The sequence below is a fragment of the Pseudomonas eutrophicaquae genome, assembly GCF_023544715.1.
Classification (GTDB): Bacteria; Pseudomonadota; Gammaproteobacteria; order Pseudomonadales; family Pseudomonadaceae; genus Geopseudomonas.
Map to the genome: position 1 here is coordinate 1 of NZ_JAMJEZ010000018.1, position 43,928 is coordinate 43,928.

The following is a 43,928-nucleotide window of genomic DNA, read 5'->3' on the forward strand; positions in this document are numbered from 1 at the left end:
GGCGCCGGCGTGTGGACCCGCGACATCAATCGCGCCTACCGCATGGGGCGCGGCATCAAGGCTGGCCGCGTGTGGACCAACTGCTACCACCTGTACCCGGCGCACGCGGCGTTCGGTGGCTACAAGAAGTCTGGCGTCGGCCGTGAGACCCACAAGATGATGCTCGACCACTACCAGCAGACCAAGAATCTCTTGATCAGCTACGACATCAATCCGCTGGGCTTCTTCTGAGCGGTATCTCTGGTGGGTGCACCCTCTGTGGTGCACCTCGCTCTGCAATGCCCTTTCCCCTCAGGGCGCTGTGTGTCGCGGACTCTCCACAGTTCACGGCAACCTTTAACGCGGCTTCGGCCGCGTTTTTTTCGTCCGCTGGCTGGCGATACCGCTGGGCGTGAACTGCATGGCTGGGCTTGGCCATGCTGGGCTTGTGTCTGGCAGGGCTACCAAGGACAGCCAAAACTCCTTCCAAAGTACCATTTGGCTGATCGGCGTTCGGGCGCATAACTGTCTTGCCGGAATTCACCGGTTTTAACAACAAGAGGACTGCGCCATGTGGACCAAGCCCGCCTTCACCGATCTGCGTATTGGCTTTGAAGTGACCATGTACTTCGCTAACCGTTGATCCACGCAGCCCCGGCCTAGCCGGGGCTTCCCGTTCGGGGACGCCCCCATGCATATCCGTATTCTTGGTTCCGCCGCTGGTGGCGGTTTCCCCCAGTGGAATTGCAACTGCCGCAACTGCCAAGGTCTGCGTGCCGGTACTTTGCGTGCCAGCGCGCGTACCCAGTCGTCCATCGCCTTGTCTGACGACGGGGTCAACTGGATCATTTGCAACGCATCGCCCGACATCCGCGCGCAGATCGAGTCCTTCCCGGCTCTGCAGCCGGCCCGTGCGGTACGCGACACCGCGATCCGCGCGCTGATCCTGCTGGACAGCCAGATCGACCACACCACCGGCCTGCTCACTCTGCGTGAGGGCTGCCCGCACGAGGTGTGGTGCAGCGAGATGGTCCACCAGGATCTGACCAGCGGCTTCCCGCTGTTCAATATGCTCAGCCACTGGCACGGCGGCCTGAACTGGCGGCGCATCGAGCTGGACCGTGGCTTCACTGTTGCCGCCTGCCCGGCGCTACGTTTTACGCCGATCCCGCTGCGCAGTGCAGCCCCGCCGTACTCGCCGCACCGCAACGATCCGCATCCGGGCGACAACCTCGGCCTGCTGATCGAGGACACCGTCACCGGTGGCACGCTGTTTTACGCTCCGGGCCTCGGCCAGGTGAGCGACGCGCTGCTGGAATGGATGGATCGTGCCGACTGCCTGCTGGTCGACGGCACCCTGTGGCGCGACGACGAGATGATCCACGCCGGCTGCGGCAGCAAGCTGGGCAGCGAGATGGGCCACCTGCCGCAGAGCGGCGCGGGCGGCATGCTCGAAGTGCTCGAACGCCTGCCCGAACCGCGCAAGGTACTCATCCACATCAACAACACCAACCCGATACTCGACGAGGACTCGCCCGAGCGTGCCGAGCTGGACGCCCGCGGCATCGAGGTCGCCTGGGATGGCATGAGCATCGTGCTGTAAGGCGGATCGTAGGGTGGGTTTCAACTTGCCAGCGCCAGCAGAACAACAACGAGCCGCGCTGTCGCGGCCACCCGAGGAGCCGTGATGACCCAGACTGCCATGAGCCCCGCCGAATTCGAGCAGGCGCTGCGCGCCAAGGGCGCCTACTACCATATCCACCACCCGTTCCACGTCGCCATGTACGAAGGCCGCGCCACGCGCGAGCAGATCCAGGGCTGGGTGGCCAACCGCTTCTACTACCAGGTGTGCATCCCGGTGAAGGACGCGGCGATCATGGCCAACTGCCCGGACCGCGACACCCGCCGGGAGTGGATCCAGCGCATCGTCGACCACGACGGCGCACCAGGGGATCCGGGCGGCATCGAAGCCTGGCTGCGTCTGGGCGAGGCGGTCGGTCTGGATCGCGCGCAGCTGCTGTCCCAGGAGCTGGTGCTGCCTGGCGTGCGCTTCGCGGTGGATGCCTACGTCAACTTCGCCCGCCGCGCGTCCTGGCAGGAAGCGGCGAGCAGCTCGCTGACCGAGCTGTTCGCCCCGCACATCCACCAGTCGCGCCTGGACGCCTGGCCGGCGCACTACCCGTGGATCGACCCGACCGGCTACGACTACTTCCGCAAGCGCCTCAAGGAGGCGCGCCGCGACGTCGAGCACGGCCTGCGCATCACCCTGGCGCACTACACCACCAGGCAGGCCCAGCAGCGCATGCTGGAGATCCTGCAGTTCAAGCTCGACGTGCTGTGGAGCATGCTCGACGCCATGAGCATGGCCTACGAGCTGGAGCGCCCGCCGTACCACACGGTCACCGCCGAGCGGGTCTGGCACCGGGGTATCGCCCTGTAAGTGCCGGTGGGCCGGCTTGCGTAGGGTGGAAAACGACCGCAGGTCTTTTCCACCGTGATGGACAGTGGTGGGCAAGCGCGGCGTGCGTTTCCCGCCCTACGGAGAATGATCAATGAGCGATGACATTCAGCTCAAGATTCCGGTGCTGCGCCGCGGCTTCCGCTTCCAGTGGGAGCCGGTGCAGGACTGCCATGTGCTGCTCTATCCCGAGGGCATGATCAAGCTCAACGGCAGCGCCGGGGCGATCCTCGTCGAGGTCGACGGGGTGCGCAGCGTCGCCGCCATCGCCGCCGACCTGCAGGCGCGCTTCCCTGATGCCGAGGGCATCGCCGAGGACATCCTGGCTTTCCTGGAGGTGGCGCGTGAGCGTTTCTGGATCGAGTTTCGCTAAGCCGGAGCACGTGCCCGGCCCGCCGCTGTGGCTGCTGGCCGAGCTGACCTACCGCTGCCCGCTGCAGTGCCCGTACTGCTCCAATCCGCTGGACTTCGCCCGGCACCAGGAGGAACTGACCACCGCACAGTGGATCGAGGTGTTCCGCCAGGCCCGCGAGCTGGGTGCCGCCCAGCTGGGCTTTTCCGGCGGCGAGCCGCTGGTGCGCCAGGATCTCGCCGAGCTGATTCGTGCGGCGCGCGAGCTGGGCTACTACACCAACCTGATCACCTCGGGCATCGGCCTGACCGAGGCGCGCATCGCCGAGTTCGCCGAGGCCGGCCTCGACCATATCCAGATCAGCTTCCAGGCTGCCGACGAGGAGGTGAACAACCTGCTGGCCGGATCAAAGAAGGCCTTCGCCCACAAGCTGGAGATGGCCCGTGCGGTGAAGCAGCACGGCTACCCGATGGTGCTCAACTTCGTCACCCACCGGCACAACATCGACAATATCGAGCAGATCATCCGCCTGTGCCTGGAGCTGGAGGCCGACTTCGTCGAATTGGCCACCTGCCAGTTCTACGGCTGGGCCGAGCTGAACCGCGCCGGGCTGTTGCCGACGAAAGCGCAGCTGGAGCGCGCCGAGCGCATTACCAACGAGTGGCGCGACCGGCTGGCCGCCGAAGGCCACCCGTGCAAGCTGATCTTCGTCACCCCCGACTACTACGAGGAGCGTCCCAAGGCGTGCATGAACGGTTGGGGCAGCCTGTTCCTCGACATCACCCCGGACGGCACCGCGCTGCCCTGCCACAGCGCCAGAAGCCTGCCGGTACAGTTCCCCAAGGTCACCGAGCACAGCCTGAAGCACATCTGGTACGACTCCTTCGGCTTCAACCGCTACCGCGGCGACGACTGGATGCCCGAGCCGTGCCGCTCCTGCGACGAGAAGGAGCGCGACTTCGGCGGCTGCCGCTGCCAGGCGTTTCTGCTCACCGGCGACGCCGACAACGCCGACCCGGTGTGCAGCAAATCGGCGCATCACGGCCTGATCCTCGACGCCCGTCGCGAGGCCGAGGAGGCGCCGTGGAGTCTGGAGCAACTGACCCAGCGCAACGTCCGCGCTTCGCAGATCATCTGCAAGGGCTGAGGGCGGGCAGATGAGTCGTGCCAAGGGGCTGATTGTTCCCATGCCCCCGCGAGGGAGCGCCGCCGTTCCGGCGTCCTGTGGGCATTCGAATCCCTCCGCTCCGGCTTGCGAACCTGGGCCCCGGCGACCGGCCGAGGCTGCCGAGCCGTTGCCCTGCGGCGACTGGCCGAGCGCCTGGACGGCAGCGCGGGCCGCCGCGGCCAGCCGCGACTTCGCCGAGCTGCGCGCCGGCCTCGGTGGCCTGCTGTGGCTGCAGTTCGACCCCAACGAAGCGGCCTGCAGCCTGTGGCGGTGGCGCGCCGGCCGGGCGCGGCGGCTGACCCCGGCGGGCTTCTCGGTGCGCAGTCGCGTCTACGAGTACGGCGGCGGCGCCTTCTGCGTGACCGACGTCGGCGTGGCGCTGGTCGGCGAGGCCGACCAGCAGCTCTACCACCTGCCGCTGACCGAGAGCGACGCGCCGGGCACCCTGCGCGCGCTGAGCGCCGATCCCGACGGCCGCTATGGCGGCTTGCATTTCGCCCCTGCCTGGCGGGCGGTGCTGGCGGTTGAGGAGCGCCGCGAGGGCGGGGCGGTGGTGCACCGGCTGGTGGCCCTGGCGCTGGAGGATGGGGCTCGGCGGGTGCTGGCCGAGGGCGCCGACTTCTACGCCGCGCCCAGGCTGTCCGCCGATGGGTGCAGTCTGGCGTGGATCGAGTGGGATCGCCCCGAACTGCCGTGGACCGCGACCCGGCTGTGCCGGGCGCAGGTGGCGGTCGATGGCTCGCTCGGCCTGTGCGAGGTGCTGGCCGGCGGCGCGGGCGAGGAGTCGCTGCAGCAACCGATCTTCACTGACGATGGCCGGCTGACCTGTCTGAGCGATCGCGACGGCTGGTGGCAACCGTGGGCGGAACAGGATGGGCAATGGCGCCCGGTTTCTTCGGGGGAAAACGATACAACCCTGTTCACCACAGGCATCGCTGCTTGGAGTGCCCCTCGTCCCATAGCATCGGCTGACCATGCCCCGGCCCCCTGGCAATTGGGCACCGTCAGCCACCTGCCGCTGCCTGGCGGCGGCTGGCTGCTGGCGCGCCTGGAGGAGGGCTGGTGCCTGCTGATCGAGCGCGACGCGGCCGGCCGCGAGCGGCGTCTGGCACCGGAGTTCTCGCGCTTCCGCCAGCTCGCCGCCGACGCGCGGTACTTCTACTGCATCGCCGCAGCGCCGGAGCGGCTGCCGGCGCTGCTGGCCATCGCCCGCGACTCGGGGGCGGTCGAGATCCTCGCCGGCGGCGAGCGGCCGCTGGCCGAGGCCGAACTGTCGCGTCCGCAGTCGATCCGCTTCGCCACGGGGGACGGCGAGAGCGCTCAGGCCTTCTTCTACCCGCCACGCAACGCCGCCTACGCCGTGCCGGCCGGCGAGCGGCCACCGCTGGTGCTATTCCTCCACGGCGGGCCGACCTCGGCCTGCTATTCGGTATTCGATCCGCGCATCCAGTTCTGGACCCAGCGCGGCTTTGCCGTCGCTGATCTCAACTACCGTGGCTCCAGCGGCTTTGGTCGCGCCTGCCGGCTGCGTCTGCAGGGGGCCTGGGGCGACATCGAGGTGGCGGACGCCGTGGCGCTGGTGCGACACCTCGGCGCGCAGGGGCTGATCGACCCGGCGCGCGTCTTCATCCGCGGCGCCAGCGCCGGCGGCTACACCGCGCTGTGTGCGCTGGCCTTCCACGACGTTTTTCGCGGCGGCGCCAGCCTGTACGGGGTCAGCGACCCGCTGAGCCTGCGCCGCGCCACCCATAAGTTCGAAGGTGACTACCTGGACTGGCTGATCGGCGACCCCGTGCGCGATGCCGAACGCTACCGGTCCCGCACGCCGCTCGCGCACGCCGGGCGCATCGGCGCGCCGCTGATCTTCTTCCAGGGCGGGCTGGACGCCGTGGTGATGCCGCAGCAGACCGAGGCGATGGTCGCCGCACTGCAGGACAACGGCGTTGCGGTCGAGTACCGCCTGTACCCGGAGGAGCGCCATGGTTTCCGGCAAGCGACCAATCTGACCGACGCCCTGCAGCGCGAATGGCGATTCTACTGTCGCCTGCTGGCGGGCTGGGGCGGTGCCTGAACGCCGACCGATTGCAATGGTCGAGCAATCCAGTAGGCTGTGGCCCCGTACACATTTCATAATAAAAACGACGTTCGCCAGGTTTCCCATGTCGCAGGCCATCACCCCGCTCCGCAAGTTCGTCAGTCCGGAAATCATCTTCGGTGCTGGTTCCCGCCATTCGGTCGGCAACTATGCCGCGACTTTCGGTGCGCGCCGGGTGCTGGTGGTGTCCGATCCGGGCGTGGTGGAGGCCGGCTGGACAGGTGACGTGCTGGCCAGCCTCGACCTGCAAGGCATCCCTCACGTGCTGTTCACCGCGGTGTCGCCCAACCCGCGAGTCGAGGAGGTGATGGCCGGCGCCGAGCTGTACCGTGCCAGCGCCTGCGATGTGATCGTTGCGGTGGGAGGCGGCAGTCCGATGGACTGCGCCAAGGCCATTGGCATCGTCGCCGTCCACGGGCGTAGCATCCTCGAATTTGAGGGCGTCGATACCATCCGCATGCCTAGCCCGCCGCTGATCCTGATTCCCACCACCGCCGGCACCTCGGCGGACGTCTCACAGTTCGTGATCATCTCCAACCAGACCGAGCGGATGAAGTTCTCCATAGTCAGCAAGGCGGTTGTGCCGGATGTGTCGCTGATCGACCCGGAAACTACGCTGAGCATGGATCCGTTCCTCTCCGCCTGTACCGGCATCGATGCACTGGTACATGCCATCGAGGCCTTCGTTTCCACCGGTAGCGGGCCGCTCACAGATCCTCACGCACTGGAGGCGATCCGGCTGATTGGCGGCAATCTGGTGGCGATGATCGCCAATCCGCAGGACATTACCCTGCGTGAGCAGATCATGCTCGGCAGCATGCAGGCCGGCTTGGCGTTCTCCAACGCGATTCTCGGCGCGGTGCACGCGATGAGCCACAGCCTCGGTGGTTTCCTCGACCTGCCTCACGGTCTGTGTAACGCGGTGCTGGTCGAGCATGTAGTGGCGTTTAACTTCGATGCTGCGCCCGAGCGCTTTCGTCGGGTCGCCGAGGCCTTGGGCATCGACTGCCGTGGTCTGACTCCGCCGCAGGTGCGCGCGCGGCTGGTCGAGCACTTGATCGCCTTCAAGCAAGCGGTCGGTTTCGAAGACAGCCTGCGCCGTCATGGCGTCGGCAGTGCTGACATCCCCTTCCTGTCCCGACATGCCATGCGCGATCCATGCATCCTGACCAACCCGCGGCAGTCAACTCAGCGCGATGTTGAGGTGGTGTATGGCGAAGCCCTCTGAAGACAAGATGCGGCCCAATGTGGCTGATCTGCTTGGGTTGGGGAGTCATTCGGCGCGCAAGAGCTATTACCCCGAACTGGCTGCGCGTCTCGATGAACTGGAGCGCGAGCGTAACCGCTACAAGTGGCTGTTCGAACATGCGGTACATGGCATTTTTCAGGCTGGCCTGCAGGACGGCATCCGCGCAGCCAATCCAGCGCTGGCGCACATGCTCGGCTACGACGATCCGCAGGAAGTGTTATGGCCGCAGCATGATCCTGCTGAGCACCTATTCGCCGGCGGCGCTGCTGAACTAGCACAGATTAGCGTGGTGCTGCGCGAGAGTAAGGGGCTGTTCGGCTATGAAACGAGGTTGCGCCGCCGGGATGGCAGCTACATCGACGTGGTGATGAACCTGCTGCTCAAGCCCGATGCTGAGGGGGTGGTCGAAGGCTTCGTCGCTGACATCACAGAGCGCAAGCAGGCTCAGCTGCGCCAGCAGCAGCTCAACATCGAGCTGGAGCAGCGCGTTGCTGCACGTACTGCTGACCTGCTCGAGGCCAATCGCCACCTACAGCATGAGATTCGTGAGCGCGAGCGCATTCAGTGCGAGCTACGTGAGGCACGCGATGCTGCCGAGGCGGCTAATCAGAGTAAGGACAAGTACCTGGCTGCTGCCAGCCACGACTTGCTGCAGCCACTCAACGCTGCGCGCCTGCTAATCGCAACTCTGCGCGAGCGCGCTCTGCCGGCCAGCGAGGCAAACTTGGTGGAGCGCACCCACCAAGCCTTGGAGGGCGCTGAAGACCTGCTCGCCGACCTGCTCGACATTGCACGTCTGGACAGTCAGGCGATCCGTCCGGACCTTGCGGTATATCGTCTCGATGAGCTGCTGGCACCGTTGGCCTCGGAGTTCCAGCCAGTGGCGGAAGCTGCGGGCCTCCAGCTGTGCGTGCGTATCCCGCGCCTCGCGGTGAACACCGACTTTCGCCTGCTCACCCGCATCCTGCGTAACTTCCTCAGTAATGCCTGCCGCTACACCGGCGAGGGCCGCGTGCTGCTCGGCTGCCGGCGCCGTGGCACGCGCCTACTGGTTGAGGTATGGGACACTGGGCGCGGTATTCCAGCTGACAAGCTGGAGGAGATTTTCCTTGAATTTAACCAGCTCGATGGCAGCCGCCGCGGCGAGCGCAAGGGTGTCGGCCTAGGGCTGGCCATTGTCGAGCGCATTGCGAGAATGCTCGACTATCCGATCCGCGTGCACTCACAGCCGGGGCGCGGATCGGTGTTCAGCATCGAAGTGCCGCTGGCGGAATATAGTGTGGCGCAACCTGCCGCTGCCCCCGTCGAGCGTCCCGGCGATCCGCTGCCAGGACGCCGCGTGCTGGTGGTTGATAACGAGCCGGACATCCAGGCGAGCATGCAGGCGTTGCTTGCCCAGTGGGGCTGCGAGGTGCGCGTGGCTGGCAGTTTGGATGAGGCGCGCGGGCGGTTGCAGGGGTGGCAAGCCGAGTTGTTACTGGTCGACTATCACCTCGATGCTGGAGCCAACGGTTGTGATCTAATCCATGCTTTGCGCGCGGAGCACGACAGCACGCTGCCCGCAGTGATCATCTCCGCTGAGCGCAGTGAGCAGTACCGTCGGCGCTTGCACGAGCGCGGTATTCCCCTGCTCAACAAGCCAGTTAAACCGGGCAAACTGCGAGCGGTGCTCAGCCAGTTCCTCGGCTAGAGCGGACGGCAGCAAAAGGTGCTCGATCTCTGGCGAGCGCATCTGAGTACGGACCATGTACGGGATTTGAACACAGCGATCCATACCACTAGAGCGCGGACGGTGGGTGGTTTTTCCCTGCCGCAGTCAGATGATCAGCTTCTTGCATATGTGGCGCGCTGCCGATTCCCCTCCATGGGGGGATTACCCGCACGCGGGATCGTGAGCGGCGCCCATCTGCACAGGCAGAGACGCTAGATCAGATCCCCACCGTGACCTCGCGAATCTGCTCCCCGTCGCGCAGCAGGAACACCGCGCCCAGGCCCTGCTCGCGGGCCAGGCGGGTACCTTGTTCGACACCCAGCACCATCAGCGCAGTGGCCCAGGCGTCGGCGTACAGGCAGCTTGCGGCGAGTACGGTGACCGAGGCGATGCCGTTGTGCAGCGGTGCGCCGCTGTGCGGGTCGAGGGTATGCGAGTAGCGCTGGCCATCGCGCTCGCGCCAGTGGCGGTAGTCACCGGAGGTGGCGATGGCAGTGTCGGCCAGCTCCAGCGCGGCAAACGGCTCGCGGCGGCCGTACTCGGGCCTCTCCATGGCGACCCGCCAGGCACCGTCGGGCTTCTCGCCGCGGGCGCGCAGCTCGCCGTCGATGCCTACCAGATAGCGCTGGATGCCGTGGCGTTCCAGGCAGCGGCCCAGTTCGTCGACGCCGAAGCCCTTGGCGATGGCGTTGAAGTCGAGGCTGACCGCGGCCTGCTTGCGCAGCGCGCGGCGCTCGGGGTCGAGGGTCAGCGCAGCAGCGGCCGTGCAGCGCGGCGCTTCGCAAGCCCCCACCGGCGCCGGGCCGAAGCCCCAAGCGCTGACCTGGGCGCCGAGGGCGATGTCGAAGGCGCCGTGCGACAGGCGGCCGACGTGCAGGGCGGCGAGCAGCACCTGGTACAGCGGGTCCGGCAGGGCGAACCATTCGCCGAGCGGCGCGCGGTTCAGGCGCATCAGGGTGGAATCCGGATTCCAGGTCGACATCTGTCCATCGACCCGGTCCACCGCCGCCTGCAGCTCGGCCTGGATCGGCCGGGTGTCGAGCCCGGCGGTGGCGTAGAACACCGCGCTGAAGCGGCTACCCATGGTCGGCCCGCTGAGGCTGTAGCGCTGCAGCGGTTCGCACTCAGTAAACGTCTTCACGGAAGCGCCCCTGTGCCTTGAGTTGATCGAGGTTGCTACCCATTTCCGCCAGCAGGCTTTCCAGCACGGCGCGCACGCCGGCGGCCATCTCCCGCGAGCCGCACACCAGCACCTGGGCGCCCTGTTGCAGCAGCGCGCGCACGCTGGCGCCATCCTCGCGCAGGCGGTCTTGCACGTAGGCCGGCGTCGGCCCCTGGGAGTAGGCCCGCTGCAGGTGCTGCAGGCGGCCGTCCGCCAGGCACTGCGCGAGCTCCTCGGCATACAGCGGATCGCTGGCGTGGCGACCGCCCCAGTACAGCTGGATGGGCCGGCGGGACTCATTCTTGCGCACGAAGCCGATCAGCGGTGCCACGCCCACACCGGCACCGATCAGCAGCACCGGCTGCGCGCCGGTTTGCGGGCGGAAGTCCGCATGCGCCTGGATGCTCGCCTCGAGCGTGGCACCCGGCTGCAGCGCATGCAGGTAGCTGGAGCAGAGCCCCTGTGGATGCAGGCGCACGCAGATCTCCACGAAGCCATCGTCGGTGGCGCTGGCGATGGAGTACAGGCGCGGCGCGCTGTCTTCCTGCGCGGTATCGACCGGCGGACGGATGGCCAGCAGGTCGCCGGGGGCGAAGTCGCTGCTGCCGGGCGCCACGGCGAAGCGCAGCACCGCCGCCGGCTGGCCACCGCGCTCGCTGTAGAGCTGGCGTTGTTGCAGGGTCAGGCGCACGGCGCTGCTCGGCAGCCGCGCCGACTGCAGGCGCAGCGGGACGCCGAAGCGTTCGCCGAGCTGGCCGGCCCAAGCGTTCAGCTCGCCGCTGGCCTGGCGGTCGATGCGCTGCAGCAGCAGTAGCAGCGGGCAGCCGCATTGCTGCAGAGCCTGCTCGAGCGCTTCGGCATAGGCGCAGAAGCGCGGGAACTGGCGATCGCCGAAGCCCAGCACGGCCACCGGCAGGCCGCGCCCGGCCCAGCGCACCGCGGCCAGACGCTCGAGGAACTGGCTGGCATTATCTGGCGCCTGGCCGTCGCCGTAGGTGGCGGCAAGCAGCAGCAGGCAGCGTGCCTGCGGGTAGTCGTCCTGCACGGCGTTCATCGCGGCCAGGTGCACCGGCCAGCCGGCGCCTTGCAGCTGTGTCTGCAGCTGGCGGGCGTAGGCCCAGGTCGAGCCGCCTTGGCTGCCGACCAAGATCACCGCCCGGGCTTGTTCAGCCGCCACGCCCTGATCCGGCGCTGCAGCGCGGCGGCGCCGCTGCCACCAGCCGAGCAGGCCGCTGCCGCCGAGGAACAGCGTGGACAGCACCAGGCCGACCAGCGCCATGGACCACAGCGGCATGCCCTCACCGGTGTGCAGGGCGTAGGCGGTCTCGTAGAGGTTCTGCGCCGCGCCGTTGCGCTGGAAGCTGATCCACTGGCCGCTGACGGCGTTGACGAAGCCGCTGCCGCTGTCGGTGCGCAGGCTGAAATAGTGGATGTCGTCGGCGGCGCTGGGGAATTTCAGCTCGCGCAGCTCGGCCAGATCGATCTGGCGCAGCGCGGCGAGGCTGCCGATCGGCAGGTGCGTGGCAGCCTGGACGTCTTCCGGCCAGGCCGGCTGGTCGTCGGAGCCATCGCCGAGCAGACCGAGGCTGGTGGCCGACAGGTACAGGCCACTGAGGGCCAGCACGGCCAGACCCGGCAGCGCCCAGCGGGCGACCACGCTGTGCCAGTGCAGGCTCCCCTGGCCGGCGCGGATCGGTGTCAGCAGGCGCCGCCAGCCACCCAGCCGGCGGGCCAGCAGGACGGCGCCGCTGAGCGACAGCAGCGCCAGGGCCAGTGCCGAAAGGCCACTCAGCCAGCGGCCGGTGGAGCCGAGCAGCAGTTCGCGGTGCAGGTCGCGCAGCCATTCGAGGCTGGCTGAGGGGGCGTAGGGGCCGAGGTCCGCGCCGGTCGCCGGGTCGACCACGTGGAGCGGCTCCTCGACATCGCCGCCGAGGGTGGCGAGCAGGGTGCCGTTGGCGCTGCGCTCCAGCCGCTCGACGTTCGGCAGGTGCTGGCTGATGCGCTCAGTGACTACCGCCACGCTGTCGCCGGGGGCGTGCAGCTGGCCGAACTGCTCGCTCAGGCTGGCGCCCGCAAGCAACAGGCCGGTGGCGGCGGAAACCAGCAGCAGGGCGCTCAGCGCCAGGCTGAGCAGCAGGTGCAGGCGACGGTTCATGGCGGGCCTCGCGGGGTCAGAAACGGTAGCTGGCGCGATCGACGTAGCCGCTGCCTGCGGCTGCGCCCGGCTCGCGGGTCAGCGGCAGGATCACCTCGGCGCGGTTGTCGCGCTTGTCTTCGACCGCGCTATCGATGCGGATCTGGTAGCCGGCATCGAGCAGGGCTGGCTCCAGTTCGACCTCTACGGTCAGGTTCTTACCGCTGCCGACGCTGGCGCCGGTGAGGCCGTCGTACTCGGCGCGCTGTGCACCGCCGCCACGGCTCCAGTCGCGCAGGTGGCGGTAGTACTTGGCCTTCTTGCCGGCGACCCACAGTGTCTTTTGGTACTGGCCGTCGGCATCGGTCAGGTAGATGGCCAGGTAGGCGCCCTCGCCGCGGTATTCCTTGAGGGTGACGTCGAGGGTCAGCGGTTGCGGCTGGGCCTGAGCCAGCAGCGGTGCGGCGCTGACGCCGGCCAGGGCCAGGGTGGCGAGTGTCTTGTGCATGGGGCGGGCTCCTGCGGATGCGATGGAGTCACGGTAGACGGGGCGGCTGAATTTAGCCTGAAGAACGACGCTGGCCGGCTTAAGGATGCCTTAAGCAGGATGAGCGCGGCGCCTGTGGGCAGGCGCGGGATGGTACGGCAAGGATGGCTGGCGGGGCGATGCAGGGAAGCGCGGGCAGGAACGGTGTTGGAAGAAGCACAGCGCTGGCCGCGGGTTGCCCGGCGGCCAGCGGATACTTTAGTTAACGTGGATGCACGATCGGCATGGGTGTTCCTTCCTGGAGTCAGTTCACGGCGTCCTTCAGGGCTTTGCCCGGCTTGAAACCCGGCACCTTGGCAGCGGCGATGTGCACCGGCGCACCAGCGCACCGGTCTGCGGGTTGCGGCCCTCACGGGCGGCACGCTGTTTCACCTCGAATCCGCCCGCTTCGTGGGCAACAAGGATCACTGGTAAACCGCCAGCCCAGCCTCTAGCTGTCGCATCAGCGCCTCCCGCAAGGCCAGCGGCTCACGCACTGCAATCGAGCCAGCCTGTGACAACATCCACCAACGCAGCTGCCAGGAGTCCTGAACGGTCGCGGTCAGCCGGTGACCGTCCATTAGTATCTATCGTCTGTCGACGGTGACGGCCCGTACCGGGTTTGGCCGTGCCTGGATCGCTGAGCGCCTGGATGCCGGGCGCTAGTGGCCTGACGGCTGCGGTAGGTCGTGTTCCAGCCCCGCCCTGTGCGGGGCTTTTTCTTGCCCGGCCAATCGGCGAGGGTGGCTGTGCCAAGGTATACACCCAGGTGTACCCTGGCTAACTCCAGAAACGCGAAAGCCCCGGAATCCGGGGCTTTCAGCTTACAATATGGCGGTGAGAGAGGGATTCGAACCCTCGATACGATTTCTCGTATACACACTTTCCAGGCGTGCTCCTTCAACCGCTCGGACACCTCACCATATTTTGACCGCTAGGTCAGTGCCTTGCGACGGCGCGTAATATAGGCGCCCTGCAGGGTGAATGCAAAGCCTTTTTTCAGTTTTTTCAGGTACCTGCAGTACACAGTGCCGCCTGAGCCGGGTGCTAGACTGCGCCTCCCTTGGGCGAGGAGTGCTGGCATGGCGCAGTGGGATATCTTTTGCTGTGTGGTCGATAACTACGGTGATATCGGCGTGACCTGGCGCCTGGCCCGGCAGCTGGCTGGCGAGCATGGTCAGCAGGTGCGTCTTTGGGTGGATGATCCTCAGGCCTTTGCCCGGCTGTGTCCGCACGCCGTGCCGGGGGCCGCTCGCCAGTGGCAGAGTGGGGTGGAGGTCTGCCACTGGGTGCTGCCTTGGGAGGCCGTCGAGCCCGCCGATGTGGTTATCGAGGCCTTTGCCTGTGAGTTGCCGCTGGCCTACCGTCAGGCCATGGCGCAGCGAGGGCGTCCACCTCTGTGGCTCAATCTTGAGTACCTCAGTGCCGAGTCCTGGGTCGAGGGCTGCCATGCCTTGCCCTCTTTACAGGCCGATGGGCTGCGCAAGTACTTCTGGTTCCCAGGCTTTACCCCGGCTACCGGGGGCCTGCTGCGCGAGGGTGAGCTGTTGGCGCAGCGTAGCGTCTGGCAGGGTGAAGACGCGCACCGGCAAGCATTTCTGGCGACGCTGGGGGTGGAGTGGCAGGGGGAGCGGCTGATCTCGCTGTTTGCCTATGAGCAGCCGCAGCTGGGTGTCTGGCTGGATCTGCTGGCCGCAGGCATGCCGACGCTATTGCTGGTACCCGAAGGGCGTGTGCTGGGCGATGTCGAGCGCTGGTGCCGGCAGACGCTGATCGGCGGGCAGTCTGTGCATCGTGGTGCGCTGCGTGTGCAGCGGCTGCCCTTTGTCAGTCAGGAGGATTACGACCGCCTGCTCTGGAGCTGCGATCTCAACGCGGTGCGTGGTGAGGACTCCTTTGTGCGTGCCCAGTGGGCTGGGCGGCCCTTTCTCTGGCACATCTATGCTCAGGACGAAGGCGCGCACCTGCTCAAGCTCGAGGCTTTCCTGGCGCATTATCTGGCCGGGGCAGCGGAGGCAATCGCGGCACCGCTGCGCACCCTGTGGCATGCCTGGAATGCGGCCGCCACTCCCGATGAGCTGGCGCAGGCCTGGCAGCAGCTTGAGCGGCATCTGCCATCGTGGCAGGCGCACGCCAGCACCTGGTGTACACAGCTGGCCGCTCAGACGGATCTGGCGACAGGTCTGGTGCAGTTTCATGCAGGTTGGCTAGAATAGCGCCCCTCTCTGTTTCCTCACTTTCAACGGAAGTACGCATGAAAACCGCTCAAGAGTTCCGCGCCGGTCAAGTTGCCATGATCAACGGCGAGCCGTGGGTCATCCAGAAGGCCGAGTTCAACAAGTCCGGCCGCAACGCTGCTGTGGTCAAGATGAAGCTGAAGAACCTGCTCAACGGCCAGGCGACCGAGACTGTCTACAAGGCCGACGACAAGTTCGAGCCGGTGATTCTCGAGCGCAAGGAAGTGACCTACTCCTACTTCGCCGACCCGCTGTATGTGTTCGTTGACAGCGACTACAACCAGTACGAAGTCGAGAAAGACGATCTGGGCGACACCCTGAACTTCATCGAAGACGGCATGCAGGACGTCTGCGAAGCGGTGTTCTACAACGAGCGCGTGATTTCCATCGAGCTGCCGACCACCATCGTCCGCCAGATCTCCTACACCGAGCCGGCTGTACGTGGCGACACCTCTGGCAAGGTCATGAAGACCGCCAAGCTGAACAACGGCTATGAACTGAAAGTGGCTGAGTTCTGCGATATCGGCGACCACATCGAGATCGATACCCGCACCGGCGAGTACAAGTCCCGCGCCAAGGTCTGATCCTGGCGTGTGTGCACGAGAGCCCGGCCTGCGCCGGGCTTTTGCATTTTTAGCGGCGCCCGGCGGGGCGGGGGGCGAAGGTGAGCGAATACCGACTACTGGCCGAAGAGCAGGATGCCTACGGGGTCATGCGCGTGGTCGAGGCAGGCGATTACCGGTTCCTCGAGTTTGGTGATGAGGTCGAGCAGAGCTGCTGCTTTGTGGCTGATCCGTGCTGGCTGGAGTACGACTACACGCGCGCCATGCTGCTGGGGGCGCTGCTGCCCGAGCGCTGCGAGCGGGCGCTGTTTCTGGGGCTGGGCGGCGGCAGTCTGACCAATGCCTGCCTGCAGTATCTGCCGCTGCGCGCCGCGCAGGCGGTCGAGCTGCGGGCCGGGGTGGTGGATCTCGCGCGCCGCTTTATGGGTTTGACCCAGGATCCGCGCCTGAGCGTCCACATCGGTGACGCCGCACAGCATCTTGAGCAGTGCGCACCGGCTGATGTGATCTTTCTGGATCTCTACACCGATCAGGGGCCGGCCGCCTTGCACCTGGCCTGTGATTTTTTGCGCCAGTGCCGCGCGAAGCTGCGTCCTGGCGGCTGGCTGGTGATCAACCAGTGGAGTACCGCCGCCGGTCAGCCTCTGGGCGCGCCCCTGTTGCGGGGGCTGTTCGGCCATGAATACCTGCAATGCCCGCTGGCCGAGGGGAACGTGGTGCTCTATGTGCCGGCTGCAGATGAGCCGGTGGCTTGCCGGTCGGCTGTGGAGCAGCGCGCCAAGGCGTTGCAAGCGCGTCTGGGCTACCCCCTGGAAGCGCTTCTGGCGCGCTGGCAGACCGCCCGCTAGACGCAGAACAGCGCTCTGTTTCGAGCCTGCTACGGAAAAACACGCGACTGGGCACGGTTTTTGCGGTAGAATGCGCGCCGGTCATCCAATGACCCCTTCCCGTCCCCGCCGCGTTGCTCACCCCGATCCGTGTGCTTGAGCGTCAGGCAGGCACGGACGAACCATCCCCTTTCACGCGATTTCGCAAATCCCCGACGACCAGGCTGCCAGGGTGATCCTCCCGGATCGTGCTTTTGGCTGGCGCAGCGCTGGCCATGGGTCTTTGCGGATGTACATGAGGCAAATACCCATGACCCAGACCCTCGCGGGCGGCTTCGCCGCGCTCGAACTGCACCCGGCTGTCCTGACCGCTATCGCGGCGGTGGGCTACGAAGAGCCGTCGCCCATTCAATCCCAGTCGATTCCGGTGATTCTGGCCGGTCACGACATGATCGGTCAGGCCCAGACCGGTACCGGCAAGACCGCCGCCTTCGCGTTGCCGCTGTTGTCGCGCCTGGATCCGGCGCGCCGTGAGCCGCAGATCCTGATCCTGACCCCGACCCGCGAACTGGCCCTGCAGGTGGCTGCGGCCTTCGAGCGCTACTCCTGCGAGATGGGCGGCGTAAAGGTGGTGGCGGTCTACGGCGGCGCGCCGATGGGGCCGCAGCTCAAGGCCCTGCGCCAGGGCGCGCAGATCATTGTCGCCACGCCAGGTCGCCTGTGCGATCACCTGCGCCGTGATGAAAAGCTGCTGGGCAGCGTGGCTCATCTGGTGCTGGACGAAGCGGACGAGATGCTCAAGCTCGGCTTCATGGAAGACATCGAGTTCATCTTCGAGGCGCTGCCCGAGTCCCGTCAGACCGTCCTGTTCTCGGCCACGCTGCCGGCCTCGATCCGCGCGATTGCCGAGCGCAACCTGAAGTCGCCCAAGCACGTCAAGATCGCTGCCAAGACCCAGACGGTCGAGCGTATCGAGCAGGCTCACCTGATGGTGCATGCGGACCAGAAGCCGGTCTCGGTATTGCGTCTGCTGGAGGTCGAGCAGTTCGACGCCCTGATCGCCTTCGTGCGCACCAAGCAGGCGACCCTTGACATGGCGGAACTGCTCGAGCGGCACGGCTACCGGGCCAGCGCCCTGAACGGCGATATGCCTCAGGCGCAGCGCGAGCGGGTCATCGAGGCGCTGAAAGACGGTTCGCTGGACATCGTGGTGGCCACCGATGTGGCGGCCCGTGGTCTGGACGTACCGCGCATCACTCATGTACTGAACATCGACATGCCCTACGATCCGGAGTCCTACGTACACCGTATCGGGCGTACCGGACGTGCCGGGCGTACCGGCCGCGCCCTGCTGCTGGTCACGCCGCGCGAGCGGCGCATGCTGCAGGTCATCGAGCGGGTGACCGGGCAGAAGGTCGGCGAGATCCGTCTGCCAGACGCCGAAACCGTGCTGGAGGCGCGTCTGCAGCGTCTGGCCAACAGCCTGCGTCCGCTGCTGGAAGGTGCCGATGAGGCCCGTGGCAGCGTCTGCCGCGAGCTGTGCCAGCGTCTGGACTGCACGCCTGAGCTGCTGGCCGCGGCCCTGCTGGCGCGTCAGACCCAGGGGCAGGCACTGGATCTGGAGGGCGTGCGCCGTGAGCAGCCGCTGACGCCGGCGGCAGCCCGTGAGCGCAGTGAGCGCCCGGAGCGTGGTGAACGTACCGAGCGCTCCGGCGAGCCGCGCACCCGTCGCCCGCTCGAGCCGCTGACCGAGGGTCGTGTACGCTGCCGTACCGCGCTGGGCAAGCGCGATGGCGTAGCGGCCAAGAACCTGCTGGGGGCGATCATCAATGAGGGCCAGCTGGCCCGTGAAGCGATCGGTCGCATCCAGGTGCGTGAGACCTTCAGCCTGATCGAGCTGCCCGAAGAGGGGCTCGAGCGTCTGCTAGGTCGTCTCAAGGAGACCCGTGTAGCCGGCAAGGCCTTGCGCCTGCGTCGCTATCACGAAGACTGATCGACTGCCCCAACGCTCAAAGCGCCCCGACTGGTTCGGGGCGTTTTACGTTGTGCGTTCTGCTGCCAAGATTGCATTTTTGTGCAGGAGGATGACGGAGGGATGGCGATGTATGCAGGGTGGCCTTCAGCTTGTCACCGGGCTGTCAAGCGCGCTGGATTCACGCCGGTCGGACTCTCTAAATTTCTGATTTGTAAAGAGTTTTTCAGTTGTTCAAAAAATGCCCGATCTGTCTGCAGGCCACGTGATCCGTGGCTTGGCGAGGGTCTTCCAGATATTGTCTACAGGTTTATCCACAGCTTTCGTGGATAACGCCCGCCAGCCCTTGTCGGCCGTGGTTTGCAGGTCGATGGGGCCGCAAATCGTCCCGCTCGGGGTGCCGGTGTGGTGGCGCAGGTGGGTGAAAAGCCTGGGTAGGCATCGGGTGGTGGGCGGATGAAAAAGAGGAGAAACAGTGCATGCAACGCCGCATGACACCCCCGCAATGGCAGGGGCTGCTGAAAGCACTGGATGCGCTGCGCGAGCAGCGCCAGGTGATCACCTATCGAGCGCTTATCGAGCACCTGCAGCTGCCTGCCCCTGCGATGGCGACCCTGACCGCGGCGCTTGAGCAGCTGGCGGCGCATGATGCTCGTTGTGGCCAGCCGCTGCGCAGTGCGCTGGTGGTCAGTCAGGCGAATCCTGCCTTGCCGCGTCCCGGGTTCTTTGCCTGTGCCGTGCAGCTCGGCTGCTATGCTGGCCCGCTGGAAGGGTGCGAGGCGGCCGACTGGCATGCCCGTGAGCGCCAGCGCGTCTATGATCATCGCTTTGAGGAGGCGCCATGAACCTGCTGCGTGTCTACGCCCGCTGCCGTACCGAATTGGGTTATCGGCTGGCCCAGCAGCTGTTTCGTGTGAGTTGGTGCTTGCGTCAGCCGCGCCTATGGCGCTGGATGGAGGGACGTTTTGCCCGTCAGGCGGCAGCCGGTGATGCCCAGGCCCAGGCGTTCTATGGGCATATCCTGCTGTTTCGTGGTCAGGGGCTGGCAGCGCGGGAGGAGGGTGTGCGTCTGCTGCGCCTGGCCGCTGATGCCGGGCAAGCCGGCGCGGCTTACCAGCTGGGCATGCAGGCGTTGCAGGGCAATCTTCAGCAGGCGCCGGATGGGCCAGAAGCCTGCCGGCGGCTGGAGCAGGCCCTGAAGGCCGGACATCCCTTGGCGGCCTATCAGTTGGCCAGGCTGTTTCGTGAGGGTGCGCCGGGGCTGGCGGCCGATACCGATCTGGCAGCGGAGTACGCGCGGCAGGCGGGGTAGGCGAGGCGGGTACTGCCGGGCATGAGCCTCGGTAAGGCTCATGCCCGGCATGTCGATTACTGGCGAGCCAGCGCAGCGCGCAGGTTCAGGTAGTCGAGCAGGATGCGCCCGCTTTCAGTCAGGAAGGTGTCCTTGTCGGCGCTGATCTCTTTCGGCTCCTCTGCCGTGTTGTCTTCTTCCTGCTTGAGGGCCGTGAGCAGCGGCTCGCCCTTGGCGGCGCGGCGGGCATTTTCCAGCGCCAGCTGACGGGCTTCGATGCGCTGCTGCTGCTGGCGACGCTGTTGCTCATTGAGGCTGACGCGGGTTTCCTGCTGCAGGCTTTGCGTCAGCTGCAGGCTGTCGCGGACGAAGACAAAGTCCGGATCGTTGGCAGTGCGGGCCTCATGGCGGGCCTTGAGTTCAGCCAGGAACGGCGTGAAGGGGTTGCCGCGGGTGCGAATGGCCGGACGGATGCTATCCCAGGGCATTGCCGCAGGCAGCGCGCTTTCACCGATCTGCTTGAGGTCAAAGCGGGTCGGATAGCTGATATCCGGCAGCACGCCCTGATGCTGGGTGCTCTGCCCGGACACCCGGTAGAACTTGGCCATGGTCAGCTTGAGTTCACCATGATTGAGCGGTTGCACGCTCTGCACTGTCCCCTTGCCGAAGGTCTGACCGCCGATGATCAGCGCACGATGATAGTCCTGCATGGCGCCGGCAAAAATCTCTGAGGCGGAGGCCGATAGGCGGTTGACCAACACCGCCATGGGGCCAGCATAGACGACACCCTGGGCATCATCGGCCAGCACATCGACACGACCATCGCTGTTGCGCACCAGCACCGTCGGGCCGCGATCAATGAAAAGGCCCGTCAGCTCATTGGCCTCCTGCAGCGATCCACCTCCGTTGTTGCGCAGGTCGATGATCACGCCATCGACCTTCTCCTGGCGCAGCTCACCGAGCAGGCGACGCACATCGCGGGTGGTGCTTTTGTAGTCCGGATCGCCCTTGCGATAGGCCTTGAAGTCCAGATAAAAGGCCGGAATCTCGATCACGCCCAGGCGATAGTTCGCCCCTTCATGGGTGATCTCGATGACCGACTTCTTGGCGGCCTGCTCCTCGAGCTTCACCGCCTCACGGGTGATATCGACCACCTTGCTGGTCAGGTCATTAGGCGCGTTGCTGGCGGGAATCACCTCAAGGCGTACCGTGGTGCCCTTGGGACCGCGGATCAGCTTGACCACCTCGTCAAGGCGCCAGCCGATCACATCCACCATCTCCTGCTCGCCTTGGGCCACCCCGACGATGCGATCAGCCGGCGCCAGCAGCTTGCTCTTCTCGGCGGGACCAGCCGGGATCAGGCGGACAATCTTCACGTACTCATTGTCGTTTTGCAGGATCGCGCCGATGCCTTCCAGCGACAGGCTCATGTTGATGTCGAAGTTTTCCGCATTATCCGGCGAGAGGTAGGTGGTATGCGGGTCGTAGGTCTGGGTGAAGGCATTCAGGTAGGCCTGGAAGATGTCTTCACTGCGGGTCTGGGCAAGACGCTTGAGCTGGTTGCGGTAGCGCTTGACCAGCAATTCACGGATCGCCTCAGGCTCCTTGCCAGCAATTTTCAGGCGCAGCACCTCATCCTTGACCCGCTGGCGCCACAGGGTATCGAGCGCGGCGCGATCGGCAGCCCAGGGCGCCTTTTCCCGGTCGGTCTCCAGGGTGTCTTCGCTATTGAAATTCAGCTCGGCAAAGCGCTGCTCCAGAAGCTCCAGCGCAAAGCTCAGGCGCTCCTGCTGGCGCTCGAGCTGGCGCTTGTACAGGGCAAAACCAGGCTCGAGATTGCCCTCCTGCAGGAAGTCATCAAAGCGGTAGCGCCAGGCTTCAAACTCGGCGATGTCCTGAGCCGTGAAGTAGCTGCGCGCGGGGTCGAGCATCTTCAGGTAGTTGTCGAGAATCGCGGCGGAGCGCGCGTCATCCAGCGGTGGCTTGCTGTAGTGATGGCGCTTGAGCAGTTCGATGACATTCAGGCTGGCGATCACCTGGCTGCGTTCGGGATTCAGGCTCTCCCACGGCAGATCGCGGGCAGCGGTGGCGGCAGAAGACAGCAGGCTGGTGGTCAGGGCCAGCGCCAGGGCGAGTGCAGTGCGGGGAAGGAGAGGTTTCATCGGGATCAACGCGTCGGGAGTTCGCCTGTTAGGCTGCGGGAATGGCACCGGGTTCCCGTGGGGTGCGCCGTGGTCGGCCTGGAGGTGCTGACGGCGGACACTTTACGGGTCACAATCCGGGGCAGGGCGCCAGACAGGCTGGGCCGGTGCCGATGATTGGACAATATGGAGGTAGCGTGAACGCATTGCAAGGTATCGATGGTGAGCTGGAATGGACCCAGACCGCACGCCCAGCGTGCGATGTCGGGCAGATCCGCATCCAGGTGGCGGCTGCCGGTCTGAACCGTGCGGATCTGCTGCAGCGCAGCGGCCTTTACCCGCCGCCGCCCGGGGTCAGCGAGGTGCTGGGCCTTGAATGCGCGGGCGTGGTGACCGAGGCCGGGCCCGGCAGTCGCTGGCGGGTCGGTGATCGGGTCTGTGCCCTGCTGGCCGGTGGCGGCATGGCCGAGGAAGTGGTGGTGGATGCCCGCCATGCCCTGCCGATCCCCGAGGGGCTGTCGCTGCTGGAGGCGGCGGTGATTCCCGAAGTCTATGCCACCGCCTGGCTCAACCTGTTCCAGCTCGGCGCCCTGCAACCGGGTGAGAAGGTGCTGCTGCACGCCGGAGCCAGTGGTGTCGGCTCGGCGGCGATCCAGCTGTGCAAGGCCTTTGGCAGTCCCTGCTGGGTCAGCGTCGGCTCCCGTGAGCGCCTGGCCTACTGTGAGGCGCTGGGGGCGGAAGGCGGCGTGGTGCGCGGCGATGATCTGGAGGCGCTGCGGGATTTCGCCCCCTTTGATGTGATCCTCGATCCGGTCGGCGCCAGCTACGGCGAACTCAACCTCAAGGTGCTCGGTCAGGATGGCCGCTGGGTGATCATCGGCCTGATGGGCGGGCGCAAGGCGCAGCTGGATCTGGCGCTGCTGCTCGGCAAGCGCATCCAGATGATCGGCTCGACCCTGCGTAACCGCGATGCCGACTTCAAGGCGCGCCTGATGGCCGATCTTGAGCAGTTCGTCTGGCCGCTGTTTGCCGAGGGGCGTCTCAAGGCCCAGCTGGAGCGCCGCTATGCGGTGCGCGATGCCGAGGCGGCCTTCGAGGTGCTGGCCAGCAACGAGGTGCAGGGCAAGGTGGTGCTGGTGGTCGATGAGGCGCTGGCTGACAGCCAGGCCTGAGTCCGCAACCCCCTCAGGCGGCGGGCGCGTCCTTGGCAGCGCCCGCCGCTGCGGCTTTATTGCCAGTCGAGAATCGTCCAGCCGTGTTGTTTGGCGTGAGCACGCAGCCGCGCATCCGGATTGACCGCGCGCGGATGGGCGACGTGCGCAAGCAGCGGCAAATCGTTGCAGGAGTCGGAGTAGAAGTACGCGCCCTCCAGGGATTCGTCCTCGGCCTGCGCCCACGCCTTGAGGCAGACGATCTTGCCCTCGCGCGCGCAGGGTGTGCCGCTCAGCGCGCCGCTGTAGTGGCCATGCTGCACGGCCAGCGCCGTGCCCAGCACATCGGTGATTCGCAGCCGCTCGGCAATCGCCTCGACCAGAAAGGTCGGTGTGGCGGAAATCACCACAACCCGATCGCCCTGCTGACGATGCGTGGCGATAGCGCGCATCGCCGCCGAGTGGATCAGCGGCTCGATCACGTCCTCGACGAACGGCCCAGCGACATGCGCCACTTCCTCCGGCGTGCGGCCGATCAGCGGCTGCAGACCGAACTGCAGGTACCCCTCCAGGCTGACCTGCTGCTCGGCATACGCCGCGACCAGCGCCTGCTCGCGTGGGAGAAAGGAGTCACGGTCCACCCAGCCCAGATCCGCCAGATAGGCGCTCCAGAGGCTGGGGCTGTTACCGTCGATCAGGGTGTCATCAAGATCGAAAAGGGCAAGGGGCATGGGGTGTCCTCAGGGCAGGGTGGCGCTGTTGTAGAAGGCGCCCAGCACGCGCACCAGGTGTTCCAAGTCATGGCTGCCGGCCAGCTCGCGGATCGAGTGCATGGCAAAGGTCGGCAGACCGATGTCCACGGTGCGTACCCCCAGCTGACTGGCGGTGATCGGCCCGATGGTCGAGCCGCAGCCGAGGTCGCTGCGCACCACAAAGCTCTGGACCGGCACGTTCTGCTGCTGGCAAAGATGACGGAAGAAGCCCGCTGTTTCGCTGTTGGTGGCGTAGCGCTGGTTGCTGTTGATCTTGATCACCGGGCCTGCGTTGAGGCGCGGGCCATGGTTGCCATCGTGGCGATCGGCGTAGTTGGGGTGTACGCCATGGGCGTTGTCCGCCGAGACCAGCAACGAGCGCTGGATGGTGCGCACGAAGGCTTCGCCATCACCGAGCAGACGGCGCAGGGTCTGCTCCAGGAACGGGCCGTCGGCGCCACAGGCCGAGCAGGAGCCGATTTCCTCATGGTCGGTGCAGACCAGCACGGCGTTCTGCTCCTCATCGGCACTCAGCAGCGCGCTGAGGCCGGCGTAGCAGGACAGCAGGTTGTCCAAGCGTGCGCCGGCAATGAAGTCCTGTTCCAGACCGACCAGCGCCGCCGGCTGGGTATCGTAGAAGCTCAGCTCAAAATCCAGCACTTGCTCGACGCTCAGGCCATGCTCGCGCTTAAGCTGCTCGGCCAGCAGGCCGCGGAAGCTGCGGGTCGCGTCCACCGGCAGCTGGGCCAGCAGCGGCGGCAGCTCGGTCTGCGGGTTGATGGTCCAGCCCTTGTTAGCCTCGCGGTTGAGGTGGATGGCCAGGCTTGGGATCACCGCGATGGGCGCCTTGAAGTCGATCAGCCGGCTGTCTAGCTGGCCGTCATGGCTGAAGGTGACGCGCCCGGCCAGCGACAGGTCGCGATCGAACCAGGGGGCGAGCAGCGCGCCGCCATACACCTCGACGCCCAGCTGCCAGAAGCCGCCGCGCACCAGCTCCGGCTGCGGCTTGACCCGCAGGCACGGGCTATCGGTATGTGCACCGACCAGGCGCAGCCCTGCGTCCAGCGGGGCGTGCTGGCCCAGCTTGACGGCGATCAGTGAGGAGTCGTTGCGGGTCACGTAGTAGCGCCCGCCGGGCGCGGCCTGCCAGGCGTCGCGCTCATCCAGACGCACGTAGCCGGCTGCCTCAAGGCGGGTCGCCAGGCTGGCGGTGGCGTGGAAGGGCGTGGGTGAGGCCTTGAGGAAGTCGATCAGGCCCTGATTGAGTACGTCGCGCATGGTGACTCCGGAAAGTGAAAAGGGCGGTGTGGCCGCCACATACAGGACGCGCGTCCTGCCGGCGGTCCGTCGCGGTTCAGAACGGTGCCGGGCTGCTGAAACGCAGGCGCTCGCCGCTGAGTGGGTGCGTCAGGCACAGCAGGCTGGCATGCAGGCACAGGCGCTCATGGGCGGCCAGCGCCGGCTCGTGGGCATACAGGCGATCGCCCAGCAGCGGGTGGCCGATGGCCAGCATGTGCACGCGCAGCTGGTGGGAGCGGCCGGTGATCGGCGTCAGCTCGACCCGGCAGTAATCCGCATGGCGCTCGAGCACCTGCCAGAAGGTCAGCGCGTGCTTGCCCAGCTCATGATCGACGATATGCCGCGGCTTGTTGGGTGGATCGTAGCGCAGCGGCAGCTCGATGCGGCCGCTGTCCGCCTCGGGCTGGCCCCAGCACAGTGCGGTGTAGGCCTTCTCGGTTTCGCGATCGTGAAACTGGCGGGACAGTTCGCGGTGGCTGTCGGCATCACGGGCCAGCACGATCAGCCCGGAGGTTTCCCAGTCCAGGCGGTGGACGATGCGCGCCTCCGGGTAGCCATGTTCCTGCAGGCGGGTGACCAGGCAGTCCTTGTTGTCCTCGGCGCGCCCGGGCACCGAGAGCAGCAGGGTCGGCTTGTTGATCACCAGCAGGGCGGCATCCTGGTGGACGATTTCGATGTTCGACAGCGGCATAGCGGATTCCACAAATGACTGCGGCGGCCCGCAGGCCGCCGCACGCGATACACCGCCCGATCAGCGCTCGGGCAGGGTGATATTCAGCTCGAGGATCGAGCAGGTACCCTGGTTTTCCAGGGCGACCTGCACCTGATCCTGCTCGATCGGCACGTACTTGCGGATCACCGCCACCAGCTCTTCCTGCAGGGCCGGCAGGTAGTCCGGTTGCTCGTCACGGTTACTGCCACGCTCGTGAGCCACGATGATCTGCAGGCGTTCCTTGGCGATCGACGCCGAGGAGGGTTTCTTGCGGGCGCGCAGGAAGTCGAAAAGGCTCATCTCAACCTCCGAACAGGCGTTGCAGGAAACCTTTCTTCTGCACATCCAGGAAGCGATGCGGCATTTCCTTGCCCAGCAGACGCTCAACGGCATCGCTGTAGGCCTGGCCCGCATCGCTCTGCTCGTCGAGGATCACCGGGACGCCCTGGTTGGAGGCCTTGAGCACCGCCTGGGATTCGGGGATCACGCCCAGAAGGCCGATGGAGAGGATTTCCTCGACATCATCGACGCTGAGCATCTCACCGCGCGCCACGCGCTCGGGGTTGTAACGGGTCAGCAGCAGGTGCTCCTTGACCGGCTCCTCGCCCTGCTCGGCGCGGCGCGACTTGCTGGCCAGAAGGCCCAGGATACGGTCGGAGTCGCGTACCGAGGAAACCTCGGGGTTGGTGACGACAATCGCCACATCGGCAAAGTACATCGCCAGGTGGGCGCCTTTCTCGATACCGGCCGGCGAGTCGCAGATGATGTACTCGAAGTCCTTGCTCAGATCCTCGATCACCTGGGCGACACCTTCCTGAGTCAGGGCGTCCTTGTCGCGGGTCTGGCTGGCGGCCAGGACATAGAGGTTGTCAAGGCGCTTGTCCTTGATCAGGGCCTGGGAGAGGGTGGCTTCCTTGTGGATCACGTTGACGAAGTCGTACACCACGCGGCGTTCACAGCCCATGATCAGGTCGAGATTACGCAGGCCGACATCGAAGTCGACGATCACGGTCTTGTGGCCGCGCAGGGCGAGGCCGGTACCGATGGCGGCACTGGAAGTCGTTTTGCCCACGCCACCCTTGCCGGAGGTGACAACAATGATTTTGGCCAAGGTGCTTACCCCAAAGATGAAAGGATCAGGATGCCTGAAAATGTCCGCAGTATCGGTCAAAGGCGGGTGATGTTCAACACGTCTCCGGACAGGCTGATCTGTACCGGTTTGCCCCATTGCGGGTGGCGGCGCAGGTCCTCGGCGGTCTTGTAAACCCCGCCGATGGCCACCAGTTCGGCGGTCAGCGCCTGGCAGAAGATCCGCGCCTGCAGATTGCCGCTGACACCTGCCATCACCCGTCCGCGCAGCGGGCCATAGACGTGCACATTGCCATCGGCCTTGAGCTCGGCGCCGGCGCTGACGCTGGACACCACCACCAGATCTCCTTGCGGTGCATAAACGCACTGCCCGCCACGCACAGGCGCGGTGATCATCAGGGTCGGTGCCGGGATCGGGGTCAGGGTGGGGACGTCGTCAGTCGGGGCGGGCGCATCCGCTTCGACTTCGGTAACGGGCGCCTCGGCCGGTGGCGCCTCCTCAGCGGCTTCAGCGCTGGGCAGCTCCAGCGGCAGATGGCGCTCGCGGCCACTGCCCGGTGGCAGGATCGGCAGACCGAGTGCGCGGGCGGCGGCCAGGTCACTCTCGCGCCGGGCGCGGATGCCCAGGGGCAGCAGGCCGTGGTGCCGGCAGATTTCCAGCACCGCCTGCAGATCGACCGGTCCACAGTCGTCTTCCAGGGTTTCAAGGCTCAGCAGCAGCGGGACATCGCTGAAGAAATTTGGCGCCTGCGCCACTTTCTCGGCCAGTTGGCGTTCCAGGCGCAGCAGATCAATGCGGACCAACTCCATGACGGTCACGGCGAACATTTTGCCCTTGAGCCGGAATACCGGCTCGAGAGCGGCAGGGGAGAGTGATTCGTTAGGCATCATGGTGTGGGCAACCCGTAGGGAGGCAGGACTTATAGCGGCATCCCGACAGCCCCGCAAGCGCCGGCAATGGCTGATGGGGCGCGCGGGCTCGGGTTAGAATGCCAGCCACTTTGCTTCAGACCGGATGTCTACCATGGATCGTCCCCGTTTTCGCCGCGCCTTTTTGCACCCGCGCTTCTGGCCGCTGTGGTTCGCGCTGGGGCTGCTCTGGCTGCTGGTGCAGCTGCCCTATCGTGCCCTGCTGCGTCTGGGGCGGCTGCTGGGTGCCTTGATGTGGCATGTGGCGGGCGAGCGCCGGCGGATTGCCGCGCGCAACCTTGAGCTGTGCTTCCCCGAGCTGCACCCGGCGGCTCGCGAGCGGCTGCTGCGGGAGAACTTTGCCTCCAGCGGCATCGCCTTTTTCGAGATGGCGATGAGCTGGTGGTGGCCCCGCGAGCGCCTGGCGCGCCTGGCCCATATCGAGGGGCTGGAACATCTGCAGGCCGCGCAGCGCGAGGGCCGCGGGGTGATCCTCATGTCCCTGCACTTCACCACCCTTGAGATCGGCGCGGCGCTGCTCGGTCAGCGGCACACCATCGATGGCATGTACCGCGAGCACAAGAATCCGCTGTTTGACTACATCCAGCGCCGCGGCCGTGAGCGTCATAACCTCGATGCCACCGCCATCGAGCGTGAGGACGTGCGCGCGATGCTCAAGGTGCTGCGCGCCGGGCGCGCCATCTGGTATGCACCGGATCAGGATTACGGCCGCAAGCAGAGCCTGTTCGTGCCGCTGTTCGGCATTCCCGCCGCCACTGTCACCGCCACCAGCAAGTTTGCCCGCCTCGGCAAGGCGCAGGTGGTGCCCTTTACCCAGCAGCGTCTGGCCGATGGCAGCGGTTACCGTCTGGTGGTGCATCCGCCGCTGGCGGACTTCCCCGGCGAGAGTGAAGAGGCTGATTGCCTGCGGGTCAATCAATGGGTCGAGCAGGCCCTGCGCGCTTGCCCCGAGCAGTACCTCTGGGCGCACCGGCGCTTCAAGACCCGCCCCGAGGGTGAGCCGTCCCTCTACGCGCGGCCGCATTGATGCAGTCGCCGCCCTGTCCGCCTGCCGTGGCACCCACTGCGCTGCTGCTTTCCGGCGGCGGGGCGCGCGCCGCCTATCAGGTCGGGGTGCTCAGTGCGATCGGTGAGCTGCTCAGCGACAGCTCGCCCAATCCGTTTCCGGTGATCGTCGGCACCTCTGCCGGGGCGATCAATGCGGTGGCGCTGGCCAGCGGCGCGCGCAACATGCGCGCCAGCATCCGTCAGCTGACCCGCATCTGGCGCGGCTTCAATACCGCACGCATCTACCGCAGCGACTGGCCGGGCGTGCTGCGCCAGGCGGCGGTGTTCATGAGCAGCAGCCTGCTGGGGTTGGCACGGGATGTACCGGTGGCGCTGCTGGATAACCGCCCGCTGGCTGATCTGCTGCGTGAGGAAATCGACCTGTCCGGCATCGCCCCGGCACTCGACTGCGGCGCCCTGCAGGCGGTGGCGATCACCGCATTTGGCTATGGCTCCGGGCAGGCGGTGACCTTTTATGAGTCGCTGCGCCCGATCACGCCCTGGCGCCGGCATCGTCGTCAGGGGGCGGCGGTGCGCCTGACCCATGAGCATCTGCTGGCCAGTGCAGCGATTCCGCTGCTGTTTGCCCCGGTGCGTCTGGGCAGCGAGTACTTCGGCGATGGCGCATTGCGTCAGGATGCGCCGATCAGTCCGGCGCTGCATCTGGGCGCGCAGCGGGTGCTGGTGATCGGGGTCAGCGGCGGGGCCGGGCAGCCGGTGGCCGGTGAGGGGCAGTGGCTGTCGCCGCCGCGCCATCCACCGACGCTGGCCCAGCTGGGCGGCCTGCTGCTCAATGCCACCTTTGTCGACAGCCTGGAGGCGGATCTTGAGCTGCTCGAGCGCCTCAATCGCTTCAGTCAGCTGGTGCCGCCCGCCCAGCGCGGCAGCCATCTGCAGCCGGTCGAGGTACTGGTGATGGCGCCCAGCCAGTCGCTGGACACGATTGCCGCCCGCCATCGCCACCTGCTGCCGTCGGCGCTGCGTCTGTTCTTTGCCGGCCCCGGGGCCACCCGGGCCAGCGGCGCGGGGCTGCTCAGCTATCTGCTGTTCGAGAGCGCCTACTGCAACGAGCTGATCGAGCTGGGCTACCGGGATGCCCTAGAGCGGCGCGCCGAGCTGGTGGCCTTTCTCGGCCTGTGATGGCCTTGCTTGCACGGCGGGGCTGCGGCAGTCTGCGGGCAAGCATCCAAGGAGCAAGAGCATGGCCGAGATCGATGCGCGTCTGCGCGAAGAAGTGAATCTGCTGGGGACCCTGCTGGGCGATACCTTCCGTGCCGAGCGCGGTGCGGCGTTTCTCGACAAGATCGAACGCATCCGCAAGGGCGCCAAGGCGGCGCGGCGTGGCTCGGGCGAGGGCGCGCGCCAGCTGGCGGAAACCCTCGATGCACTGAGTGATGACGAGCTGCTGCCGGTGGCGCGGGCCTTCAACCAGTTCCTCAACCTGGCTAACATCGCCGAGCAGCATCACCGCATCCGTCGGCGCGCGCCGGGCGAGGCGCCGCCGTTCGAGGAGCGGGTGCTGGATGAGCTGCTGGAGCGGCTGCGCCAGGCCGGTCATGCGCCAGAGGCGCTGGCCCGGCAGATTGCCGCGCTGGACATCGAGCTGGTGATTACCGCCCATCCCACCGAGGTGGCGCGGCGAACCCTGATCCAGAAATACGACGATGTCGCCGCCGCGCTGGCCGCCGCCGATCACGATGATCTGGCGCCCCGCGAGCGCCAGCGGGTGCAGCAGCAGTTGCAGCGTCTGCTGGCGGAAATCTGGCACACCGACGAGATCCGCCGCCACAAGCCCACGCCGATCGATGAGGCGCGCTGGGGCTTTGCGGTCATCCAGCACTCGCTGTGGCAGGCGGTGCCGCACTTTTTGCGCGGTGTCGATGAGCTGTTGCAGCAGCGCTGCGCCCAGCGCCTGCCGCTGGAAGCCGCGCCGCTGCGCTTTGCTTCCTGGATGGGCGGCGATCGCGATGGCAACCCGAATGTCACCGCCGCGGTCAGCCGGGAAGTGCTGCTGCAAGCGCGCCGCGTGGCTGTCGAGCTGTACCTGGGTGATGTCGAGCAACTGATCACCGAGCTGTCCATGCAGCAGGCGAACGCGGCGCTGCATGAGCGGGTGGGACAGGTGCCGGAGCCCTACCGGGTACTGCTGCGCGAGCTGCGCCAGCGCCTGTTCGCCACCCGCGACTGGCTGGATGCCGCCCTGCAACAGCCAGCGACCCCGCCGACCGCCGAAGTGCTGCACGATAACGCGGCGCTGATCGCACCGCTGGCGCTGTGCCATGCCTCGCTGGTCGAGTGCGGCATGGCGGCGATTGCCGAGGGGCCGCTGCTCGATACCCTGCGCCGCGCCCATACCTTCGGCCTGTTCCTGGTGCGGCTGGATATTCGCCAGGACTCCAGCCGTCACGCCGCTGCGCTTGGGGAAATCACTCGCTATCTGGGGCTGGGCGATTACCTGGCCTGGGATGAGGAGCAGCGGGTGGCCTTCCTCGAGCGCGAGCTGGACAACCCCCGGCCACTGCTGCCCGTCCGCTATCAGCCCTCGCCAGAAACCGCCGAAGTGCTGGCGACCTGCCGCGTGGTGGCCGACAGCCCGGCCGCCTCGCTCGGCTCTTATGTGATCTCCATGGCCGGCGCGCCCAGCGATGTGCTGGCCGTCGAGCTGCTGCTCAAGGAGGCCGGGCTGGAGCGGCCGATTCGCGTGGTGCCGCTGTTCGAGACGCTCGATGATCTGGAGCATGCCGGTGCGGCGATCGACCGCCTGCTGGCGCTGCCGGGCTATCGGGCGCGTCTGGAGGGGCCGCAGGAGGTGATGATCGGCTACTCCGACTCGGCCAAGGATGCCGGCACCCTGGCCGCCGCTTGGGCGCAGTACCGCGCGCAGGAGAGTCTGGTCGCGGTCTGCGCGCGCCACGGCGTCGAGCTGCTGCTGTTCCATGGCCGTGGCGGCACCGTCGGGCGCGGCGGTGGTCCGGCGCATGCGGCGATCCTCTCCCAGCCGCCGGGGTCGGTGACCGGGCGCTTCCGGGTGACCGAGCAGGGCGAGATGATCCGCTTCAAGTTCGGCCTGCCGGGGCTGGCAGAGCAGAACCTCAACCTGTACCTGGCCGCCGTGCTGGAGGCGACCTTGCTGCCACCGCCGGCCCCCACGGCCGAGTGGCGCGCGCTGATGGAGCGTCTGGCGCAGGATGGGCTCACGGCTTATCGCACGGTCGTGCGCGGTGAAACCCACTTCGTCGATTACTTCCGCCAGGCCACACCCGAGCAGGAGCTGGGGCGTCTGCCGCTGGGCAGTCGTCCGGCGCGGCGGCGCAGTGGCGGGATTGAAAGCCTGCGGGCGATTCCCTGGATCTTCGCCTGGACCCAGATGCGCCTGATGCTGCCGGCCTGGCTTGGCTGGGAGCACGCGCTGGCCTGTGCGGTGGAGCGTGGCGAGGGCGCGCTGCTGCAGGAAATGCGCGATCACTGGCCGTTCTTCCGCACCCGCATCGACATGCTGGAAATGGTGCTGGTCAAGGCCGATGCCGGGATCGCAAGGCTCTACGACAAGCGTCTGGTGGATGCCGAGCTGCAGGAGCTGGGCCAGCAGCTGCGCGAGCTGCTGAGGCAGGCGATCAGCCAGGTGCTGCGCCTGACCGCGCAGGGCAGCCTGCTGGAAAACAGCCCGGAGCTGCGCGAATCCATCAGCGTGCGCGACACCTACCTCGACCCGCTGCACCTGCTGCAGGTGGAGCTGCTGGCCCGCTCGCGGCGCGCCGGCGGCGAGACCGACAGCCGCTTGGAACGGGCGCTGCTGGTCAGCGTCGCCGGGATTGCGGCGGGTCTGCGCAACACCGGCTGAGGGCCGCCGTGCTGTCCGGACGCATCTTGTGTCCGGACAGACGGCTGTGTATTTTGGTTGGCTTTTGCGGGGCGTCGTTTTGTGTTAGCAGCGAGTCAGACCCTTGCACGGCTTCCTGCGCCGGCCTTCAAAGGCCGGCGCGCCGTCTCTACTCACCACTCTAGGAGCAACACACGATGCGCGTAATCCTGCTCGGGGCGCCCGGCGCCGGCAAGGGCACCCAGGCCCGTTTCATCACCGAGAAGTTTGCCATTCCGCAGATCTCCACCGGCGACATGCTGCGTGCGGCGATCAAGGCCGAGACCCCGCTGGGCCTGCAGGTCAAGGACGTGATGGCCAGCGGTGGCCTGGTCTCCGATGAGATCATCATCGGCCTGATCAAGGAGCGTATTGCCGCTGCCGACTGTGCCAACGGCTTCCTGTTCGATGGCTTCCCGCGCACCATCCCCCAGGCCGAGGCCCTGCGCGATGCGGGTGTGGTGATTGATCACGTGCTGGAGATCGCGGTCGATGATGAAGAGATCATCAGCCGTATGTCTGGCCGCCGCGTACACCCGGCCTCCGGTCGCACCTACCACGTGCTGCACAATCCGCCGAAGGTCGAGGGCGTCGACGATGAGACCGGCGAGGCGCTGATCCAGCGTGAAGACGATCACGAGGACACCGTGCGCAAGCGTCTTGAGGTCTACCATGCCCAGACCAAGCCGCTGGTCGGCTTCTATCAGGCGCTGGGCGAGCAGGCCGGCAAGCCGATCTGCTCCCGCGTCGAGGGTGTCGGCAGCGTCGAGGCGATCACCGCCCGGGTGCTGGCCGCGCTGAGCTGATCACGCCTGCTGCAGACCAAGCGGCCCGCCCTGTGCGGGCCGTTTGCATTTACAATGCCCGCCCGTTTGCTTACCGGATATGTGCCCATGACGACCCTGCTGGCCCTGGATACCGCCACCGAAGCCTGCTCCGTTGCGCTTGCCCATGAGGGGCGGCTGATCAGCCGTTATGAGGTGATTCCGCGCCTGCACGCCCAGCGCGTGCTGCCGATGGTGCAGGAGGTGCTGGCTGAGGCCGGGCTGAGCCTGTCGGCGGTGGACGCCATCGCCTTCGGGCGCGGTCCGGGGGCCTTTACCGGCGTGCGGATCGCCGTGGGGGTGGTGCAGGGGCTGGCCTTTGCGCTGGATCGCCCGGTGCTGCCGGTCTCGACCCTCGCTGCGCTGGCCCAGCGCGCCTGGCGCGAGCACGCAGCCGAGCAGGTGGCCTCGGCCATCGATGCCCGGATGGATGAGGTCTACTGGGGCTGCTTCCAGCTGCAGGACGGGGTGATGCAGCCGGCGGGGCTGGAGCAGGTGCTGCTGCCCGAGCAGGTCGCACTGCCTCGAGGTGCGGCGGGCGCGTGGTTTGGCGCTGGGACCGGCTGGGGCTACGCCGCGCGTCTGGCGGTTCAGGTGCCGGCCTGCAATGCCGCGCTACTGCCCGATGCTCGTGACCTGCTGACCCTGGCCCAGGCCGCCTGGGCGCGCGGTGAGTGGGTGAGTGCCGATCAGGCCCAGCCGATCTACCTGCGCGACAACGTGGCCACCCCGAAAAAGGCCTGAGCACGGTGCTGCCGTATTACCTCGGCTGCCCCTCCTGGAACGAGCCGGCCTGGCGCGGCAGCTTCTATCCGGCAGGCTTGGCGGCTCATGAACTGCTGGGTGCCTATTGCCAGCGCTTCAACACGGTGGAGGGCAATACCACCTTCTACGCCCGCCCCGCGGCGCAGACCCTGCAGCGCTGGGCCGAGCAGATGCCGGCGGACTTCCACTTTTGCGCCAAGCTGCCCCGCGATATCAGTCACGCTGAGGACCTGCGTGAACAGCTGCCGGCCGCGCAGGCCTTCCTCGATTTGCTAAGCCCGCTGGGCGCGCGCATCACACCGCTCTGGCTGCAGCTGCCGGCGCGCTTCTCGCCGGCGCGGCTGGGTGAGCTGGCCGCCTTCATTGATGCCCTGGCCGCTCCGGCGCTGGCGGTGGAGGTGCGTCATCTGGCGTTCTTCGCCCGGGGCGAAGAGGAGCGGGCGCTCAATCGTCTGCTGCATGCGCGGGGGGTGGAGCGGATCTGCCTGGACTCGCGCGCCCTGTTCCGCGCCACGGATCGCAGCCCGGCGGTACTGCACGCTCAGGCACGCAAGCCGCGTCTGCCCCTGCGCCCGGCGGCCTTCAGCGCTACCCCTCAGGTGCGCTTTATCGGTCACCCGCAGCAGGAGGCCAATGCGCCATTCCTGGCGCCCTGGGTGGAAAAGACCGCCCAGTGGATCGAGGTCGGCCTGCAGCCCCATATCTTTCTGCATACCCCGGACAATCAGCGGGCACCGCAGCTGGCGCAGTATTTTCATGAGCTGCTGATGGCGCGCCTGCCGGGGCTCCCGGCACTGCCGGAGCCTGCTCCGGGTAGCAGCGCGGCGACCCAGCTGGATCTGCTCTAGGCGCCCCACAGCGCCTCGGCTGTACCGCAAGAGCCACCACAGGTGGTGAATTGCGAGTACCGCTCAGACTGACCAGAACAGTGCGAGCGGTACCGCTACCAGTTGCTCATCGAAAGGCACAACCTGCTCGCCGGTATAGAACACCACGCCCCGCTTGAACTGCTGCGGCGTAGTCTCGCGTAGATGACGAAGTCCATTGAAATCCTTGCCACTGATAGTGGCCGCGGCCTTGACTTCGATGCCAACCAACTCGCCACGGCGGTTCTCCAGCACGAAGTCCACCTCGACACCCGTGGAGGTACGGTAATGCATCAGCTGCGTGCGCAAATCCGACCAGCTCTGATGCTTGACCAGCTCGGCATGCACAAAGTCCTCCACCAGATCCCCCGGCAACCCCAGCCCCGCAGCCATACCGGCCTCGCTCAAACCCTGCAAGTGGGCCATCAGGCCGTAGTCGGTCACGAACAGCTTGGGCGATTTCTGTAGTCGTTTGCCGAGATTGGACGACCAGGCGGGCACCTGGCGCACGAGAAAAAGGGTCTCCAGCAGGGTCAGGTAGCGCTTTAGCGTGGTCTGCGCAATACCTGTCGAGCGCGACAGCTCGGCGGCATTCAGCAGGCCGCCACTGCGCGCGCCCAGCAGCTGCATCAGCCGTGGCATCTCTGTAAGCCCCTCGATCTGGGCCAGATCGCGGACGTCGCGCAGCAGGATCGTATGGAGATAACTCTCGAACCACGCTTCCCGCCGCCGCTCGCCGGAACGATTCAGCGCCTCCGGATAACCGCCACGACACAGTCTGGCGATGAAGTCCTGCCGTTCGAAATGGCACTGGCCCGGCAGCTGGCCGCCGAACAGTCGATCAATGATGCTCAGGGGCTGACGCTCGATTTCACTTTGCGCCAGAGGCCACAGATTCAGCACTTCCATACGCCCGGCCAGGGAGTCGGCAATCTGCGGCAGCAACAGCACATTGGCTGAGCCGGTCAGCAGGAAGCGACCAGGGGTGCGGTCGCGATCTACTACTGTCTTGATCGCCAGAAATACCCCGGGAGCGCGCTGCACCTCGTCGAGACAGACAGCCCCCTTGAGCGCGTTGATGAAACCGAAGGGGTCTGCCTGCACAGCCGCCAGCACTGCCGGGTCGTCCAGGGTGTAATAGATCGCTTCGCGGCCGAGGTCTTGGATCAACGTGCTCTTGCCGGTCTGGCGAGCGCCGTTGATCAGTACGACCGGTGAATCGTCAAGGGCTGCGAGTAGATGCTGACGTATTTTTCGCGCGTACATGGTGTAATTTCATCCATTAAGTGGTTGAAATTACACCACATGTGAGCAGCTTAGGACAGCATTGCCATCAGTCCGTGTGAGCGTTCCCTTCCTCGTACTCGGGAGGGTCCAGACACTGCCAGGCACTGCCACTCACGGCAAATTTCAACAGGCTGTTAGGGCAGTGCAGCGCACTTTGGCACAATGGCCGCCCCTTTTTCCTGTCGGGTGTGGCTGATGTCTGTCTGTGCGGTGCGTGTGTGTGTCCAAGCGCTTTCTCCCGAATATGCCGAGGCGGCTGCTCACTGGGCGCAGCAGCTGGTGCTGCCGGTCGGTGGCGAGGCGGACTTCGCCCTGCAGCTGGGGGCCGAGGGTCTGCAGCTGGTCGATCTGGGACCTGAGGCGCCGGGGCCGGTGCGGGTCGATTTCGTCGAAGGCGCCAGCGCGCACCGGCGCCGTTTTGGTGGCGGCAGCGGACAGATGATTGCCAAGGCGGTTGGCGTGCAGGGCGGGATTCGTCCGCGCATCCTTGATGCCACGGCAGGGCTTGGGCGCGATGCGTTCGTGCTGGCGAGCCTGGGCTGCGAGATGACGCTGATCGAGCGCCAGCCGCTGGTGGCTGCCTTGCTGGCGGACGGGCTGGCCCGCGCTGCGCGCGACCCGGAAGTGGCGCCGATTGTTGCGCACATGCAGCTGGCGAGCGGCGATGCCATCGCGCAGATGAGCGCCTGGCAGGGCGAGCCCCCGCAGGTGATCTATCTGGATCCGATGTTCCCGCACCGCGACAAAAGCGCGCTGGTGAAAAAGGAGATGCGCCTGTTCCGGCCGCTAGTCGGGGATGATCTGGATGCGCCGGCCCTGCTGGCCGCGGCACTGGCACTGGCCAGCCACCGCGTGGTGGTCAAGCGCCCGCGCAAGGCGCCATGCATCGAGGGGCCCAAGCCCTCCCACCAGCTGGAGGGCAAGTCCAGCCGCTATGACATCTACGCGAAGAAAGCTCTCAAGGCGCCGGCCTGAGGGCCCGTGAGCAACGCCCCGGGCACCGCCGATCGATCTACGGCAGGGGGCGCAGCCCCAGCGGCGCGTCATCGGGGGCCGGCAACTGACGAGCGATGTCCTGCAGCGCGCCTGCCAGCAGCTCCTCGACCACCGGGTGATAGAAGGGCAGCTGCAGCAGGCTGTGGGCGGTCTCGCCGCGCTGGATCGCCCAGGCCAGCAGGTGCCCCAGATGCTCGCCGCCCAGGCACAGCAGCGAGGCGCCGAGCAGTCGCCCGCTGCCAGCCTCGGCGTACAGGCGCAGCAGGTTGTGGTCGCCGCCGAGAATGCGCAGGCGGCCGTTGCTTTGCCCGCTGGCGCTGCCGATCACGATCCGCGACGGGTCCAGCTCGCTCAGGCGGGCGCCGACGCTGACCAGATCCGGGCTGGAGAACACAATCCCCAGCGCGACCTTGCGCTGCCAGCCGCGGCGCGCCTCGCGTGCAGCGTTGTAGCCGGCGATGCTGCCTTCATCGACCGCTTCATGGAGCAGGGTGCGCTGCGCGTTGGCATCGCCGGCGATAAAGACCGGCCATTCGCCCAGTTGCAGGGTGGCCGGATCAAAGTGCGGCACGCCGCGCGCATCCAGGGCAAACCCCGCTTCCGCCAGCCCCAGCTGATCGATATTCGGGCGCCGACCGGTCGCCACCAGCAAAAGATCCACCTCGCTCGAGTGCTCGCCCGCCTGCAGCCGCACGCCCTGCGCGGTGGCTTCGGCCTGTGCGTTGGCCCCAAGCCACAGGGTCATTTCGGCGCCGAACTGCTGCTGGGCGCGCTCGGTGATCTGCGGATCGTCGATGCCGGCTAAGCGGCTGCCCACGGCAGTGACCTGCACGCCCAGCCGGGCCAGTGCCAGCCCCATCTCCAGCCCGATGGCGCCCAGTCCCAGCACGCCGATGCGCCCCGGCAGCGCGTCCCGCTCGAACAGCTCATCAGTGGTGACCACCCGCTCACCGAGCGCGGCCAGTTCGGCCGGCAGGTGGGGCCGTGAGCCGGTGGCGATCACCACGGCGGCGGCCTGAACCTGCACGCGCTGGCCATCAGCCTGGGTGACTTCAAGGCGGGTGGGGGAGAGAAAACGTGCGCGCCCCTCAAGCAGGTGCTCACCAGCAGCGCTGCGGGCCTTGTCAGTGGCGCTGGCGGTGAAGCGATCACGCTGGGTGCGCAGCGCCGCCCAGGTCTGCGCCCGGTCGATCTGCAGCGCTTCGCTGCCGTGGATGCCGAAGGTAGCCATCTCGTCACGCGCCTGCCAGAGTGCAGCGGCATGCAGCGCGACCTTGGAGGGCATGCAGCCGACCCGCGCGCAGGTGGTGCCCAGCGGGCCGTGATCGATCAGCACGAAGCGGCGCCCGGCGCGGCGCACCTCGCGCAAGGCGTACAGACCGGCGGTGCCGGCACCGATGATGGCCACGTCGGTATGGAGGGTCGAGGGCATGGCGTGCGGCTCCTGGCAGATTCTTCAAGAAGATCATAAAGGCGATTGAATACCTGCAGGAGTATATAGCCTCTCAACCGGCTCGCCAGTGCAACGCATCGCGCCCGATCATGCGCCGTCTTTGCGGCGCTCACCGGTGCTGCTGCGGGCCAGCCGCGTGCAGTTGCGACCCTCTTTCTTCGCCTTGTACAGCGCGCGATCGGCACGGCTGACCAGACCGGCCAGCGTTTCCTGATCCTCCATCTCGGCCACGCCGATCGACAGGGTGAGATGACCGATCTCGGGGATCTCGGTGGCCGCCAGGCTGGCCCGCAAATGCTCGGCCAGGGTATGGGCGGTATGCAGCGGGCAGTGCGGCAGCACGATCAGAAACTCCTCGCCGCCCCAGCGCACGACCCGGTCCGTGCTGCGTACCTGCGTACGCAGCAGCTCGGCGACCTGCTGCAGCGCCACATCACCGGCGGGATGCCCCCAGGTGTCATTGATTGCCTTGAAGTGGTCGATATCCAGCAGCAGCACCGACAGCGGCTGGCCATCGTCGACCCGCGCGGCAAAGGCACGCTCCAGTTCGCGCTCACCGGCGCGGCGGTTATAGAGGCCGGTCAGGCTGTCATGGCTGGCCTGCTGGCGCAGCTCCTGCTCGGCATGGATGCGGCTGGTCATGTCCTTGGCGATGCAGACGAAATGGGTGATCACCCCCTGGCCATCGCGTACCGGGGTGATGGTTTCTTCGCAGTGGATCAGGTGGCCGAGCTTGTGACGGTTGGTCACGGTAGCGCGGAAGGTCTGCCCGGCATTCAGGCTGTGCCAGAGCCTGCGGTAGAACGCCGGGCCATGCTCACCGGAACTCAGGATCGCCGGTCGCTGGCCGAGTGCCTCGCGGCTGCTGTAGCCGGTGATCATCTCAAAACCCTGGTTGACGAACTCGATCAGCCCCTCGGCATTGGTAATGAACACCGCATCCTGGGAGACGTGCAGGGCATTGGCCAACAGCTGGGCGCTGCGCTGGGCACTGCGCAGGGCGCTGATGTCCTGCTGCACCGAGACAAAATGCGTGATGGTGCCGCTGGGGTCGCGAATCGGCGAGATGTGCCATTCCACCGTGTAGGGGGTGCCATCCTTGCGGTAGTTGACGGTCGAACCCTGAAAATGCTGCCCCTCGCTCAGGCAGCTGCCCAGCTCGCGCAGCACGTTCTGATCGGTCAGTGGCCCTTGCAGGATGCGCGGGGTCTTGCCGAGCAGCTCCTCCAGCGCATAGCCGGTCATCTGGCAGAAGGCCGGGTTGGCGTACAGGATGCGCGGCCCGGCCGGGCCGAAGCCGGCATCGGTCAGCACCACCGAGTTGAAGGACTGGGCAATGGCTTCCTGCAGCAGGCGCAGCAGGGTCGGATCGTCACTGCCATAGGCGCTGCCGCTGGGAGCCTGATCAACGGGCCGGCGGGATTGCGGATCATCGTGCATGGCATCTCCTCAGTTCGGCGTGCGCGGCGTGGCGGCATCCCGGAGCAGGGCGCCGGCGGTCTCTGCATCCAGGGGGCGGGAGAAGTGATAGCCCTGCACCAGATCACAGCCCTTGCTGGCCAGGAACGCGGCCTGCACGGCATTTTCCACCCCCTCGGCCACCACCTGCATGCCCAGCGAATGCCCCAGCGCAATCACCGCTTCGACCACCGGATCGTGCTGGGTGTCGGCCTGGATGCGGCTGACAAAGGCCCGGTCGATCTTCAGGGTAGTGGCTGGCAGGCGCGTCAGGTAACTGAGCGAAGAATAGCCGGTGCCAAAGTCATCGATGGCAATACTGAACCCGGCCTCGCGCAGTTGGCGCAGGCGATCGAGCAGGGTGTCGGTATTGCTCAGCGCCGTGCCTTCGGTGATTTCCAGCTCCAGCTGGGTGGCCGGCACGCCGTATTCGGCAATCACCCGGTCCAGCCACTCGCGCAGCGAAGGCTCGTTGAAGTGCTGGGGCGAGAGGTTGATGGCCAGCGAGGGCACCTCAAGTCCCTGTTCACGCCAGGCCTTGATCTGCGCGCAGGTGTGACGCACCACCCACTCGCCGATCGGCCGGGCCAGACCGACGCCCTCGGCAAACGGAATGAAGCGGGTCGGCGACACCGCCCCCCACTGGGGATGGAACCAGCGCAGCAGCACCTCCATGCCCTGCAGGCTGCCGTCCTTGAGCTGATACTTGGGCTGAAAATGTAGAGTGAAGCCATCGTTGCTCAGCGCCTGGCGGATGCCCAGCTCCAGCTCCAGCGTGGAGTGCAGCTGCTCGTTCAGGCGCTCGCTGAAGAACACCAGCTCGTTGCGGCCATTGATCTTGGCCTCATGCACCGCGGCCTCGGCCTTGCGCAGCAGCTGCTCATGGTTGTAGCCATCTTCCGGGTACAGGCTGACGCCCATGCTGGCGGTCAGGTTGAAGGCGCCGGCGGGCGTCATGTACGGCTCGTTGATCCGCGCCAGCACCCGCTGGGCGACCACGGCTGCGCTACCCGCCGAGCTGACATCGCCGATCAGCACGGCAAAGTGATCCGCGCCCAGCCGCGCTAGCAGATCATGGCGCGACAGGGCGCTGCGGATACGGGTCGCCACGGTCTTGAGGATCTGGTCGGCGGCATTCTGCCCCAGGGACTCATTGGTCAGCTTGAAGCGGTCAAGGTTGATGTACAGCAGCGCCGCATGGTGCAGGGTCTGCTGCTCAAGCAGTCCGCGCAGGTTCTCGACGAAGCTGGCGCGGTTGCTCAGCCCGGTGAGCGGGTCATGCGCGGCGAGAAAACGCGCCTGCTCGCGGGCGTGGACATGCTCGGTGATGTCCAGCCCCAGCCCCTGAAACTCCCAGCCGTCGCGGGTTTCCGTGCTGAGCGCGCGCACGCGCCAGTCGATCCAGCGCTCCCCGCCGCTGCAGCGCATGCGCACCTGCAACTGCTGGTGCAGGTGGGCATTGAACAGCGCCTCGAACTGGCGTTTGACCAGCATGCGGTCATCGGGATGGATGAACTCCAGCAGGCTCTTGCCGAGCATCTGCTCCTCGCTTTCCTCAAGGAAGTGAGCCATCGCCGGGTTGCAGAAGGTCAGGCGCAGCTGCGCATCCAGACGCATGATCAGCTCGGTCTGGCTTTCGATGATGTCGCGGTAACGCAGCTCGGCGTTGCGCAGGTTGAGCAGCGCCTGCTTGTAGCTGCTCAGGTCATGGCAGATGCCGATGAACAGCCGTCCCTGCTCGGTCTTCGCCTCGCCGACCGAAAGGTGCATCGGGAACACTTCGCCGTTCTTGCGCCGCCCCTCGACATCGCGGCCGATCCCGATGATGTTGGCCGGCTTGCCGCCCTGGTAGGCGCGCAGGTAATCGTCGTGATGCTCGGCATGCGGCCCTGGCATCAGCATGGAAATATTGCGCCCCAGCACCTCGTCGGCGTCATAGCCAAACAGCAGCTCGGCGGCATGGTTGAACAGCTGTACGATACCGTGCCCATCAATGGCGATAATGCCGTCCACTGCGGCGTCCAGCAGAGCGTCTTGCAGCTGGGCGCGCGTGTGCAGATCAAGACCACGCAATCCACCCTGGCAGCGTGTTGAAGGGGAGTCGGAACTCATGGCGGGACGGGCTCCAGCGTGACAGGGAAAAGAGCGTCAAATATAAAGCAAAATCCTGATCCTTTTGTTGTTTTATGGCGCCACTCATGTTTTTTTGACAGGCCCTGGAGGCTGCCATGCCATCGTATTCCTGGCCACCGGCCCTGCGGGCGTTGCAGGCGGCCAACTTCCGGTTGTACTTCGCCGGGCAGGCCGTTTCGATCCTCGGTAGCTGGATCCAGCAGGTCGCCCTGTCCTGGCTGATCTACCGCCTGACCGGCTCGGTGCTGCTGCTGGGGGTGACGACCTTTGCCGCGCTGTTGCCGCAGCTTCTGGTCGGGCCGCTGGCCGGGGCCTGGGTGGATCGTCACGACAAGCGCCGCCTGTTGATGATCGTGCAGGCGCTGCTGGCCCTGCAGGCGCTGGCTCTGGCGGGGCTCACGGCGCTGGACTGGGTGAATCCGCCCTTGCTGATCGGCATGGCGCTGCTGCTGGGCGTGCTCAATGCCTTCGACACGCCGCTGCGTCAGGCGCTGATCGGCAGCTTCGTCCGCCAGCGTGAGGATCTGCCCAACGCGCTGGCCCTCAACGCCATGCTGTTCAACAGTGGCCGCTTCATCGGTCCGCCGCTGGCCGGGCTGCTGCTGGCACTGGCCGGGGAGGCCTGGTGCTTTGCCCTGAATGGCCTGTCGTTTCTGGCGCTGCTGCTGGGGCTGTGGCGGATACGCCTGCCCGCGGCCGTGCGGGCGCAGGGCTCGACCGCAGCGGTGTTTCGTGAGGGGCTGGCCTATGTGTGGGGCGATGTCTCGATCCGCCTGCTGATCCTGACGCTGGCGCTGCTCAACCTCACCGCCTCCAGTTACGCGGTGCTGCTGCCGGTGCTGGCCCGCGACATCTTCGCCGGCGATGCGCGCACCCTCGGCTGGCTGTGGGGCGCGGCCGGTGGCGGTGCCTTTCTCTCCACCCTGTATCTGGCCACCCGCCAGACGCTGCCGGTACTGGTGCGCATCCTGCTGGTCGGGGTGCTGCTCGGGGCGCTGGCGCTGCTGGGGGTGGCGGCCAGCCAGCAGGTACTGCCCGCGCTGCTGGCCATGGCGGCCCTGGGCTTTGCCATCTCGGTGAGCAATGTCGGTATCAACATGCTGCTGCAAAGCCTGGCGCCGGAGGCTCTGCGCGGGCGGGTGGTAGCGTTTTTCGTCTCCATCCGCTTCGGCTTTGACGCTATCGGTGGCCTGCTGGCCGGCCTGCTGGCGGCCTGGATCGGCGCACCGCTGACCCTGGCACTCGAAGGGCTGCTGCTGCTGGGTTTTGGGCTCTGGCTGCTGAGCCGCCAGCGCGCCTTGCATCAAAGGATCAGCGCCACGCTCGCCGCCGCGGCGCAAGCGGCTCAGTATTAATCCGGCAACTCAATACCCCAAATCATGCGGCATACGCGATTTTGGGATGTCGGAAGTAGGATCGAATCCGTTCAGGCCTGGATTGCA

The 43,928-nt window shown here is 66.6% G+C and carries 38 protein-coding genes, 1 tRNA gene and 2 pseudogenes; 24 read left to right on the forward strand and 17 right to left on the reverse strand.

Annotated elements, in window-relative coordinates; genetic code table 11:
* From MXC11_RS09050 to MXC11_RS09090, 9 genes are all read left to right on the forward strand, one after another.
* The coding region (locus tag MXC11_RS09050; protein ID WP_250009010.1) for an aldehyde dehydrogenase family protein at positions 1–231 on the forward strand (231 nt) is incomplete at its 5' end.
* A 319-nt stretch (positions 232–550) separates the two neighbouring features.
* Complete coding sequence (gene pqqA, locus MXC11_RS09055; protein WP_003253598.1) at positions 551–622, forward strand: pyrroloquinoline quinone precursor peptide PqqA; 72 nt, start codon at positions 551–553, stop codon at positions 620–622.
* Positions 623–670: 48 nt separating this feature from the next.
* Positions 671–1,582 (forward strand): pyrroloquinoline quinone biosynthesis protein PqqB, encoded by a 912-nt coding sequence (gene pqqB / locus MXC11_RS09060; protein WP_250009017.1) that lies wholly within the window; start codon positions 671–673, stop codon positions 1,580–1,582.
* Between the two features lie 84 nt (positions 1,583–1,666).
* On the forward strand, positions 1,667–2,419 hold the full coding sequence (gene pqqC / locus MXC11_RS09065) for a pyrroloquinoline-quinone synthase PqqC (protein ID WP_250009023.1): 753 nt from the start codon (positions 1,667–1,669) through the stop codon (positions 2,417–2,419).
* Between the two features lie 112 nt (positions 2,420–2,531).
* On the forward strand, positions 2,532–2,810 hold the full coding sequence (pqqD, locus tag MXC11_RS09070) for a pyrroloquinoline quinone biosynthesis peptide chaperone PqqD (RefSeq protein WP_250009030.1): 279 nt from the start codon (positions 2,532–2,534) through the stop codon (positions 2,808–2,810).
* A complete protein-coding gene (pqqE, locus tag MXC11_RS09075) occupies positions 2,734–3,936 on the forward strand; it encodes a pyrroloquinoline quinone biosynthesis protein PqqE (RefSeq protein ID WP_462938115.1) in 1,203 nt (400 codons plus the stop codon). The genes pqqD and pqqE overlap by 77 nt, the downstream gene beginning before the upstream one ends.
* Before the next feature lie 148 nt (positions 3,937–4,084).
* Positions 4,085–6,028, forward strand: a complete 1,944-nt coding sequence (locus tag MXC11_RS09080) for an alpha/beta hydrolase family protein (RefSeq protein WP_250009047.1) — start codon at positions 4,085–4,087, stop codon at positions 6,026–6,028.
* Between the two features lie 88 nt (positions 6,029–6,116).
* Complete coding sequence (ercA, locus tag MXC11_RS09085; protein WP_250009054.1) at positions 6,117–7,280, forward strand: alcohol dehydrogenase-like regulatory protein ErcA; 1,164 nt, start codon at positions 6,117–6,119, stop codon at positions 7,278–7,280.
* On the forward strand, positions 7,264–8,991 hold the full coding sequence (locus tag MXC11_RS09090) for a PAS domain-containing hybrid sensor histidine kinase/response regulator (protein ID WP_250009060.1): 1,728 nt from the start codon (positions 7,264–7,266) through the stop codon (positions 8,989–8,991). Before ercA ends, MXC11_RS09090 begins: the two co-directional genes overlap by 17 nt.
* A gap of 238 nt (positions 8,992–9,229) precedes the next feature.
* On the opposite strand, the gene MXC11_RS09100 is transcribed toward MXC11_RS09090, so the two are convergent.
* From MXC11_RS09100 to MXC11_RS09120, 6 genes and pseudogenes are all read right to left on the reverse strand, one after another.
* Complete coding sequence (locus MXC11_RS09100; protein WP_250009067.1) at positions 9,230–10,153, reverse strand: FAD:protein FMN transferase; 924 nt, start codon at positions 10,151–10,153, stop codon at positions 9,230–9,232.
* Positions 10,137–12,329, reverse strand: a complete 2,193-nt coding sequence (locus MXC11_RS09105) for a PepSY domain-containing protein (RefSeq protein WP_250009074.1) — start codon at positions 12,327–12,329, stop codon at positions 10,137–10,139. The genes MXC11_RS09100 and MXC11_RS09105 overlap by 17 nt, the downstream gene beginning before the upstream one ends.
* A gap of 16 nt (positions 12,330–12,345) precedes the next feature.
* Positions 12,346–12,816, reverse strand: a complete 471-nt coding sequence (locus tag MXC11_RS09110; RefSeq protein WP_250009080.1) for a DUF2271 domain-containing protein — start codon at positions 12,814–12,816, stop codon at positions 12,346–12,348.
* Between the two features lie 283 nt (positions 12,817–13,099).
* A pseudogene (locus MXC11_RS09115) lies at positions 13,100–13,272 on the reverse strand (HU family DNA-binding protein); the annotation flags it as partial.
* Entirely contained in the window at positions 13,260–13,415 is a 156-nt protein-coding gene (locus MXC11_RS12265; protein ID WP_462938116.1) for a WCX domain-containing protein, read from the reverse strand. The pseudogene MXC11_RS09115 and the gene MXC11_RS12265, both read right to left, overlap by 13 nt.
* A 251-nt stretch (positions 13,416–13,666) precedes the next feature.
* Positions 13,667–13,756 (reverse strand) — tRNA-Ser (locus MXC11_RS09120).
* A gap of 160 nt (positions 13,757–13,916) precedes the next feature.
* On the opposite strand from MXC11_RS09120, the gene earP reads away from it, so the two are divergent.
* The 6 genes and pseudogenes from earP (at position 13,917) to MXC11_RS09150 (ending at position 19,745) form a co-directional block, all read left to right on the forward strand.
* Entirely contained in the window at positions 13,917–15,050 is a 1,134-nt protein-coding gene (earP, locus tag MXC11_RS09125) for an elongation factor P maturation arginine rhamnosyltransferase EarP (RefSeq protein WP_250009087.1), read from the forward strand.
* 38 nt (positions 15,051–15,088) lie between these two features.
* The gene (gene efp / locus MXC11_RS09130; protein ID WP_250009094.1) at positions 15,089–15,655 is read left to right on the forward strand and encodes an elongation factor P; all 567 of its coding nucleotides are present in this window, start codon (positions 15,089–15,091) and stop codon (positions 15,653–15,655) included.
* An 80-nt stretch (positions 15,656–15,735) separates the two neighbouring features.
* Complete coding sequence (locus MXC11_RS09135) at positions 15,736–16,482, forward strand: spermidine synthase (RefSeq protein ID WP_250009101.1); 747 nt, start codon at positions 15,736–15,738, stop codon at positions 16,480–16,482.
* 254 nt (positions 16,483–16,736) lie between these two features.
* A pseudogene (locus tag MXC11_RS09140) lies at positions 16,737–18,454 on the forward strand (DEAD/DEAH box helicase).
* A gap of 458 nt (positions 18,455–18,912) precedes the next feature.
* Positions 18,913–19,278, forward strand: coding sequence for a hypothetical protein (locus MXC11_RS09145; protein WP_250009107.1), 366 nt, complete (start codon positions 18,913–18,915; stop codon positions 19,276–19,278).
* Positions 19,275–19,745, forward strand: coding sequence for a sel1 repeat family protein (locus MXC11_RS09150; RefSeq protein WP_250009114.1), 471 nt, complete (start codon positions 19,275–19,277; stop codon positions 19,743–19,745). The genes MXC11_RS09145 and MXC11_RS09150 overlap by 4 nt, the downstream gene beginning before the upstream one ends.
* A 56-nt stretch (positions 19,746–19,801) precedes the next feature.
* Here MXC11_RS09150 and MXC11_RS09155 read toward each other — a convergent pair whose 3' ends face one another.
* Positions 19,802–21,886, reverse strand: a complete 2,085-nt coding sequence (locus MXC11_RS09155) for a carboxy terminal-processing peptidase (protein ID WP_250009121.1) — start codon at positions 21,884–21,886, stop codon at positions 19,802–19,804.
* A gap of 176 nt (positions 21,887–22,062) precedes the next feature.
* On the opposite strand from MXC11_RS09155, the gene MXC11_RS09160 reads away from it, so the two are divergent.
* Entirely contained in the window at positions 22,063–23,037 is a 975-nt protein-coding gene (locus MXC11_RS09160) for an NAD(P)H-quinone oxidoreductase (RefSeq protein ID WP_250009129.1), read from the forward strand.
* Between the two features lie 56 nt (positions 23,038–23,093).
* On the opposite strand, the gene MXC11_RS09165 is transcribed toward MXC11_RS09160, so the two are convergent.
* The 6 genes from MXC11_RS09165 to minC all read right to left on the reverse strand — a co-directional run bounded on the left by MXC11_RS09165 (position 23,094) and on the right by minC (position 27,759).
* Positions 23,094–23,747 carry an HAD family hydrolase gene (locus MXC11_RS09165; protein ID WP_250009136.1) on the reverse strand — a complete coding sequence of 218 codons (654 nt, stop codon included), beginning with the start codon at positions 23,745–23,747 and terminating at the stop codon, positions 23,094–23,096.
* Between the two features lie 9 nt (positions 23,748–23,756).
* Entirely contained in the window at positions 23,757–25,046 is a 1,290-nt protein-coding gene (locus MXC11_RS09170; protein WP_250009143.1) for a M18 family aminopeptidase, read from the reverse strand.
* Positions 25,047–25,122: 76 nt separating this feature from the next.
* Positions 25,123–25,758 (reverse strand): RluA family pseudouridine synthase, encoded by a 636-nt coding sequence (locus MXC11_RS09175; RefSeq protein WP_250009152.1) that lies wholly within the window; start codon positions 25,756–25,758, stop codon positions 25,123–25,125.
* Positions 25,759–25,818: 60 nt separating this feature from the next.
* Positions 25,819–26,079, reverse strand: a complete 261-nt coding sequence (gene minE, locus MXC11_RS09180) for a cell division topological specificity factor MinE (protein WP_250009154.1) — start codon at positions 26,077–26,079, stop codon at positions 25,819–25,821.
* 1 nt (position 26,080) lies between these two features.
* Positions 26,081–26,890, reverse strand: a complete 810-nt coding sequence (gene minD, locus MXC11_RS09185; protein WP_250009156.1) for a septum site-determining protein MinD — start codon at positions 26,888–26,890, stop codon at positions 26,081–26,083.
* A gap of 56 nt (positions 26,891–26,946) precedes the next feature.
* On the reverse strand, positions 26,947–27,759 hold the full coding sequence (minC, locus tag MXC11_RS09190; RefSeq protein ID WP_250009162.1) for a septum site-determining protein MinC: 813 nt from the start codon (positions 27,757–27,759) through the stop codon (positions 26,947–26,949).
* 133 nt (positions 27,760–27,892) lie between these two features.
* Between minC and MXC11_RS09195 the strand changes: the two genes are divergently transcribed.
* From MXC11_RS09195 to MXC11_RS09220, 6 genes are all read left to right on the forward strand, one after another.
* Entirely contained in the window at positions 27,893–28,825 is a 933-nt protein-coding gene (locus MXC11_RS09195; protein ID WP_250009167.1) for a lipid A biosynthesis lauroyl acyltransferase, read from the forward strand.
* Positions 28,825–29,985 carry a patatin-like phospholipase family protein gene (locus tag MXC11_RS09200; RefSeq protein WP_250009168.1) on the forward strand — a complete coding sequence of 387 codons (1,161 nt, stop codon included), beginning with the start codon at positions 28,825–28,827 and terminating at the stop codon, positions 29,983–29,985. The genes MXC11_RS09195 and MXC11_RS09200 overlap by 1 nt, the downstream gene beginning before the upstream one ends.
* Positions 29,986–30,046: 61 nt before the next feature.
* On the forward strand, positions 30,047–32,686 hold the full coding sequence (ppc, locus tag MXC11_RS09205; protein ID WP_250009172.1) for a phosphoenolpyruvate carboxylase: 2,640 nt from the start codon (positions 30,047–30,049) through the stop codon (positions 32,684–32,686).
* A 176-nt stretch (positions 32,687–32,862) separates the two neighbouring features.
* The gene (adk, locus tag MXC11_RS09210) at positions 32,863–33,510 is read left to right on the forward strand and encodes an adenylate kinase (protein ID WP_250009177.1); all 648 of its coding nucleotides are present in this window, start codon (positions 32,863–32,865) and stop codon (positions 33,508–33,510) included.
* A gap of 87 nt (positions 33,511–33,597) precedes the next feature.
* On the forward strand, positions 33,598–34,272 hold the full coding sequence (tsaB, locus tag MXC11_RS09215; protein ID WP_250009193.1) for a tRNA (adenosine(37)-N6)-threonylcarbamoyltransferase complex dimerization subunit type 1 TsaB: 675 nt from the start codon (positions 33,598–33,600) through the stop codon (positions 34,270–34,272).
* Positions 34,273–34,277: 5 nt separating this feature from the next.
* On the forward strand, positions 34,278–35,141 hold the full coding sequence (locus tag MXC11_RS09220) for a DUF72 domain-containing protein (protein ID WP_250009200.1): 864 nt from the start codon (positions 34,278–34,280) through the stop codon (positions 35,139–35,141).
* 63 nt (positions 35,142–35,204) lie between these two features.
* Here the strand turns inward: MXC11_RS09220 and MXC11_RS09225 are convergent, their stop codons facing one another.
* Positions 35,205–36,425, reverse strand: coding sequence for an ATP-binding protein (locus MXC11_RS09225; protein WP_250009207.1), 1,221 nt, complete (start codon positions 36,423–36,425; stop codon positions 35,205–35,207).
* A gap of 216 nt (positions 36,426–36,641) precedes the next feature.
* On the opposite strand from MXC11_RS09225, the gene MXC11_RS09230 reads away from it, so the two are divergent.
* On the forward strand, positions 36,642–37,421 hold the full coding sequence (locus tag MXC11_RS09230) for a class I SAM-dependent methyltransferase (protein WP_250009215.1): 780 nt from the start codon (positions 36,642–36,644) through the stop codon (positions 37,419–37,421).
* A 37-nt stretch (positions 37,422–37,458) separates the two neighbouring features.
* Here MXC11_RS09230 and MXC11_RS09235 read toward each other — a convergent pair whose 3' ends face one another.
* The 3 genes from MXC11_RS09235 to MXC11_RS09245 form a co-directional block, all read right to left on the reverse strand.
* The gene (locus tag MXC11_RS09235; RefSeq protein ID WP_250009223.1) at positions 37,459–38,874 is read right to left on the reverse strand and encodes a dihydrolipoyl dehydrogenase; all 1,416 of its coding nucleotides are present in this window, start codon (positions 38,872–38,874) and stop codon (positions 37,459–37,461) included.
* A 108-nt stretch (positions 38,875–38,982) separates the two neighbouring features.
* Entirely contained in the window at positions 38,983–40,335 is a 1,353-nt protein-coding gene (locus tag MXC11_RS09240; protein WP_250009230.1) for a sensor domain-containing diguanylate cyclase, read from the reverse strand.
* Positions 40,336–40,344: 9 nt separating this feature from the next.
* Complete coding sequence (locus tag MXC11_RS09245) at positions 40,345–42,465, reverse strand: putative bifunctional diguanylate cyclase/phosphodiesterase (RefSeq protein WP_250009239.1); 2,121 nt, start codon at positions 42,463–42,465, stop codon at positions 40,345–40,347.
* A gap of 116 nt (positions 42,466–42,581) precedes the next feature.
* On the opposite strand from MXC11_RS09245, the gene MXC11_RS09250 reads away from it, so the two are divergent.
* On the forward strand, positions 42,582–43,841 hold the full coding sequence (locus MXC11_RS09250) for an MFS transporter (protein WP_250009246.1): 1,260 nt from the start codon (positions 42,582–42,584) through the stop codon (positions 43,839–43,841).
* The last annotated feature ends 87 nt before the right edge of the window (positions 43,842–43,928 follow it).

Excerpts from the sequence above, each read along its gene's own strand:
- pqqB (WP_250009017.1), top strand. The coding sequence starts at position 671 with ATGCATATCCGTATTCTTGGTTCCGCCGCTGGTGGCGGTTTCCCCCAG.
- pqqC (WP_250009023.1), top strand. The coding sequence starts at position 1,667 with ATGACCCAGACTGCCATGAGCCCCGCCGAATTCGAGCAGGCGCTGCGC.
- pqqD (WP_250009030.1), top strand. The coding sequence starts at position 2,532 with ATGAGCGATGACATTCAGCTCAAGATTCCGGTGCTGCGCCGCGGCTTC.
- pqqE (WP_462938115.1), top strand. The coding sequence starts at position 2,734 with ATGCCGAGGGCATCGCCGAGGACATCCTGGCTTTCCTGGAGGTGGCGC.
- ercA (WP_250009054.1), top strand. The coding sequence starts at position 6,117 with ATGTCGCAGGCCATCACCCCGCTCCGCAAGTTCGTCAGTCCGGAAATC.
- MXC11_RS09090 (WP_250009060.1), top strand. The coding sequence starts at position 7,264 with ATGGCGAAGCCCTCTGAAGACAAGATGCGGCCCAATGTGGCTGATCTG.
- MXC11_RS09105 (WP_250009074.1), bottom strand. The coding sequence starts at position 12,329 with ATGAACCGTCGCCTGCACCTGCTGCTCAGCCTGGCGCTGAGCGCCCTG.
- MXC11_RS09110 (WP_250009080.1), bottom strand. The coding sequence starts at position 12,816 with ATGCACAAGACACTCGCCACCCTGGCCCTGGCCGGCGTCAGCGCCGCA.
- MXC11_RS12265 (WP_462938116.1), bottom strand. The coding sequence starts at position 13,415 with ATGGACGGTCACCGGCTGACCGCGACCGTTCAGGACTCCTGGCAGCTG.
- earP (WP_250009087.1), top strand. The coding sequence starts at position 13,917 with ATGGCGCAGTGGGATATCTTTTGCTGTGTGGTCGATAACTACGGTGAT.
- efp (WP_250009094.1), top strand. The coding sequence starts at position 15,089 with ATGAAAACCGCTCAAGAGTTCCGCGCCGGTCAAGTTGCCATGATCAAC.
- MXC11_RS09145 (WP_250009107.1), top strand. The coding sequence starts at position 18,913 with ATGCAACGCCGCATGACACCCCCGCAATGGCAGGGGCTGCTGAAAGCA.
- MXC11_RS09150 (WP_250009114.1), top strand. The coding sequence starts at position 19,275 with ATGAACCTGCTGCGTGTCTACGCCCGCTGCCGTACCGAATTGGGTTAT.
- MXC11_RS09155 (WP_250009121.1), bottom strand. The coding sequence starts at position 21,886 with ATGAAACCTCTCCTTCCCCGCACTGCACTCGCCCTGGCGCTGGCCCTG.
- MXC11_RS09165 (WP_250009136.1), bottom strand. The coding sequence starts at position 23,747 with ATGCCCCTTGCCCTTTTCGATCTTGATGACACCCTGATCGACGGTAAC.
- MXC11_RS09170 (WP_250009143.1), bottom strand. The coding sequence starts at position 25,046 with ATGCGCGACGTACTCAATCAGGGCCTGATCGACTTCCTCAAGGCCTCA.
- MXC11_RS09175 (WP_250009152.1), bottom strand. The coding sequence starts at position 25,758 with ATGCCGCTGTCGAACATCGAAATCGTCCACCAGGATGCCGCCCTGCTG.
- minE (WP_250009154.1), bottom strand. The coding sequence starts at position 26,079 with ATGAGCCTTTTCGACTTCCTGCGCGCCCGCAAGAAACCCTCCTCGGCG.
- minC (WP_250009162.1), bottom strand. The coding sequence starts at position 27,759 with ATGATGCCTAACGAATCACTCTCCCCTGCCGCTCTCGAGCCGGTATTC.
- MXC11_RS09195 (WP_250009167.1), top strand. The coding sequence starts at position 27,893 with ATGGATCGTCCCCGTTTTCGCCGCGCCTTTTTGCACCCGCGCTTCTGG.
- MXC11_RS09200 (WP_250009168.1), top strand. The coding sequence starts at position 28,825 with ATGCAGTCGCCGCCCTGTCCGCCTGCCGTGGCACCCACTGCGCTGCTG.
- ppc (WP_250009172.1), top strand. The coding sequence starts at position 30,047 with ATGGCCGAGATCGATGCGCGTCTGCGCGAAGAAGTGAATCTGCTGGGG.
- adk (WP_250009177.1), top strand. The coding sequence starts at position 32,863 with ATGCGCGTAATCCTGCTCGGGGCGCCCGGCGCCGGCAAGGGCACCCAG.
- tsaB (WP_250009193.1), top strand. The coding sequence starts at position 33,598 with ATGACGACCCTGCTGGCCCTGGATACCGCCACCGAAGCCTGCTCCGTT.
- MXC11_RS09225 (WP_250009207.1), bottom strand. The coding sequence starts at position 36,425 with ATGTACGCGCGAAAAATACGTCAGCATCTACTCGCAGCCCTTGACGAT.
- MXC11_RS09230 (WP_250009215.1), top strand. The coding sequence starts at position 36,642 with ATGTCTGTCTGTGCGGTGCGTGTGTGTGTCCAAGCGCTTTCTCCCGAA.
- MXC11_RS09235 (WP_250009223.1), bottom strand. The coding sequence starts at position 38,874 with ATGCCCTCGACCCTCCATACCGACGTGGCCATCATCGGTGCCGGCACC.
- MXC11_RS09240 (WP_250009230.1), bottom strand. The coding sequence starts at position 40,335 with ATGCACGATGATCCGCAATCCCGCCGGCCCGTTGATCAGGCTCCCAGC.
- MXC11_RS09245 (WP_250009239.1), bottom strand. The coding sequence starts at position 42,465 with ATGAGTTCCGACTCCCCTTCAACACGCTGCCAGGGTGGATTGCGTGGT.
- MXC11_RS09250 (WP_250009246.1), top strand. The coding sequence starts at position 42,582 with ATGCCATCGTATTCCTGGCCACCGGCCCTGCGGGCGTTGCAGGCGGCC.